Below are 55,739 nucleotides of genomic sequence, written 5' to 3'. Positions count from 1 at the left end.
ATGCCGCGCGACGCGCCGGTCACCAGGGCTGTCCTGCCGATCAGATCACCCATGATGTTAGCTACTCCCAACTTGTTAGTCACTACCAGTGCGGTAGTGTCTACCACATGAGCGAGCGGCACTCGACACTGCGGGAGCAACGACGGGCCGAGACGCAGCGCGTCATCCAGGCGCACGCGGTGCGGTTGTTCGTCGAGCGCGGGTACGACGGCACGACCGTGAACGACGTCGCAGCGGCCGCGGGCGTGTCTGCGATGACGGTGTACCGGCACTTCCCGACGAAGGAGGACCTCGTACTGGTCGATCAGAACGGCCCGCTGGTCGCCGAACGGATCGCCGCGACGCCGGCCGGGCAGCCCCTCGTGCGCCGCATCGGCAGCGCGCTCGTCGACTCGGCACGGACGCTGACCGCCGGCGACGACCGGCTCCTGCTGGCCCGCCTGCGGCTGATGATCTCGACGCCCGCGCTGCGCGCCCGGCACCTGGACAACCACTACGTGCTTCAACAAGCCATCGTGGAGGGCCTCGGGGACGAGGCCGCCGATCCGGAGACGGCCTTCCACGCCGCGGCGGCGGCCAGCGCCTGCCTGGCCGCCATGCACACCGCGCTGGTGCGGTGGGCGAAGGACGACGGGCGTACCGATCTGCCCGACCTGATCGCGGAGGCGTTCGCGGCAGCCTTCGGCGACATCACGCTCCGGCCGGAGTAACGACGCGGGAGGAGGGGCGCGTCGACCCCGCGGCCCACGGCGGGTGGCGGCGGCGGGACCCCGCGGCCACCCGCCGTGGGCGGGTCAGTGCCGCGGGATGTGGGCCACCCCGATGCGCTTGCGGAACACCCAGTACGTCCAGCCCTGGTAGGCCAGCACGATGGGGGTGAACACCACCGCCACCCAGGTCATGATCTTCAGGGTGTAGGGGGTGGAGGCGGCGTTGGTGGCGGTAAGCGTCCCGGCCGCGTCGAGCGTGGAGGGCAGCACGTTCGGGAAGAGCGCCGCGAAGAGCGTCGCCACGGCCAGCGCGATGGCCACGGCGGTGCCGGTGAACGCCCAGCCCTCGCGGCGGGCGCGGGCGGCGGTGAGGCCGCCGAGCAGGGCGAGGGCCGCGCCGACGGCGAGCACGACGGCGGCGGTGCTGGAGCGGATGTTCAGCGTCCAGGTCAGGAACGCCACCGCGAGCACGGCGGCGGCCGCGCCCACGCGTACCGCGAGGGCGGCGGCGCGCTCGCGGACCTCGCCGACGGTCTTCAGGGCGATGAACACGGCGCCGTGGGTGAGGAACAGGGCCGCGGTGGTCGCGCCGCCGAGGAGGGCGTACGGGTTGAGCAGGTCGACCAGGCCGCCGACGTACTCGTGGTCGGCGTCGAGCGGCACGCCGCGCAGGATGTTGGCGAACGCCACGCCCCACAGGATCGCCGGCACCACCGAGCCGACGAAGATGGCGGTGTCCCAGCGGCGTTTCCAGGACGCCTCGGGGCGCTTGTGGCGGTATTCGAAGGCGACGCCGCGGATGATCAGGGCGAGCAGGATCAGCAGCAGCGGCAGGTAGAAGCCGGAGAACAGGGTGGCGTACCACTCGGGGAACGCGGCGAACATGGCGCCGCCGGCGGTGATGAGCCAGACCTCGTTGCCGTCCCAGACGGGGCCGATGGTGTTGATCAGGACGCGGCGTTCCCGGTCGTCGCGGCCGAGTACGGGCAGCAGCATGCCGACGCCGAAGTCGAAGCCCTCGAGGATGAAGTACCCGGTGAACAGGACCGCGACGAGCAGGAACCAGATGGTGGTGAGTTCCACGGTTGTCTCCGGTGATCAGTAGGCGAACGCGAGCGGGCGCTCGGCGTCGTCGTGGGTGTCGTCGATGTCGGGGTCGGGGGTCAGGTCGGGTACGCCGGCCTTGGCGTAGCGCAGCAGCAGTTTGACCTCGACGACGGCGAGGGTGGCGTAGATGAGGGTGAAGGCGGTGAAGGAGGTGAGCACCTCGGTGAGCGAGACGCTGCGGGAGACGCCGTCGCGGGTGAGCATCTCGCCGAAGACGATCCAGGGCTGGCGGCCCATCTCCGTGAAGATCCAGCCGAAGGAGTTCGCGGCGAGGGGCAGCAGGGGCATGACCAGGCCGGCGCGCAGCAGCCACTTGCTGGTGGGGGTGCGGCCCTTGCGTTGGCTCCAGAGCACCAGCAGGGCGATGGCGGCGGCGGCCATCCCGAAGCCGATCATGAAGCGGAAGCTCCAGTAGGTGACCGGGATGATCGGGGTGTAGCTGCCGGCGCCGTACTGGGCGGCGTACTGGGCCTGCAGGTCGTTGATGCCCTGCACGGTGCCGTTGGGGTCGCCGGTGCCCAGCCAGGACAGCAGGTGCGGGATCTTGAGGGCGAACAGTTCGCGGCTGCCGTCGAGGCTGCCGACGGTGAGTACGGAGAACGAGGCGGGGCTCTCGGTGGTGTAGAGGCCCTCGGCGGCGGCCATCTTCATCGGCTGCACCTGGGTCATGATCTTGCCCTGGATGTCGCCGGTGATGGCGACGGCGGCGGCGGAGACCAGGGTGACCCAGGAGCCGAACTTCGCGGCGAAGCGGTAGGCGGGGGTGTCGGCGGAGTCGCGGTTGCGTACCAGGTGCCACATGGCGACGGCGACCAGCAGCGAGCCGGCCACCAGGAACGCGCCGGCGATGGTGTGCGGGAAGGTGATCATGGCGACCTTGTTGGTCAGTACGGCCACGAAGTCGGTGAGTTCGGCGCGGCCGGTGTCGGGGTTGATCCGGTAGCCGACCGGGTTCTGCATGAACGAGTTCGCCGCGAGGATGAAGTACGCGCTGAGGTTGCTGCCGATGGCGGCGGCCCAGATGCTGGCCAGGTGCAGCCGCTTGGGCAGCCGGTCCCAGCCGAAGATCCACAGGCCGATGAAGGTGGACTCCAGGAAGAACGCGACAAGCGCCTCGATCGCCAGGGGGGCGCCGAAGATGTCGCCGACGAAGCGGGAGTAGTCGCTCCAGTTCATGCCGAACTGGAACTCCTGCACGATGCCGGTCACCACGCCCATCGCGAAGTTGATCAGGAAGAGCTTGCCGTAGAACTTGGTGAGCTTCAGGTACTTCTCGTCGCCGGTGCGGTGCCACATCGTCTGGAGGATCGCCACCAGCACGGACAGGCCGATGGTCAGCGGCACGAAGAGAAAGTGGTAGACGGTGGTGACACCGAACTGCCAGCGGGCGACGTCCAACGCGTCCACCAGTAACCCCCAGGCTGTGCATACTACGGGACGTAGTAAATACTACTGCGCGTCGTAGACGAATCGGCAGGGGCGGGGGTCCCGAAGCGACCCGGGACCAATGACCCTGATCACCTCTGCCGGACGGCCCCGGCACTCCGCGGGGTGGCCGGCGCGTGCGACCATGCGCGCTGATGGACACCACCCGCCCGGCCTGGCAGCCACCGCTGATCTGGCGTGCCGCGCAGCTGCTCGCCCGCGTCGTCGTCGCGCTCCTGGCCCGCCTGGAGGTCAGCGGCGACGTGCCCGAGGCGCTGCGCCGGGGCCCGCTGATCCTGGCCGCCAACCACATCAGCCCATGCGACCCCGTCGTGCTCGCCGCCGCCTGCCGCGCCCGGGGCGTCGCCCCCCGGATCATGGCCACCGGCGGGCTGTTCCGCACCCCCGTCATCGGCGCCCTGATGCGCCACGCCGGGCACCTGCGGGTCGACCGGGGCACCGCCGCCGTCGGCCGCGCCCTCGACGACGCCGCCGCGGCGGTCTCCGGCGGCTCGGTGATCCTGGTCTACCCGGAGGGCCGCATCGGCCTCGACCCCGGCTTGTGGCCCGAACGCGGTAAGACCGGCACCGCCCGCCTCGCCCTGGCCTGCGGGGCGCCGGTCATCCCGGTCGCCCAGTGGGGCTCCCACGAGGTGGTGCCCTACCGCGCCCCGAAGGGGCTGCTGCGCGGCATCGCCCGCGCGGTGTGGCGCCGCCCGTTGCTGCGCGTGCACTTCGGCGAGCCCGTCGACCTGACCGACCTCGCCCACGGCGCGCCCGGCGTCGCCCGGCAGGCCACCGACCGGATCATCGACGCCATCACCGACGCCCTCCTGCCGCTGCGCCCCGACGAACCGGAGCGCCCCCGCCACGTCGACCCCGGCCGCCCGAGCGACACCAGCCGCGCGCACCGCCGGCACCGCTCGCCCGACTGACCCGCCGGACCGCCGGTCACCGCGCGCGCCGTCAGAGCGCCTGCGCCAGCCGCAGCAGCTCGCCGACCGCCGTCGCGACCGGCGTCACCGGAGCCGCCACCACCGCCAGCCGCTGCAACAACCCGGTGACCCGGCCCGGTTCGGCGTCCGGGCGGGTCAGCTCCGCACGCAACTGCGCGGCCGTCACCCGGGCCGGCTCCGACAGCTCGCCCCGGTGCCGGTCGAGCACCTCGAGCAACTGCCGGACCAGCGCCGTGGTGTCGACACCGGCGGGCGCGGTGGCCCACAGGCTGCCGCCGCTGGCGTACGCGCCCGGACCCACCGCCTGGTTGCCCACCTGGCTCACCCCGCCGGACTGCTGGATGCCGTAGTTGGTCGCCTCGGGCATGCCATTCCTCCCCTGCGATTCAGTCGTCACGCGGCCGGCGGCTGCGCGGCGGCGCCCCCTCGGTCTGCTGCTCGGCCCGGGCGCCCTGGCCCACCGCCTGGTTGCCGACCACACTCAGGCCGCCGGTCTGGATGACGCCCTGGTTGAGGATCGTCGTCTGCCGGTTGCGGAACTCGGCCGTGTCCACCCCACGGGCGTCCAGGAAGTCCATGATGGCGGCCAGCACGTGCCGCTCGACGACCTTCAGGTGCTTGGCGGCGTCGAGCACCTGGAAGTAGTTGTGGTACTCGGCGCCGGAGGCGACCTCCCGCACGCCGACCTGGGCACCGTAGTCGTAGCCCAGGTCCTCGCGGGCCAGTTGCCGCAGCCGCGCCTGACGCCGCCCGCGCGCGGCACCCCGCACCAGGTCCCGCAGCAGCCGCAGCGGCGCGCCCAGCGCGGTGGGCAGCAACCGCTCGGTGCCGGTGGCCAGCACCTGCGCGAGCTGACTCACCGGCAGCCACTCGGTCAGCCGGTCCACGTCGTGGTAGCCCTGCCGCGGCGGCTCCAGCACCGTGCGGGCGCACTCCAGATAGAGCACCTGGCCGTCGGTGGAGAAGTGCAGGAACGTGGAGGCGACGACCTCCCCGCCCCAGGACGGCACCAGGGCGCACAGGTAGTGCCGCGCCGCGCCCTGCGGTCGGCCGGCGACCTCGCGTACCTCGTCGTCGGACCACCGCTGGCGCGGCATCCGCTCCCGGTGCGGCAGCAACCGCGCGTCGCCGGTGAGCCGGTCGCCGCAGACGAACACCCGGTCCTCGAGCAGCAACCCCGCGAGCCGCTCCGGGGTGGGATCGCCGGCCTGGCCCAGCCGGACCGCCGCCAGCCGGGCCCGCACGTGGTCGATGAGCTCCACGACGGTGAACGGCGCGGGGGCGGACACGTCGCCCGTGGGGACGGTCCCGACCGGCCCGTGGGCGTCCGCCAGGATCGGCAGGGCGAACGACCACCCCGCCACCGGCGTGCCGTGCCCGACGAACGGGGTGTAGCCGCCGTAGACCGTCACGTTGCCGCCCTGGGCGCGGTCGACGGCGGCCAGCCGCTCGGCGTCGCGCGCCGGCAGCGATGCCACGTCGGGCGGCCCGGGCCGGAACCGGGCCCGGCGCAACCGGGTCACCAGCAGCCGCCGGGTGCCCAGCAGGTGCCCCACGAGCACCAGGTAGGCGACCAGGCCGGCCGGCAACGCCAGCCACGGCCGGCCGACGACCCAACCGGGCAGGCCCGCAGGGTCGTCGTCCGGCGTGGCCGCGCCGAGCTGGAAGACCAGCACGAGCGAGACCGTCGCGATCGCGATCATCGACAGGAACGGGCCCACCGGGCCGTTGCGGCCGGGCCGCAGCGGGGCCAGTGAGCTGCCCACCGCCATCGTGACCCCGACCAGCACCGTCGCCAGCGGGGCGAGCAGCACCGCCAGGCCGCCGACGACCAGCAGCCCGACGTCACGCAGACGACGCCGCCGGCGGGCGGACAGGCAGTGCCGCAGCACCGTGCCCAGGTCGAAGCCCACCGACGGGGCGACCGCGCGCAGGTCGTCGTCGAACACCTCGGCCAGCACCCGTTCGGTGAACGCGTCGTCGGTGTGGGCGGCCGCGCACAGGTAGCGGGTGGCCTCGCTGCCGGCGTCCGGGTGCGAGCGTGCCGACGGCGCCTCGTCGCGTGGGCCGCTGTGCTGCCGTACCACCATGTCAGCCACCTCCGTGCCGGGTCGCCGGGAATCTCCCACGGCGCGGCCCCGGCCCCCGTACCGCCGCCCAGGCCAGCAGGGCACCCACGACGAATCCGCAGTACAGCGCCCCGGAGATCGCGCCGAGCACCGTCGAGGTCAGGTCCACGCCGCGCAGCATGCCGCTGTCGGTGAGGACGTGCATCGTCACGCCGCCCACCGCCGCGAGCACCGCCGCCGTCACGCTCGCGCCGATCACCGCGAGCACCCGGTGCGTACGCCGCGGCGAGAACGCCGGGGTGGCCAGCCGACGCAGCAGCGCCACCGCGACCACGACGAACAGCACGGTGCGGGCGTTCTCCGCCAGCCACCAGGCGACATGGTCGGCCCGCAGCGGCCGCACGTCCCACCTCGGCCAGCCCAGCCCCGCCAGGGTCGCCTCGCCCAGCGCCCCCACCAGCCCCGGCAGCCCGTCGCCCCGGGGCAGTCGGTAGCGCCACTCGATGATCAGCCGGGCGGCCCACGGGTTACCGACCAGCAGGACCAGCCAGAGCAGTGGCCGGGCCTCCGGCGGGACGCGCCGGTGCGGGCGCTCCGGCGACGGCAGCGCGATACGGGCCGGCAGCGGGTCCAACGCCCGGGCCGCCACCCCGGGCGCGGGCGCCGGCGGCTGCTCGGCCCCTCCCGGCCGGGGAGGAGGCATCCATGGCATCACCCGGACATCTTCACCGCACCGCAGCGCGACACCGTCGTCACTGTCCGACATCCGCCAGCCGCGCGTCGGTGCGGCGGGCGACGCGGTGGCAACCGGGCGGCCACCCGGCGGCCAACGGGGCCGGGCATACTCCCCGCGTGACCCACGCCTACCTCGACGGCCCCGCGCCGCTGGCCTTCGCCCACCGGGGCGGCGCCGCCGAGGGCGACGAGAACACCGCCGCGGCGTTCGCCCGGGCGATCGGGCTCGGCTACCGGTACGTCGAGACCGACGTGCACGGCACCGCCGACGGCGTCGCGGTGGTCTTCCACGACGCCACGCTGACCCGGGTCACGGGCGAGCCGGGGCGCATCGCCGACCTGCGCTGGGCCGACCTGGCCTCGGTACGCGTCGGCGGCGCCGCCGTGGTCCCCCGCCTCGACGAGGTCCTCGACGCCTGGCCACAGGTGCGGTTCAACATCGACGTCAAGGCCGACGGCGGCGTCGAGCCGACCGTGGCCACCGTCGCGCGCGTCGGGGCCGGCGACCGGGTGCTGCTGGCCTCGTTCAGCGACGCCCGGCTGGCCCGGCTGCGCGCCCTGACGCAGGGGCGCGTCGCCAGCAGCCTCGGCATGCGCGGGGTGGCCCGGCTGCGGATGGCGTCGCTGACCGGGCGGGCGCTGCGACTGCCCCCGTCGGTGGTTGCCGCGCAGGTGCCGGTGCGCTACGGGCGGGTGCCCGTGGTGGACCGCCGGTTCCTGCGCCACGCCCACCGACTCGGACTGCACGTGCATGTCTGGACGATCGACGAACCTGCCGAGATGCACGAGTTACTCGACCTCGGAGTGGATGGCATCATGACCGATCACGTCGGCGTGCTGCGCGACGTGTATCACAGCCGCGGTCACTGGGCCGCCTGAACCGTTCGAAGGACCCCGATGGCCGAGACCGTCACCCCCGCCGTGGGCGACACCCCCGCCCCGGCGAGCACCCGCCGCGAACGCAGCGGCTGGTACTTCTACGACTGGGCGATGTCCGCCTTCTCCACGACCGTCATCACCGTCTTCCTCGGCCCGTTCCTGACCACCGTCACCGAACTCGCGGCCGGCTGCGAACTCGGCGCCGACACCTGCGGCGGCTACGTGTACCCGCTGGGCATCAAGGTCGCCGCCGGCTCGTACTTCCCGTACCTGGTGTCGTTGTCGGTGTTCCTCACCGTGTTCGCGCTGCCGATCGTCGGCGCGATCGCCGACCGCTCGGCGCACAAGAAGCGGCTGCTCGCCGCCGCCGCCTTCATCGGCGCCGGCGCGACCGTCGGCATGCTCTTCGTCACCGGCGACCGGTACCTGCTCGGCGGGGCGCTGTTCATGGTCGCCAACATCGCCTTCGGCGCCGGTGTCGTGGTCTACAACTCGTTCCTGCCGCAGCTCGGCGGCCCCGACGACCGCGACGGCATCTCCAGCCGCGGCTGGGCGCTCGGCTACCTGGGCGGCGGCCTGCTGCTGGCGCTCAACCTCGTCGCGGTCAGCATGCTCGGCGAGGAGGGCAACCACCAGCGCACCCTCGACCTGGCCCGCTGGTCGATCGTGTCCGCCGGTGTGTGGTGGGCGGTGTTCACCCTGATCCCGCTGCGCTGGCTGCGCGAGCACCCCACGGCCGCCGCGCGGGCCGGCGGCAACCCGGTCACCGACGGGTTCCGGCAGCTCGGCCGCACCCTGCGCGAGATCAAGGCGTACCCGCTGACGCTGTTCTTCCTGCTGGCGTTCCTCGTCTACAACGACGGCATCCAGACCGTCATCGCCCTGGCCAGCCAGTACGGCACCGAGGAGCTGAAGCTCGGGCAGAGCACCCTGATCGTCACCATCCTGCTGGTGCAGTTCCTGGCCTTCGGCGGCGCGCTGCTGCTCGGCGCCCTCGCCAAGCGCATCGGCGCCTGGAAGACCGTGCTGATCAGCCTGGTGCTGTGGACCGGGGTGATCCTCGGCGCGTTCCGGCTGCCCGCCGAGGCGCCGGTGCCGTTCATGGTTCTCGGCGCCGCCATCGGCCTGGTGCTCGGCGGCAGCCAGGCCCTGAGCCGGTCGCTGTTCAGCCAGCTCATCCCCGCCGGCAAGGAGGGCGAGTACTACGGCTTCTACGAGATCAGTGACAAGGGCACCAGCTGGCTCGGCCCGCTGGCCTTCGGCATCGTGTTCCAGCTCACCAACTCCTACCGGGTGGGCCTGGTCTCCCTGCTGATCTTCTTCGTCGTCGGGTTCCTGCTGCTGCTGGCCGTGCCGATCCGCCGGGCGATCGTCGCCGCCGGCAACACCCCGCCCCGGGTGCTCTGAGGAACGCGGGCCCGTCCGCACGGGCCGGATCAGCGGGCGTCGATCGGCTAGGCTGCCCGACCGTGACCGTCCACGCCACCGCCCCGACCTGCCTGGCGCGCCCGCCGCTGGGCCCCGACGACTCCCCCGCCGGGTGTGCCGCGGCGCGGGGCGTGGACGGGCGTCCGCTGCACGCGGCGGCGTTGAAGTTCTTCTGGGGGCCGATGGACTGCGGCAAGTCCACGATGGCGTTGCAGATGAACTACAACCACTCCCGGCAGGGCCGCCGCGGCCTCGTCACCACCCGCATCGACCGCTCGCTCGGCCCGCAGGTCACCACGCGCATCGGTCTGGCGCACGAGGCCGTCGAGGTCACCGACACGCTGGACCTGCGCACCCTGGTGCGCGACACCTGGGCCGAGGGCGTCCGCGTCGACTACCTGATCTGCGACGAGGCGTCGTTCTACAACCTGGAGCACGTCGAGCAGATGGCGGAGCTGGTCGACAGCTACGACGTCGACGTGTACGCGTTCGGACTGGCCACCGACTTCCGCTCGTGCCTGTTCCCGGCCGCGCAGCGGCTGTTCGAACTGGCCGACGAGGTGGCCCGCATCCAGGTCGAGGTGCTCTGCTGGTGCGGCCGGGAGGGGCTGCTCAACGCCCGGGTGGTCGACGGCCGGGTGGTCCGCGAGGGCCTGCAGGTGGTCATCGGGGACACCGTGGACAGCGCCGAGGTGCGCTACCAGGTGCTCTGCCGCCGGCACTACCGCGCGGGCGAGCTCGGCCCCCGCCGCTGAGGAGTCAGTACGGGTCGCCGCACACCCGCCAGCCGCCGTCCTCGCGCACCACCGACAGCTTCCGCTCCTCGGTGAGGCCGCTGTCGCGGGTCAGCCGCACCGCCACCGTGCCGCGCGGGCTGCCGCCCCGGGTCGCCACCGACACGTCGACGATCTCGTAGCCGTTGACCAGCGGCGGGGTGCGCAGCCAGCTCGTGAACCCGATCGGGCTCCACCGGCTGCGCGCGTCGGCGCAGAGCCGGTCGTACGCGCCGTCGGTGTCGCCCGCCGCCACCGACCGCAGGAACCCGTCCGCGGTCTCCCGCACCGGGCCGCTGGCCTGCGTGACCACCTGCACGTTCCAGGCGCCCAGCCCGGCGACCCCGATGCAGCACAGCAGCACGGTCACGCCCGCGAACACCAACCCGGTACGCACCGGGCGGCTCCGACGGGCCGGCCGGCTCCACGGCTGCTCAGCGCCCACCCGTCGACCGTAGAGAACCGGTGGGCCCGCCCGCAGGAAAGTCGGCTCTGTCGTTCCCGTACCGGCCGGTCGGGTCGCGGTCGCCGTCGCCGCCGAGCACTGCCGGGGCCGGCTCCGCCGCGCGCGGTCACGGCTCGATGAGCCCGGCCCGGATGGCGTAGCGGGTCAGTTCCAGCCGGTCCCGGAGGCCGAGCTTCTGCAGCAGGTTGGCCCGGTGCCGCTCGACGGTCTTGACGCTGATGAACAGCAGGCGGGCGATCTCCTTGGAGGAGTGGCCCTCGGCGACGAGCTTGAGGATCTCCTCCTCGCGTTCGGTGATGGCCCTGGCCGGCACGCTCTCGCCCCGCGCGCTGCGTTCCAGGTAGGTGCGGATGAGGGCGTTGATGGCACCGGGATAGAGGAACGGTTCGTCGCGTACGGCGGCGCGGCAGGCCTCCACCAGGTCGCGGTCGGCGACGGACTTGAGCACGTAGCCGTTGGCGCCGACCTTGAGGGCCTCGAAGAAGTACTGCTCGTTGTCGTACATGGTCAGGATGAGGATGCGCAGGCCCGGCTGCTGCCGGGACAGCTCCCGGGCCGCCTGGAGGCCGGTCAGCCGCGGCATGGCGATGTCGAGGATGGCCAGGTCGGGACGCTCGGTCTGGGCCAGGGCGATGGCCTCCGCGCCGTCGCCGGCCTCCGCCACGACGGTCAGGTCCGGTTCGCTGTCGAGGATGAGGCGCACGCCACGGCGGACGAGGGCGTGGTCGTCGGCGAGCAGGATGCGGGTGGTCACGGCTGGCCCTCCCGGTCGCCGACCGGCACCCGCAGCCGCACCTCGGTGCCGCCGCCCGGGCCGGGCCCCACGCTGAGCTGGGCGCCGATGAGCAGGGCCCGCTCCCGCATGCCGCGTACGCCGGCGCCCTCGGCGGCGTCGCCGATGCCCCGGCCGTCGTCGCGGATCCGCAGCTGCACGTGGCCCGGTCGACGGGTCAGCGACAGCTCGACGGCGGCGGCCCGCGCGTGCCGGACGGTGTTGGTGAGCGCCTCCTGCGCCACCCGGTAGATCACCAGTTCGGCCTCGCCGTCGAGGGCGGGCAGGTCGGCGTCGAGGTGCTGGCGCACGGACAGGTCCGTGTGCCCGGTGACCTCCGTGACGAGCGCCTTGAGGGCACTGGTCAGGCCGAGCTCCTCCAGTACGCCGGGGCGCAGCCGGCGCGCGATGCGACGGATCTCGTCGAGGCTGTCGCGGGTGGTCTCCTGCACCTGGGCGAGTTGGGCGCGGACCGGTTCGGGCGCGTGCCGGGCAACCTGCTTGAGTTCGAGCAGGACCGCGGTCAGGGTCTGGCCGACCTCGTCGTGCAGTTCCTGGGCGACGCGCCGACGCTCGGCCTCCTGGGCGGACAGGGCGCTGGCCGCGCTGGTGGCCCGCTCCGCCTCCAGCCGGTCGATCATGGCGTTGAAGGCGCGGATCAGGTCCGCGATGCCGGCCTGCCCGGCCGGGACCGGGCGGGGCTCCGGCTGCAGCAGGTCGATGGTGGTCATGGCCCGGGTCAGCCGGTGCAGCGGCGCGAGGCCGACGCGCAGCAGCGCGGCGTTGGCGACCAGCATCGCGGCGAGGCCCACGGTCAGCACGAGGGCCTCGGTGAGCAGCACGGGGGTGGACACCGTGACCGGGCCGAGCAGCAGCAGCGTGGCGGCGACGAGTACGGCGGCGTTGAGCAGGAAGATCCGCCAGAACAGCGACACGACGGCACCTCCCCTCGCGGCCCGGCTCCGCCCGGCGCCGGCAGTTCCTTGCGGCCCGCCAGGGGCCAGGCCAGCCCGTCCCGCGGCGGTGATCACCCTCATCATGGTCAGCCTGTCGGCCCGGGTGCGTCCTGTAAATGCGTGCGCGCACCCATTATCCGCCGCGCCCGCGCCCGCGGCCGGGGTGGGACGCGGGCGCACCGCGCCGGGCAGCCGGCGCAGAGCCCTGCGGCAGCGCCGGCGGCAAATGGGTGTCAGCCCCGATGTCGACCCGGCCCGCTCCGATGACCATGGAGGCGAGCCGGGAGCCGCTGCGGCTCCGCTTCCTGCTGCCCGGCTCCACCTGTCGCCGCCCGCGCGGACGTCGCCCGTCACGCCGAGACCCCGGAGGATCTTGTGAACCGTCACCTGATGGTGGTCGAGCCCACACCACCGGAGACCGACACGCCCGCCTGCGCCTACCGGCCCACCAACGCCGAGAACGGCCCGCCGGGCGGATGCCTGTGAGCGCGCGGCCCGCCCCCGCCGCGATCGTCATCTCGCCGGTCGCCGTCGCCTTCACGATGTTCGTGACCACGGTGAACGCCCGGGTGTACGTGTGGCCGCGCTCCGTCGCGGCGTAGCCGGAACCCGCGGGCCAGGGGGCCGCCGTGGATCTCGGTGAGCTGTACGTGACGCTGGCCGTCGGCGCCGGCGTGGTCCTGGCCAGCGTCGGCGCGGCCCGGCTGGCCACCCGGCTGGGCATGCCGGTGTTGCTGGCGTACCTGGCCGTCGGCCTGCTGCTGGGCCAGGACCTGGCCGGCTTCCCGTTCGACGACGCGGCCCTGGCCCAGGCCCTGGGCCTGGCCGCGCTGGCGGTCATCCTGGTCGAGGGCGGCCTGACCACCAGGTTCAGCGACGTACGCGAGGTGCTGGCACCCGCGTCGGTGCTGGCCACCGTCGGCGTGTTCGTCAGCGTCGCCGTCACCGCCGCGGCGGCGTACCTGCTGCTGGACATCGGCTGGCAGATGGCGCTGCTGCTGGGAGCCGTCGTGTCGTCCACCGACGCCGCGGCGGTGTTCTCCGTGCTGCGGGCGGTGCCGCTGCCCCGGCGGCTGACGAGCCTGGTGGAGGCCGAGTCCGGACTCAACGACGCTCCCACGTTGATCCTGGTGCTCACCTTCAGCGCCGCCACCCTCGACGCGGTCGCGCCCCTGCCGCTGGTCGCCACGATGGCCTACCAGTTGGTCGCCGGGGGCGCGATCGGCGTGGTGACCGGCGCTACCGGCGTGTGGCTGCTGCGGCGGCTGACCCTGCCCACCTCCGGCCTGTACCCCATCGCGACGGTCGCCTGCGGGGTGCTGGCGTTCGCCGCCGCCGGCCTGGCCCAGACCAGCGGATTCCTGGCCGCGTACCTGGCCGGACTGGTGCTCGGCAACGCCGGCCTGCCGCACCGCCGGGCCACCCACTCGGTCGCCGAAGGGCTGGGCTGGATCGCTCAGATCGGCCTGTTCGTCATGCTCGGTCTGCTGGCCACGCCCAGCGAACTGCCCGCCGCGATCGTTCCCGCGATCGTGGTCGGTACGGCACTGCTGCTGCTCGCCCGGCCCGCCTCCGTGCTGGTGGCGCTGGCCGCGTTCCGGATTCCACTGCGCGAACAGGCGTTCCTGTCGTGGGCCGGACTGCGCGGTGCCGTGCCGATCGTGCTGGCCACCATCCCGGTCGTCGCCGGGGCGCCGGGCAGCGAACAGGTCTTCAACATCGTCTTCGTGCTCGTCGTGGTGTTCACCCTCATCCAGGCCCCGACCCTGCCCTGGCTGGCACGGCGGCTACGCCTCGACTCGCACGACCTGGGACCCGACCTGCAGATCGAGCTGGCGCCGCTGGACGCCATGGACGCCGACCTCATCCACGTCACCGTCGAACCCGGTTCCCGCCTGCACGGGGTCTACCTGCCCGAGCTGCGGCTGCCGCCGCCGGCGGCGACCACCCTCGTCGTGCGTGGCGACGACTCGTTCGTGCCCGATGAGCACACCCGGCTGCGCGTCGGCGACCAACTGGTCGTGCTCACCACCCCACCCGTACGCGACGCCACCGAACGGCGCCTGCGGGCCGTTTCCCGCGCCGGGCGGCTGGCCACCTGGTTCGGCGAGGCCGGCCATTTCGCTCCACCTGACAACAGGAGGCAATGATGCAGATAGAACGCATGCCGCTGCCCGGCATCGGGGTCGGCTACACCCTGCACACCGGGGAGGGACAGGTGATCGGGGTCGTCTGCCATCGCGGCGGCCGGCGCGACGTCGTCGTCTATGCCCCCGGCGACCCGGACACCGTGGAACGGTCCGTGACCCTCAGCCCGACCGAGGCGCAGGAGGTGGCCGAACTGCTGCACCCCATCGCCACCATCGACCACGTCACGCACCTGGAACGCCACCGGGAGGCGATCAGCGTCGTCGAGCTGCCGGTGACGGCCGCCTCGCCCTACGACGGCCGGACCCTGGCCGAGGCCGTCGCGCGCATCCACGGGGTGAGCGTCGTCGCCGTCGTCCGCGACGGGCGGACGGTCACCGCACCGGGGCTTGGGCACGTCCTCGCCCACGGCGACGTCCTGATCGTCGCCGGGGGCCAGCAGAGCATCGAGGCGCTGAGCCGGGCGCTGATCCACACGGACCCGTAGGCCGCGAGCACCGGGCGGTGGATGCCACGTACGCGCGGCATCCACCGGCCACCGCACGTCAGCCGCGGCGGCGGGCCCGGGCCGCCCAGATGGCGTACGCGGGATCGCGGTCGAGGTTGTGCCGGTCCCGGTCGTAGCGGCGGGTGGTGCGCGGATCGGCGTGGCCCATCGCGTCCTGCACGTCCTCCAGGGGCACGCCCTCGGCGCGGGCGGTGGTGGCGAACGCGTGCCGCAACGAGTGCGGCGACAGCCTCGCCCAGGCCGGGATGCCGGCCGTGCGGGCCAGCCGGCGCACCAGCCGGAACATCGCGTGCCGGTCCAGCCTGGCCCCGCTGGCGGTGACTAGCAGCGGGCCGGTCAGCTCGTGCACCGCCACGCCCTGGGCGGCGGCCCGCTGGGCCAGGTACGCGTCGACCGCGTACGCGGTGCCGGGGGTCAGGGCGCGGCGGCGGGACCTGCCACCCTTGCCGACGAACCGCACGCTGCGGTGGCCCCGCTCGGCGCCGAGGTCGGCCAGGTCGAGTGAGACCAGCTCCCCCACGCGAAGTCCGAGGTCGGCCAGCAACGCGATCGCGGCCCGGTTGCGGGCGGCGGTCGGCCCGGTGTCGGCCTCGGCGGCGGCGAGCAGCGCGTCGACCTCCTCGGGGGTGAGCCCGACGGTCGCGGAGTGGTCCCGGTCGATGCGAGGGCGGTCGGCGCCGGCGACCGGGTTGGCCTCGACCGCGCGCAGCTTGACCAGGAAGTCGTACCAGCTGGACAGGGCGGAGAGCCGGCGGGCGACGGTGGCGGGGGTCAGCGGCTTGCCGGTGCGTGCGCCGAGGGTGGCCTCCAGCGCCCGGCCGTACTCGTTGACGTGCAGGAAGTTGGCCTGCAACGGGTCCAGTTCGCGGGCCGCGCACCACGCGAGCCAACCGGCGACGTCCCGCCGGTACGCGTCGCGGGTGTGCTCGGACAGCCGCCGGTTGCGCAGCCACGCCTCGGTGAAGTCGACGGGCCCCCCGGGCAGGGCCAGCGGGGTGGGCCGGCTTGGCCGCGCCGGAGCGTTCGGGGAGAACATGTGAAAAAGGTTCTCAGCTTCGGGTCGGGAACGGGAGGAGGCGCGCCCTACGCGATCGTGTTGGGCCGCCCGGGGGCGGGACGGGCCGGTGGCGAGAAAGAGCGAGGGGCGGGCGGCCGCACCGGCCGTCCCGCCCCTCGCCCGCCGGGATCAGGCGTTGATCTCCTTGCGGCCGTTGGCGGTGGCAGTGACGGTGACCCGGCGGGGCTTGGCCCGCTCCGCGACGGGGATCCGCAGGGTCAGCACGCCGTTGTCGTAGCCGGCCTCGAGCTTGTCGGTGTCGAGGGTGTCGCCGAGGAAGAGCCGTCGGGTGAAGGTGCCCATCGGGCGTTCGGCGGCGACGAGCTCGACGTGCTCGCCGGCGGGCCGGCGGCGCTCGGCGCGCACGGTCAGCACGTTGCGCTCGACGGTGCAGTCGATGCTGTCCGGGTCGACGCCCGGCAGGTCGAACGCCGCGTAGAACCAGTCGCCGTCGCGGTAGGCGTCCAGGGGCATGACCGCGGGGCGCGCGGCGGTGCCGAAGAACTGCTCGGTGATCCGGTCGATCTCACGGAACGGGTCGGTGCGCATCAACATGGCCTGCCTCCTCGGTTCTCCTGGCCGAAGGTCCTTGAGTTGAGCCGATGAGACTCAACTTCCTGCTCTTTATTTAGCGCGTTCCGGCCGCGACGTCAACTCAGGACCTTCTCGAACCAGTGCTCGGCGTAGGCGCCGTCGTTGTACGCCGGGATCTCCCGGTAGCCGTGCCGGGCGTACAGGGCGCGGGCCTCCACCAGGTCGCCGCGGGTGTCCAGCCGGATCCGGTCGGCCCCCGCAGCCCGGGCCCGCTGCGCCACGGCGGCGAGCAGGGCCGCCCCGCCGCCGTGGCCGCGATGAGCGGGGCGCACGTACACCCGGGTCAGCTCCGCCCAGCCCGGCCGGTACCGCAGCCCCGCGCAGCCGGCCGGACGAGCGTCGCGGTACGCGAGCAGGAGGACCCCGGTGGGCGCGGCCAGGTCATCGCTCGGGTCGTCGGCCATCGCCGCCGCGACCTCACCCGGCCGGACCGGGCGAGCGTGGTAGCGGCGCACCATCTCCTCGAAGTACTCCTCGAGCAGGGTCGTCGCCTCGGGCCGGTCGGGACGGGTCGGCACCGTCGTCCAGTCTGTCGCGCTCACCCGTCGATCCTCGCCCTCGGGTCAACGGGATATCGCCGGCCGCGACGAGGGCGGGCTCGACGCCGGCGCTCAGTCGCCGACGCGCCAGTAGACGCCCTGCTCCCGGGCCAGCAACTGCTCGTCGACCAGGTAGCGGCGCAGCGCCACGTGGTCGGAGCCGCCGTCCTCGCACCAGCGCCGCAACACCTCGTCGACAGCCCGCTCCGGATAGCGCACCCCCGGCTCGAAGGACCTCGCCACGTGCGCCAGCACCACCCGCCGCCGGCCGCGCTGCGCCGGCAGGCCGGTCAGCCTGTCGTCGCGCACGAAGGTGCGCAGCACGCGGTCCGTGGAGTCGCCGGCCGGCCGGGGCGCCGCCGGCGTACGGGCCGCCTCCCGCAGCCTCCCGGCGTCGACCCGCAGGCCACCGTCGCCGCCGGCCACCAGGCCCGCATCGACGAGCCGGCGGATCGCGGTGAGCACCTGCCGCGCCGACAGGCCCGTCCGGTCGGCCACCGCCGGGGCGTCGGCGCCGCCCAGCACGATCGCCGCGAAGACCTGCCGCCGTACGTCGTCGGCGAGTGCCCCCGCCAGAGCCTGCGCTGTCATGCCGGCCACCCTGCCAGCCGGCGTACGCGCACCGCACGTCAATTCCGCCCGGGTGGCCCGGTCACCGACGGATCAGCCCGCGGGCCCGGGCGACGGCGACGGCGGCGGTACGCGAGTCGACGTCGAGCTTGCCGTAGACGTGCACCAGGTGCGTCTTGACCGTGGCCTGGCTCAGGTGCAGCCGCCGGCTGATCTGCTGGTTGGACAGGCCGTCGGCGACGAGCTGCAGGACCTCTGTCTCGCGGCGACTCAACGCGGTGCCCGGGGCACGCACCCGACCCATGAGGCGACGGGCGACGGCCGGGGCGAGGGCGGAACGGCCGGCGGCGGCGGCGCGCACGGCCGCCGCGAGTTCCTCGGGCGGGGCGTCCTTGAGCAGGTAACCGATCGCACCGGCCTCCACGGCGGCGAGGATGTCGGCATCGGTGTCGTAGGTGGTCAGCACCAGCACGGCGGGGCCGCCGGGGCGGGCGGTGATGGCGGCGGTCGCCTCGGCGCCGTCCATCCCCGCGCCGAAGCGCAGATCCATGAGCACCACGTCGACCCGCTCCCCCTCGGCGAGGGCGACGGCCCGCTGCGCGGTCGCGGCCTCGGCGACCACCTCGAAGTCCGGCTCGGTGGCCAGGACGGCGCGCAGCCCGGCCCGTACGACCGGATGGTCGTCGGCCAGCAACAGGCGGATCGGACCGCTCACGCGCCCGCCTCCTCGGTGCCCGGGCGCGCGAAGCCGACGGCCAGCCGGGCGCCGCGCCCGGGCGCCGACTCCACGATCAGGTTGCCGCCCAGCTCCTCGGCCCGGGCCCGCATGGCGGCCAGCCCGAACCCGCCGTCGTCGTCCGGCCGGTCGCCGGCCGCGCTCACGTCGAAGCCACACCCGTCGTCGACCACGTCGAGGCCGACGTCGCGCGCGCCGTACCGCAGCGTCACGTCGGCGTGCTTCGCCCCGGCATGGCGCACGGTGTTGGCCAACGCGGACTGCGCGATCCGCAGCAGCGCCACCTCCTGGCGGGTCGGCAGACGCACCGCCGTCCCGTCGACCCACAGGCGTACGGTCAGCCCGGACGCGGCGGCGGTCGCGTCACACAGCCGCCGCAGCGCCGCCGGCAGCGAAGCGCCGTCGAGGCCCGGCGGTGTCAGGGCGCGTACGAACCGGCGCGCCTCGACGAGGTTGTCCTGCGCGGTGCGGCGGGCCTGCTCGACGTGGCCCGCCGCCACGTCGAGCCGGTCGGGGAACCCACGCTGGGCGGCACGCAGCAGCAGTTGGATGCTCGACAACCCCTGGGCGAGGGTGTCGTGGATCTCGCGGGCCAGGCGTTCCCGCTCGGCGAGGACCCCGGCGGCGTGCTCGGCGGCGGCCAGTTCGGCGCGGGTCGCGGTCAGCTGCTCGATCAACCGCCGGCGGCGCTCGCTCTCCCGGTACAGAGCCTGGTAGCCGAGGACCGTGCCCACCGACACCGCGGCGCCGATGGCGGGACCGATCACCGCGCCCGGCGTGAGCGCCCCCTGGTGGCCGGCGACACCGGCGACCGCCGCCACGGTCGTCGCCGCCACCGCCACGATCCCCCAGCGCACGGGCAGCAGGTGCAGATGCAGCAGGAACAGCGGAAACGCGAACCACACCCCGTCCGGGGTCAGGGCGAGCAGCACCAGCCACCCGCCGGTCAGCACCGCCAGCCAGGCCAGCGCGGCAGGTCGATGCCGGCGCACCAGCGGCAGCGCCGCCCCGACGGCGTAGACGACGGCCAGCGCCACGGCCGCGGCGAGCACGGCGGCACGCCGCGGGCCCGGCCCGGTGACGGCACGAATGGCCGCCACCGCGAGGAGGAGCCCGACCAGCAGGTGCAGGCAGACGCGCAGCACCCGCAGCGGACGAGCGAGCGATTCCGCGTTCACGATGCCTCCAGGCTAGGACGCCGACGGCCGCCGCCATCAACCAAAAGGTTGATCCCGACGTACGTAGTGCGACGCCCCGAAACCGATCGGCGGCGCGATGGCACCGGCCGCCATCCGGACGACGGTTGGTGCCGGGCCGCCGCCGCGGCTTCGGGCACCTACCGGAAGGCTGATGCGATCGTGTTCGTCGCGTGGAGAGATCTACGGTTCGCCAAGGGCCGCTTCGCCCTGATGGGAACGGTCGTGACGCTGATGACGCTGCTGGTGGTCCTGCTGTCCGGGCTGACCGCCGGCCTGGGACGCGGCAGCACCTCGGCGATCAGCGACCTGCCCGCCGACCACCTGGTGTTCTCCGCCCCGGCCGACGGGCAGAAGCTCTCGTTCACCGAATCCACCGTCAGCCGCGAGCAGTGGCTGCGCTGGCAGGACATCCCGGGGGTGAGCGCCGCCGCGCCGCTGGGAATCGCCACCGCCCGCGTCGACGCGGGCGAGCGCAGCGCCGCGCTGTCCGTGTTCGGCGTCCCGCCCGGCTCGGGCCTGGCACCCGCCACCCTCGCGACCGGACGGGCCGTGCTGTCGCGGGGCGCGGCCGACGCGCTGCACGCCCGGCCCGGACAGACCGTGTCCGTCGGCACACACCGCCTCACCGTCGACGCGGTGGCTGGCGACGCCTCCCACAGCCACACCCCGGTGATCTGGACCGACCTGCACGACTGGCAGGCCCTGGCCCCCGGCGCCAACGGTGACGCCGCGACGGTCGTCGCGCTGCGCACCACCCGCGACGCCGACCTGGCCGCCGCCGACCGACACCTGCGCACCCGTACGGTCACCCGCACGCAGGCGCTGTCCGCGATCGGCTCCTACACCGCCGAGAACGGGTCGCTGCAACTGATGCGCGGGATGCTGTTCGGGATCTCCGCCCTGGTCGTCGGCGCGTTCTTCACCGTGTGGACCATCCAGCGCGCCCCCGACGTCGCCGTGCTGAAGGCGCTCGGCGCCACCACCGGCCACCTGCTGCGCGACGCTCTCGGGCAGGCCCTGGTGCTGCTGCTCGCCGGCACCGCCGCCGGCACCGCGCTCGCGGTCGCGCTCGGCGCCGCGGCGGCCGGCACGGTGCCGTTCGCGCTCACCGCCGAATCGGTGCTGTTCCCGGCCGCCGTGACGATCGCGCTCGGTGCGGCCGGCGGCGCCCTGTCCATCCGCCGCATCACCTCCGTCGACCCGCTGATCGCCCTGGGGAGCGCCCGATGAGCCTCGCACTCGCCGACGTCACGCTGAGCTACCCCGACGGCGACGCCCGGCTGACCGCGCTCGACCGGGTCAGCCTGTGCGTGCCGGCGGGCAGCACCACCGCCGTCATCGGCCCCTCCGGCTCCGGCAAGTCGAGCCTGCTGGCGGTGGCCGCCACCCTGATCACCCCCGACTCGGGAACGGTGCTCGTCGCCGGCACCGACACCTCGGGGCTCGGCCGCGCGGGCACGGCCGCGCTGCGGCGGGAGAAGATCGGAATCGTCTTCCAGCAACCCAACCTCATCGCCTCGCTGACCGCCGCCGAACAGTTGCAGGTGATCGCCCACCTCGCTGGCGGTTCCCGCCGCGCCGGCCGCGCCCGCGCCGCCGAACTGCTGGCGGCGGTGGGGCTCACCGGCCAGGCCGCCCGTCGCCCGCACCAGCTCTCCGGCGGGCAGCGCCAGCGGGTCAACATCGCCCGCGCCCTCATGAACGATCCCGCGGTGCTGCTGGTCGACGAACCCACCAGCGCGCTGGACCACGAGCGCGGCGCGGCGATCGTCGAGCTGGTCACCGACCTCACCCGCCAGCGCGGTACCGCCACCGTTCTGGTCACCCACGACCGGGAGCACCTGCACCGCGTCGACGCGGTCGCCGAGATGATCGACGGCCGGCTGCGCCTGCCGACCCCGGTCTGAGCGCCCGCTCCGCAGGTCCGGCGCTGCGCGGCGGCCCCCGGTGCGGCAGAGTGACACCGTTGGCCGGCGAGCGAGGAAGGGCGGTTGCGCGTGGAGGGTCCGACCGGGGTGGTGTTCCCGAAGACCGACGCGGGACGCAGTACGTCCACGCTCGGGCGGGCGGTCGTCGCCGACGCCCTGCGCGCCGTCGATCCGGTCGGCGCGCGCTCGGCGGAACACGAGACGAACTGGCGCCACGGTTACCTCGGGCACTTCCGGCGGCTCGTCGAGGCCGGACTGCTCTCCCGCGAGGCCGCGGTGACGATCGCCCGGGACGGGCTCGCCTCGCTGCACCGCCGGATGGCCGTGGTGCGCGCCGACGGCACCGAGACCGGCCTCGGCGAGGTGTTCGACGCGCCCACCGAGGTCGCGCCGCTGCACACGGCGACGGTCGCCGGCACCGGCGAGGTCGACCGCGAGTTCTCCCTGCCGTACCGGGGCCGGCGGCTGCGCGGCGACGAGCTGCGCCGCCGGCTCGACGCGTGGGTGACCGCCGGCGTCGTCGAGCCCTCCTGCGCCGAGGCGGTACGCGCCGTCATGGCCAACCCGGACTGGCTCGACCTGCGCGACCAGCGCATCGTGGTGCTCGGCGCGGGCGCGGAGATGGGCCCACTGCCGTCCGTGCTGCGTTGGGGCGGCGACGTCGTCGCGGTCGACCTGCCGCGCCCGGAGATCTGGCGGCGCCTGCTGGACACGACGCGCCGTGGCGGCGGCCGGCTGCACCTGCCCGTCCCGGCCGGCACCGACCCCGACGACGGCGCGTTGGCCGCCCGGGCCGGCGCCGACCTGCTGCACAACCTTCCGCAGGTGGCCGACTGGCTGCTCGGCGTCGACGGCCGGCTCGTGCTGGGCAACTACGTCTACGCCGACGGCGCGACCAACGTCCGGGTCGCCACGGCGGTCGACGCGCTCACCCTCCGGTTGCAGGACCGCCGCGACGACGTGGCGCTCGCGTTCCTGGCCACCCCCACCGACGTCTTCGCCGTCCCCGGCGACGCGGTGCACCACGCCGAACGCGGCTACGCGGCGCGCGGCGTCGTCCGCCGGTCGTTGCGGGTCGCCTCCGGCGGCAGGCTTCTGCACCGCAACTACCCGCCGGGCGTCGACCCGGGCGTCAACGACAGCCTCGTCCCCCAGCAGGGGCCCAACTACGCGCTGGCGAAACGCCTGCAACGGTGGCGGGCCACGGTGGCCCGCGACGGCGGGGCGACCGTGTCGTTCACCGTCGCCCCGCCCACCCGCACCCGCTCGGTGCTGCGCAACCGGGCGCTGGCCGCCGCGTACGCCGGTGCGCACCGCTTCGGCATCGAGGTGTTCGACCCGGCCACCAGCAACACACTGATGGCCGCGCTCCTGGTGCACCACCTGCGTACGGGCGCTCCGGCGCTGCCGCACCCGTGGCAGGACGAGGCGTACGGCGCCGCGCACGGCGGACTGTGGCGGGTGCCGTACGCCCCGCGCAGCGCCCTGGGCCTCGCCGTCCTGCTCGGACTCGGCGGTGCGCGGACCTGACCTGCCCCGACCGCCGACGGCTCCCCGGCGGCCGCTCAGCTCAGCCGAGCTGGAGACGGTCGGCCAGGTCGGCCCGGGTGAACGCGGCGACCACGTCGTCACGCCCCTCGGTGAAGTGGGCCCAGCTGTCCACGTGCACCGGCACGACCCGCCGCGCGCCCAGGATGCGGGCGGCCTCGGCGGCCTGGGCGCTGTCGAGGGTGAGCAGCGCGCCGTCGAACATGGGGGTACGCACGGCCCCGGCGAACAGCACGGCGGTGTCGACCGGCCCGAAGCGTTCGGCGATCTGCCGGACCAGGTCGAGCGAGGCGTTGTCGCCGCTGACGTAGACCGTGGGCAGGTCGGCGGCGGTCAGGACGAACCCGACGACCTCGCCGGTGAGCGGCTCGCAGCCCTCCGGGCCGTGCCGGGCGGGCACGCCCGTCACGGTCACGGTGCCCCCGCCGGGGCGCTCCAGCTCGACGGACTCCCACGGCGCCAGGCCCCGGGCGGTGCCGCCGAGACGACCCGCGCCGCTGGGAGTCGTCACGGTCAGGGCGACGTCGGCCAGCAGGGCTCGACCGGCGTGGTCGAGGTTGTCGGGGTGCTGGTCGTGGGAGAGCAGCACCGCGTCGACGGGGCCGAGGTCGGCCGCGCCGGCGGCGGCGGGGGCCGTCTTGGTCAGGACCATGCCGGGACCCAGCGGGTAGTCGCCGGGGGCGTCGAAGGTCGGGTCGGTCAGGAACCTGAGGCCGCCGTACTCGATGAGGGCGGTCGGGCCGCCGAAGACGCGGACGGGGACGGTCGTCGTGCTGGTGTCGGTCACCACGGTTCCTCACGGTCGGGGGATGGCTCTGCCGTGAGGAACCGTAATCGACCGTTCATCGCAGGGTGAGCGGGGTCTCCGACCCGATGCGAGTCAGCTTCTGCGGGTTGCGGACATAGTAGAGGCCGGTGATCCGTGCGTCCTCGACACGCAGCGCCAGCACGCCGTCGATCTCGCCGTCGAGGCGTACGAGCAGTGCCGGGTTGCCGTTGACCACGGTCGGCCCGCCGGTGAGCACGCCGTCGAGCCTGCTCAGACCACCGAAGAACATCCGGGCCACCTTCTCCGCGCCCGTGACCGGCCGCAACGCGGCCTGCATGACACCGCCGCCGTCGCTGACCAGGACGACCTCGGGGGCGAGCACGTCGAGCAGGCCCCGCAGGTCCCTGGTCTCGATCGCGTGTCGGAACGACTCCAGCGCCGCCCGGGCCTCGCTCGGCGAGACCACCCGACGGGGGCGGCGGGCGTCGACGTGCTCGCGGGCGCGGTGCGCGATCTGCCGGACGGCGGCGGGGCTCCTGCCGACGGCGGCGGCGATCTCGTCGTAGCCGACCTCGAACGCCTCCCGCAGCACGAACACGGCGCGCTCGGTCGGCGACAGCGTCTCCAGGACGAGCATCAACGCCATCGACACGCTCTCGGCGAGTTCGACGTCCAGAGCCACGTCCGGCGCGGTGAGCAGCGGCTCGGGCAGCCACGGGCCGACGTACGCCTCCCTGCGGCGCTTCATCGCGCGCAGCCGGTTGAGCGACTGCCGGGTCGTGATCCGGACCAGGTAGGCGCGCCGGTCGCGTACCCGGTCCATGTCGACCCTGACCCACCGCAGCCAGGTCTCCTGCAGGACGTCCTCGGCGTCGGCCGCCGATCCGAGCATCTCGTACGCGACGGTGAAGAGCAGGTTGCGGTGGGCGACGAAGGTCTCCGTCGCCGCGTCGGTGCCGTGGTCGCTCATGTCCCCCCTGCGCTCCTTCGCGGTCGGCCCCCGGTGGTCGAGGGCTCTCATGACGGCCGGGCCGCCCGTGCGGTGGTGGCCGTCGCCTCGACGCGCCTGGCCCGCAGCAACTGCTGGCGCGTGTCGTCCTTGATCCGCAGGGCGAGCGAACCGGGTCTGCGTGCCTCGTACGCCAACTGCCAGATGATGCTCCTGCAGACGAGTTCCTTGAGCTTCGCGGCCGGGCGCCCGCCGAGGTGCAGTCGCACCGCGGTGTCGTTCCGGCGGGAGAACTGGAACAGGCCGGCGCGACGCCCCAGGCTGACGCACTGGCCGGCGAACCCCACGTGGACCGGCGCGGGCTGCTCACCCGCGAGCCGGCTGAGCACCGTCTCGGCGGCCTGCGGGCCGAGCTGCATCGCGGCCTGGCAACTCATCCGGAACGGCAGGTCCGACGGCGCCGCCGAGTCCCCGGCCGCGACGATGCGCACGTCGTCCACGCTCGTCAACGTCTCGTCCGTGAGCAGCCGGCCCGACGCGTCGGTGCTCAGCCCGCTGCGGCCGGCCAGGTCCGGCACGCCGAATCCGGCGGTCCAGATGGTCACCGCGCTCGGCAGCCGGCGACCGCCACCGAGCCGCACGGCATCGCCGGCGACGGCCGTCACCGTCGCGTCGGGTCCGTCGAGCACGGTCACTCCGAGCCGGGCGAGCCTCGCGGCCACCGAGCGCCGGACCCGCGGATGCAGGTACGGACCGAGCACCTCACCGCAGACCAGGGTCACGGCGCGCCCCGCCTCCGCCAGCTCGGCGGCGGTCTCGATGCCGGTCGGGCCCCCGCCGACCACCGTCACCGGGGCCCCGGCGGGAGCGGCGGCGAGGACGGGCCGCAACCGCTGGGCCTCCTCCAGGCTCGCCACCGGGTAGGCGAACTCGGCCGCCCCGGGCACGTCCGGGGCGGCGCTGCCGCTGCCCACCGCGTAGACCAGGTAGTCGTAGCCGACCGTGCCGCCCGTCGCCAGCGTCACGCGGCGCTCCGCAGCGTCGATCCGGGTCACGCTGTCGACGACCAGCCGCACGCGCCCGGCCAGGACGTCCCGGTAGTCGACGACCGCGTCGTCGGTCCCACCCACCAACTGGTGCAGGCGGATCCGCTCGACGAAGGTCGGCCGCGGGTTGATCAGGGTCACTGTCACGTCGTCGCGCCGGGTCAGGCGGTTGGCCGCCATGACGCCCGCGTACCCGCCGCCGATCACGATCACATCGGTGTTCCCGTTCATGGTGTCTCCTCCGTTTCCTGGGCCTTCGGTCTCAAGACACCGCGTGACCGACCGTTGTGACATGCGTGGGCCAGATCACTGCCCGGGCCCCGGGCGCGAAAAAGGAAGGTGGCGCGCCGCGATGTCGCCTAGCCTCGCGAGGACACCCACCGACACGAAGCGGAGATCGATCATGAGGACGTCCGGCGGTTTCCCCGGTTCCCTGTCCGTCTCCACCGCCGGAAAGGCACTTCGTGTTCGGTCTGTTCGAAAACCCTGTTGATCCCTTCCCGACCGGCGACGACCGCACCCCGGCCGCCGGCGCCCGGCGGTTCCTCCTGGAGGAGTTCCGACCGCTACGACCGGTCGTGACGGCGGCCGTCGCCACCACCGTGCTGGCCGCCGCGATCGAGGTGTGGCTCATCGGGTACGCCGGACGCCTCGTCGACACGCTCGCCGCCGCGAGCCCGGACCGGCTCTGGGCCGACCACGGCACCGGGTTGCTCACCGTCGCCGTGTTCGTGCTGCTGGTCAGGCCGCTGATCCACGTCATCGGCGAGGCGCTGGACGACATCGCGTTCCGCGCCAACGCCCGCCCGCTCGCCCGCTGGCGGGCACACCGGCACGTGTCCCGGCAGTCCGTCGGCTGGTTCCGCGCCGATCTCGCCGGACGCATTGCCACCCTGGTACGCGACGGCGGCGATGCCGCCAGCACCGCCGCGTACTCGGTCGTCCACACGCTGGTGTTCGTGATCGCCTACATCGCCGGCTCGGTGTGGCTGATGTCCACGATCGACGTGCGCCTGCTGCTCCCACTGGGGGCCTGGATACTGGCGTACGCGCTGCTCATGCGGTGGATCGTGCCGCGCTACCGGCGCGCGTCGGAGCGCCTGCAGGACGCGGAGTCCGCGCTGACCGGCCTGCTCGTCGACTCGTACGGCAACGTCGACACGCTCGCGCTGCTCGGCGGCCAGGACAGCCGCACCGCACACGACCGCCGGGTGTTCGCGCTGTCCAGGCGCGCACACCTGGACCTGCAGCGGGTCGAGGTGACGATCAACGGCACCATGATGGCGCTGAGCAGCGCGCTGCTCGTCGGACTGGTCGGATACGGGATCGCGCTCTGGCGTACCGATGCCGCGCCCCTGGGTCTCGTCGCGGCCGCGCTGGCGCTCAGTTTCCGGATCACCGCGATGGCGGAGTGGCTCCTGGACGCGGTGTCGTCGCTGTTCAGGTCGGTCGGCGCGCTCCGGCGGGCCCTGCGGACCGTCGCGCAACCGCTCGCGGTCGCGGACAAACCCCAGGCGACCCAGCTGCGGGTACGGGGTGGAGCCATCACCTTTACGCAGGTCAGCCACCACTACGGCCGTGGCGGGGGCGGGCTCGACCGGCTCAGCCTCGACGTCGCCGCCGGTGAGCGCGTCGGCATCGTCGGCAGGTCGGGTGCGGGCAAGTCCACGCTGGTCGGACTGCTGCTGCGGTTCCACGACGCGGAGTCCGGCACGATCATGATCGACGGCACCGACATCACGGACGTGACGCAGGAGAGCCTGCGCGGCCAGATCGCCATGGTCGCCCAGGAGGCCACCCTGCTGCACCGCTCGGTCCGGGAGAACATCGCCGGCCCCGACGCCGAGGACGCACGGGTCGAAGCAGCGGTACGCCGGGCGTCCGCCGACCGGTTCGTCGCCACGCTGAGGGACCCGGACGGTCGGACCGGCCTGGACGCGCATGTCGGCGAACGGGGCGTGCGCCTCTCCGGTGGCCAGCGGCAGCGGATCGCGCTGGCCCGCGCGTTCTACCGGGACGCGCCGATCCTGGTCCTGGACGAGGCCACGTCCGCGCTCGACTCCGAGGCGGAGGCCGCCATCCACGGCACGCTCAGCGAGGTGATGACCGGCCGTACGGTGATCGCGATCGCCCACCGACTCTCCACCATCGCCCGCATGGACCGGATCGTGGTCCTCGACGCCGGCCGGATCGCCGAGCAGGGCACCCACGCGCAGCTGCTGGAACGCGGCGGGCTCTACGCGGACCTGTGGTCGCGGCAGTCCGGCGGATTCCTCGGCACGGCCGCGGTCAGTGCCGCAGCGGTCCGGTGACCTCGATCGGCTCCACGTGCCCGGTCAGCGGCGCCCGGCGGTGCAACTCGAGCCCGACGTCGATGACGACGGACCGCTCCAGGGCACCCACCCGCGGCATCGGGATCCACCGCGCCAGGTCGGTCGAACCGCCCGTCTCGTCACGAAGCTCGCCGCCGGTGACGCGTACGTCATAGAAGACGCCCACGCTGTGCAGCTCCGCGCCGTCGGGGCCGCCCCACTCGACGTACCTCGCCCGCGAGTCCACACCGAGCAACCGCTCGACCTGGACCTCGTAGCCCGTCTCCTCGGCCGCCTCGCGGACGACCGCGTCGAACGGATCCTCGCCGTGCTCGACCCTCCCACCCGGCAGCGTCCAGTGTCGCTGGGACCCGTCGGGCGACACGTACCGGGCAAGCAGCAGATGTCCGTCCCGCAGACACACGCCGTACGCGGCGACCCGCAGCCGTTGCGCGACCACTTAGCTCCCCTTCCGAAACGACGACGCCCATCCCCGACCCACGGCCAGAGCATCGTCAGATCAACCTCGATCACCCTCGCGCCAGATCACGCTTCTGTCGCAGGCCTCGATTGCGGCACGAGCGGTGCGTCCTCCCGTGCCAGGAGGTAGCGGGCCGCCGCCATCAGCGCCTCGGGCGAGTCCTGGAACGCGCCGAGGCCGATATTGCACTCACCGCAGAGTAGACCGCGTACTTGCCGGGAGTTGTGGCAGTGGTCCACGACGAGGCGAAACGGCTCGGAGTTCGGTGTCCCGTCAAGCCGTGGCCGGCCTCTGGACCCGACCTTCAGTTCGCTCTCATGGCGACCGCAGATGGCGCACCGGTAGTCCTGAGCCACACGCCGCGCGTCGTACTCCTGCGGCCTGATCCGGTAGAAGGACCAGAGGTTGTCGGCTCGGATCTTGTCCGGATTGGCTCTGCGGTTCTTGTGGTTGTTGGCGCGGGCGTACTCGCGGCACGAGGCGCACGCGACCAACTCTCGGCCGGCCTTCATGAAGCTCTCGAGCGGTCGGGTCTTCTCGCACCGATTACACACCTTGGACACGTAACAACAATACTCCATATTGTTGTTACCCAAGAACAGTCATTATGATGTGCTTCCGATTTGCCCCCTTCGCGACGACTCTTTACTGGTTTATCGTTACCGGTAATCCGGTAATCCACGAGGAGGGGTGCCCGTCCCGTTCCAGCTGAGTTGAGGCAGGGCGTTCAGACGGGTCGGCTCACGCAGCGCAACTGGAACCGAGCGCCCGGACCGCGGTCAAACCCCGCTGACCAGTGTCATGAGTCATTCCCCGCAGCAACAACGCTCTGACAGACTCCGATCGTGACCGCCACCTTCTGGAACCGACCAGCGACGTGGAAGGCGTTCCTGCTGGTCGGGGCCTACCTCGTCTTCTTCCTTGCCGTCGGACAGCTGGTCGGCGTGGTGGCCGGTGACGACATCGACAAGGACAACGTGCTCGCCGACCCGGCCAGCATCTTCCTCGCCCTGGTGCTGCCCATCGCGATCGGCGCGGCCGCCCTCATCGTCTTCGCCTGGCGGGTGGGCTGGCTCCGGGCCATCTTCGGACCTCAACCGATCCGCGGCCGTGGCTGGATGTGGATCGGGCCGGTGCTGGCGCTCCTCGCGGTCGTCGGCCATGTCGGGGCCACCAACTGGAGCAACTGGAGCGGTCAGCAGATCGCGCTGATCGCTCTTCTCGGTCTGTGCGTCGGCGTCGCGGAAGAGCTGGCCACCCGCGGACTCGCCGTCAAGATGTTGCGCGACGCCGGACACGGCGAACGGTTCGTCGCGATCGTGTCGTCTCTGCTGTTCGCCCTCATGCACTCGGTCAACCTGCTCTCCGGCATGCGGCTCTCGACCGTCGCGAGCACGATCGTCTACACCTTCTGCTTCGGCATCTGCATGTACCTGGTCATGCGCGTGACCGGCACGATCTGGGCCGCCATCATCCTGCACGGCATCACCGACCCGACGACGATCCTGTCCAGCGGTGGCATCGACCAGGCCGTCAACGCCGGCGGAACGGACGGCTGGTCGGCGCTCACGGGTCTCGCCACGATCGGGTTCATGCTGTTCGCCGTCGTCGCGATGTTCTTCATCCGCGGCAACGCGACCGCCAAGCCGACGATCAACGCCTGAACAGGCACCACGCGGTGTGGGACGCCGCCCCTGAAGCACGCCGCCACGCCTGGTCGACGTACCCCCTGGCTACCATGCTGCGATGATCGAGGAACTGGTCCGGGCGGCCGGAGCCGGCGACGACGCCGCGCTCGAGGAACTGATCGAGATCGCCGCCGCCGAGCCGGCACGCCTCGCCGGACACCTGAGCCTGCTGCTCGACGCGGGCGTACTGTGGCCGCCGACCTTGTATCGCGGCGCGACCGGAGACGTGGTCCGCCGGATCGTCGACGACGTCGACGCTGGCCAGTCCCCCCTCCGGCTCAACCATCTGCTGCTCATCCTCGCGCGCTCCGGCGACCCACGCGCCGAGCAGGCCCTGCGGCGATGGCAGGAGCAGCCGCCGGCCGGTTTCGACAAACTGCACGTCGGGGCGCTGGCCTACGCCCACCAGGCCGGTTGGACGGTCGCTCCCGACGGCAGCCGCCGGGAGCTGTGCGCACCCTCGGCGTACCGATTGGTCATGAACGAGGTGCCACGGCCCGCCGGCGACCCCACCTGTCCGTGGTGCGCCTCCCCGCTGTGGACCATCGCCGACCTCGACACCGACGCCCCCGAGGTGGGCGAGGTCCTGGCCCACACCGGCTGGGCCGGCCGGCTGAGAATCGTGACCTGCCACCTCTGCGCCTGCTACACCACGCTGTACTGCCAGGTCACGACCGACGGCGACGCCGTCTGGTGGACGGGCAACAGCCGCCCGGATTGGGCGCCGGCCACCACCGAGCCGGCGGACCCGCCGGCCGTGCTTCCCGCCGTCGGTCCCCGCCGGGCCACGCCGTTCGAGGCCAGCGCGTGGCACGAGGGCGGCTCCACCCTGGGCGGCCATCCCGACTGGATCCAGGACGCCGAGCACATCGACTGCCCCGCCTGCCGCCAGCCGATGGACTATCTCGGCCTGGTCGGCGGAGCCGACGTGGACTTCGGCGAGGGCGCCTACTACCTGCACCTGCACGCGCCCTGCGGCGTCGCGGCGGTGAACTACCAGCAGAGCTGACCGCAGCGCGCTCGCGGTGCCCCCTGCGGCCCGATCGGCGTCGGTACGGTGAGGTGATGACGACGGAACCCACGGTGCTGATCTCGGCCGACATGGAGGGAATCTCGGGGATCGTCCACCCGACCGAGACGAATCCGGGCGGCTACGACTACGAGCGTGCCCGCAGGCTGATGACGGCCGAGGTGAACGCGGCCATCCTTGGTGTGCTCGACGCGGAGCCTGACGCGGACGTGCTGGTGGCGGACGCGCACGGACCCTTCCGCAACCTCCTGCCCGAGGAACTCGACCGCCGGGCGCGACTCGTCCGCGGCAGGCCCCGCCCCCTGAGCATGGTCGCCGGCCTCGAGATGGGCGCCGACGCGCTGCTGCTCGTGGGGTACCACGCGCGCGCCGGTGCGGGACCGGCGGTGCTGGCCCACACCATGAGCGACGCGGTGCTCGACGTACGCCTCAACGGGCGGCCGGCGGGCGAGATCGGCCTCAACACCGCCGTCGCGGGGCACTTCGGCGTGCCCGTGGTGCTACTCAGCGGTGACGACGTCGCGTGCGCCGAGCTGCGCGACCTGGTCCCCGACGCGGTGACCGTCGAGGTGAAGTGCGCGCTGGGCCAGGCGGCGGCGGTGACGCTGCACCCCGGTGAGGCCCAGGAGCGCCTTCGGCGGGCAGCCGCCACGGCGGTGGCACGGCGTGCCGAGGTGCCGCCGCTGACCTTCGCCGGGCCCGTCGACGTCGAGGTCGACCTGTACAGCCCGACGACCGTGGACCAGGCGACGCTGGTGCCCGGTTTCGCCCGCGCTCCCGGCGCGCGTACGGTGACGTTCACCGGCCAGGACATGGTCGAGGTGTACCGGGGGGTGCAGCTGCTGGTGCAGCTCGGCCAGATCAAGCCCGGCTGACCTCTCGCCCGTCAGCGGTGGTCGTTCTCCTTCAGCTCGATGACCCACGCGCGGCGCTCGGCGATCTTGCCGTCGCGCATGACGAACACCTCCGCCATCGACATGCGCATCTCCTCGCCGGTGTCGCGCCGCACCGAGCCGACCAGCTCCGCCATCACGGTGTCGCCCTGCTCCACCATGCGTACGACCTCCAACCGGGGCGGCGGCACGAAGCCCGGCCCCTCGATCGCGGCGTCGTACGCCTCCTTGCCCTTCAGGTGGAAGGCGCCGTAGACCGTCCACTCGATGTCGTCGGTGAGGCAGGACAGGATCTGCGCGTGGTCGTTCTTCCGGAAGCCGTCCAGGTAGGTCTCGACGGTCTGCGTGTTACGCGACATCGCGCGGTGTCCCCTCGTCTCGGCGAGCCTGCCCGACGGCAGACCTGCCGAAACTAACCCCGGGGTGTGACGGCCGGTGCGTGGGACGCGCCGGCCGCCACGAAACTCAGGACGAGCCCCGCCGGGACCGGTGGTTGGCGTGCTTGCGGGCCGCGAAGTCGTACGCCTCGGCCAGCAGTTGCCGCACCGTGTCCACGCTCGCCTCGCCGGGGTTCACGACACACACCCAGTGCTGCGGGGCGTAGACCGGATGCGGCAGCACGGTGTCCGGCACCGAGTGGTCGACGTCCGGCCCGTGCCCCTGCGGAAACAGCGCCCCGTACGCCGAGCGGGTCAGCCCGACGTTGAGCCGCCACGCACCCGGTCGGCCCAGGTCGGAGGCGTCGTCGTAGTGGTCACCGGTCACGATCGTCGCGAACGGCATCTGTCGCTCGGCGGGCAGGTCCCGCCCGGGGTCGTAGATGTAGAAGGTGTCCCCGTTCGCCTCCAGGGCGTTCACCCCGTCGAAGGTCTCGCAGATGTACCGCTTCATGTCCCCCACGTCCATGCCTCAATTTTTTCATTGAAATGCTTCTTGAGGCTTACGCCGGTTTTCGACCGCCCGTAGGCGGTGAACCCTCAAATCCGGACACAACCGGGTCGCGCACGGCAACCCACGACGATCGGAGCGGACTCCGCCCCGCGACCGGGGCCGCTCGCGGGACGGAGTCGCCTGCCGTCAGCCGGTGCCGTCGAGGACGGGAATGAGCTGCTCCTCCTCGTACGTCAGATGGGCCTCCAGCTCGGTGCTGAGACGCTCGACCTCCCGGCGGGCCTCGTCGGGGTCGGCGTCGGGGTCGCCGACCACCTGCTGGAGGCGTTCGACGAGGGCCGCGATGCGCTGGTGCTCCTCGCGTAGCCGGGCCAGCGCCGGGGCGAGGTCCGGCCGTTGCCCCTCCAGGCCGGCGAACATGCCGTCGTCCTCGTTGCGGTGGTGGTGGTGCAGGCCGTGGCAGAAGGTCAGGCAGTTCACCCGCAGCTGCGCGCCCAGGCCCGGGCCTGAGCGGGCGACCTCGTCGCGGATCAGCGCCAGCTCCCGGCGGAACGCGTCGTGGACGAGTTTGAGCGCCGCACCCCAGGACGCCGCCTCCGGCGGCCCGCCCGCCACCTGGTGCAACGCCACCACGGGAATGATCCGCGCGGTCTTCGCCTGGTACGCGGCCCAACCGGGGTCGGCCTCCACGGCCCGGGCGAAGATCTCGTCGCGTTCGGCGCCGGCCAGCACGACCGCGTGGGCCTGGTAGGTGAAGACCCCGTCCTCGACGGTGGCGAGCGGGTCGGCGAGGAGGTTGTGATACCAGTCCGGGTGTCTCGGGCCGCCCCCGGCCGAGGCGATGACGAGGATGCGTTCGCCGTCGGGCAGGTAGCCGACCGGGGTGGTGTGCGGGGTGCCGGAACGGGCCCCGGTGGTGGTGAGCAGGATCAGCCGGCCCCCCTCGAAGGGACCCCCGACCCGGCCGTGGTTGGCGCGGAACTCGTCGATGATCTGCTGGTTGAAGTCGTTGGGCAATGCTCTGCTCTCTGCTCGGGCAGGGATGTGCGGCCACGATGGATCGCCCGCCCGGCGACCGGTGGCGGCGAGGATGCGGATACGCCGGACGACTGGCGTGGACGGTGGAAGCGCGCTGCGGTGGACGTGGCGTCGACACCGGCAATCGCGGGAACGGCGGGCCACGGGCCCGCCCCCGGCTCACCTGACGGCCGGGTGCCCTGTCCGCTCGTGGCCCATGGCCGACCCGGCAGTCACGGATCCGACCGTAGTGCGGGTGACGACGGCTGGCAAGCGTCATCTGGTTGCGGCAGCGGTGGCGCGGTGGCACGGTCGGCAGATGCCCGAGCTGACCGGCGTCGACGTGGACCGCGCCGTGACCGAGATGACCGCCGTCCTCGGCCCGCACACCGGGCGGGACTGGGGCGTGCCGGCGGGCGGGCTGGACTGGAGCTGCTGGACCACCGCCGCGCACGTCGCGCACGACCTGCTGGCGTACGCCGGCCAGGTGAGCGGGCGACCCGACGACGGCTACCTGCCGTTCGACCTGGCCGTCTCCCCCGCCGCCGGCGCGGCCGAGGTGCTACGGGTCGTCGTCGCCTGCGGCGGCCTGCTGCGGGCGGCCGTCGACGCTGCCCCGCCGGAGACGCGGGCCTGGCACTACGGGCCCTGCGACCCGGCGGGCTTCGCGGCGATGGGGGTGGCGGAGACGCTGCTGCACACCGACGACATCGCCCGCGGCCTCGGGGTGTCCTGGCAGCCGCCGCAGCCACTGAGTGCCGCCGTGGTGCGGCGCCTCTTTCCGGACGCGCCCGCCGGGCCCGCGCCGCAGGTGCTGCGGTGGCTGACCGGCCGTGGTGAACTGCCCGGCCGCCCCCGGCGCACGTCCTGGTCGTGGCGGGCGGCGGTGGACTGACCGAGGGCTACGCCACCCGGCGGCGCCAGGGCGGTCGCCAGCCCCGCCGGCGCGGCGCGGCCGCCGGGGCCGGGACCGGGATCGCGGCGGCGGTGGTCTGCCGCTCGTCCCGCCAGCGGCGGACCACCTCGTCGGCGTTGACCGGGCGCACCGCGACCCGGGGCCCGGTGGGCGTACGCAGCCACGAGAGGATCTGGGCGTTGAGGTCGGCGACGAACGCGCGCACGGACTCCTCGGTCGGCAGGTCACGCACCTCGTCGGGCACCTGTTCGATGCGGCGGCGCAGTTGCAGCGGCGTCGGCAGCAGCAGGTCGGTGGGGAGCTTCTCCCGCTCCAGGAAGCTCTTGATCCACCACGACTCGTCGTACGGCTGGCCGCGACCGGGGATCGGCTTGCCCATGCCCGGCAGGTCGTCGAACTCCCCCTGCTCCTGCGCCGCGCGGATGCGCGCCTCGACCGTCGCTTCCCAGCTGTCCACCTGCCGACACCTCCCCCGGACCCCACGGTAACGCGGCCACCGCGTCGGGGCCGACGGAAGACGTCAGCGCCCCGACCCGGCCGGGCATTCCCGGTCCGACCGGGCCCAGTGGGCGTGCCGGTGACCGTCGCGGGGGAACGGCGGGCGGGCCGGCAGCACCTCCTGGAAGACGTAGCCGGCCTTCTCCGCGACGCGGCAGGACGCGGGGTTGTCGATCTGGTGCAGCAGGTCCAACCGCCGCAGGCCGGCGAACCGGGCGAACGCCCAGTCGGTGACCGCGCTCAGGGCGTGCGGGGCGACGCCCCTGCCCCGCGCGGGCGCGGCGGTCCAGTAGCCGACCTCGGCGTCCCCGCCGCCTTCGGTGACGTTCTTGAGGACCACCTGCGCCACCAGGGTCTCGCCGACCGGGTGCTGCTCCAGCACGGCGAAGCAGAACCGGTGGCCGTCGTCCCAGTCCCGGTGTGCCGCGGCCAGGAACCGGCGCGCCTCGGCGGTCGTGGTCACCGGCGCCCGGGTCCAGCGCAGCAGCACCGGGTCGCGGTACGCGGCGATCAGGGCGTCGGCGTCGGCGTCGCGCCAGGGACGCAGCAGGAGCTCCGGCAGGGTCGCAGTGGCGGGGGCGTGCAGCATCGGCCCAGTGTGCCCAACGTCGTGTCGACCGTGGGGGCGCGCGGCACGCCGGCACGGGTCGGCGGCGCGGCGGCGTACGGCGTAGGGTCGGCGCGAGCATCGGCAACGGGGGGAACCATGGTCGGTACGGGTGCACTGGTGGGCATCGCGCTGGTGGCGCTGGGGATGGTGTTGACCCCCGGGCCGAACATGGTCTACCTGGTGTCCCGGTCGGTGACGCAGGGCCGGCGGGCGGGGCTGGTGTCGCTGCTGGGCGTCGCCGCCGGGTTCGGCATCTACCTGGCCGCTGCGGTCGCCGGCATCGCCACGGTGTTCGTGCTGGTGCCCGCCCTGTACACGGCGGTCAAGCTGGCCGGCGCGGCGTACCTGCTGTGGCTTGCCTGGCAGGCGCTGCGACCGGGCGGGCAGTCACCGTTCGCCCCGGCGCCGCTGCCGCCGGACCCGGCCCGGCGGCTGTTCACCATGGGCCTGGTCACCAACCTGCTGAACCCCAAGATCGCGATCCTCTACGTGTCGCTGCTGCCGCAGTTCATCGACCCGGCCCGTGGCCACGTGGCGGCGCAGAGCCTGCTGCTGGGGCTGACCCAGATCGCGGTGGCGCTGACGGTGAACGCGCTGATCGTGCTCAGCGCCGGCGCGCTCGCCGGGTTCTTCGCCCGCCGGCCGCTGTGGCTGCGGGTGCAGCGACTCGTGATGGGCACGGTGCTGGCGGGGCTGGCGGTGCGGATCGCCGCCGACCGTTCCCGCGCCGCCGTCGCCATGCCCTGACCGCCAGCCCTACCCCTGACCAGCGGGCCCGCCCCGACAGCGCAGCGGGCGGCGACGGGAGTTCGCGAGGACGGGTCAGCCGCCCTGGCGACCCGGGTCGCCAGGGCGGCCGGCGCCGGTCTCCCGGAGCACAGCCGCGCCCCCGGCGGGCAGGTGCACCTCCGTGTCGGCCGTCGCGCCGGTGAGCAGGTCGACCCCGGCCGCCGGGACCCGCTGCGGCCGGTCGGTGTGATTGAGCAGGAACAGCCAGCTCGCCCCGACGGTGCGGCGGCGGACCGCCTCGACCCCGGCCGGCGCCGCCGGGCAGACGGGTGTCGCGCCGGCCGCCCGCGCCGCCTGCGTCACCAGTCGACGGTAGGTGGCGTCGTCGGGTCGGGTGGACAGGTACCAGGCCGTGCCGGCGCCGCTGCGGTGGCGGGTGACCGCCGGCAGCCCCGCGAGCGGGCCACCCGCGTACGAGGCCACCGGCTCCGCGCCGGCGAGGCGTACCGTCTCGACCCAGAGGCGACCGGTCCCGGCGTCGGACAGCGGTACCGTCTCGCCGTCGGCGAGGGGGTGGAACTCCTCGACCCGTACGCCCAGCACCTCGCGGAACGCCCCGGGGTGACCGCCGAGCCGGACGCGGGCGTGCTCGTCGGCGACCCCGCTGAGCCACGTCACCAGCAGGTGACCGCCGCCGTCGACGTACGCGCGCACCCAGTCGGCGGTGGCGTCGGAGGCCAGGTAGAGGGCTGGCAGCACCAGCAGGCGGTACCCGTCGAGCCGGTCGCCGGGCAGCACGATGTCGGTGCCGAAGCCGGCACGCCACAGCGCCCGGTGCGCCGCCGACACCTCGTCGCGGTGGTTGAGTCGCGGCGACGGCATCCCCGGGTGGCCCAGGGCCCAGCCGCTCGCGGCGTCCCAGGCGATCGCGACGGCGGCGTCGACCGTGCCGTCGACCTCCGAGATCCGCTCCAGCGTCGCGCCGAGGTCGACGGCCTCCCGGAACACGCGGGTGTCGGGGCCGGCGTGCGGCACCAGCGCGGAGTGGAAACGTTCCGCCCCGCCGGCCGGGGCCCGCCACTGGAAGAACATCGCCCCCCGTGAGCCGCGCGCGACGTGGGACAGGCTGTGCCGCAGCGTCCGGCCGGGCTCCTTGGCGTGCATCCGCCCGCCGGTGTGGATCTGGTTGGGGGCGCTCTCCATCAGCAGCCACCGCGCCGGGCGGCCGACGTCGCCGTCGCCGTGCCGCGCCCAGCCCCGGGCCAGGTCGGCGGCGAGGGCGGTCTGCTCCTCCGCGCCGCCGTCGGTGGCGTCCGGGTAGTGGTCGATCGCCACCAGGTCCACCTCGGCGGCCCAGCGGGCGTGGTCGACCGGCACCCAGTCGCCGAGGACGTGGTTGGTGGTGATTGGGATCGCCGGGTTGGCCGCCCGCAGCAGGTCGCGCTGCTCGGCGTACGCGGCGAGCAGGGTGTCCGACCAGAAGCGGCGGAAGTCCAGCAGGTGCCCCGGGTTGGCCAGGTACTGCGTGGCGCGGGGCGTGTCGACCTGCGCCCAGTCGGTGTAGTGCTGGCTCCAGAAGCTGGTGGCCCAGGCGGCGTTGAGCGCGTCGAGGTCGCCGTGCCGGTCGGCCAGCCAGCGCCGGAACTCCCGGGCGGTGTGCGGGCAGTGGCAGGTGGTGCCGTACTCGTTGTGCACGTGCCACAGCGCGAGGGCCGGGTGGTGGGCGTAGCGGTCGGCGAGGGCGGCGGCGATGCGCCGGGCGGCGGCCCGGTAGGCGGGCGCGGCGGCGCAGTAGGTGTCCCGGCTGCCGTGGTGCAGGCGTACGCCGTCGGCGGTCACCGGCAGGGCGTCGGGGTGGGCCAGCGAGAACCAGGGCGGGGGCGACGCGGTCGGGGTGGCGAGGGCGACGGAGATGCCGTTGTCGTGCAGCAGGTCCAGCACCTGGTCGAGCCAGTCGAAGGTGTACCGGCCGGGCTCCGGTTCGAGTCGCGACCAGGCGAACACGCCGACGGTGACCAGGTTGACCCGGGCGCGGCGCATGAGGGCGACGTCCTCGCGCCACACCTCGGCCGGCCACTGTTCGGGGTTGTAGTCGCCGCCGTAGCGCAGCCCCGCACCGTCACCCCACATCGCTCACCGCCAGTTTGTTGGGGAAGCGTCCAAAATATTGACGACGTTTGCGCCTGTCAACGCCGATGCTTCGCCGATCCGGTGCAGGTTTTCGTTGACAGTTAGTTGAGGAGCCAAAGAAACTGACGGGACCGCCGGAACCATCCTGGAGGAGACGCCGATGCCCTACCGACCGCCGTTGGTCCCGTACGAGACCTTCGTGGCCGACCCACCCGACCTGCCGGTGCGCGGCCCCGGCGAGGACGCGGCCGCCGTCGTCGGTCGGGCCGAGGTCGTCGCGACCGACGCGCACGGGGTGACGTTCAAGGCCGCCCTCTCCGACGGCGCGAGCATGGTGGTGCGCGTCGACGCCGCCGGCGAGGGGGTGATCCGGGTACGCCTGTCCGACGATCCGCAGGCCCGCAGCCGCTCCGCGCGGGCGCTGCCGCTGGTGCACCCCGGCACCCACCCGGCCACCGTCACCGTCGACGAGGCCCGCGTTTGGGTCGACGCCGGCGCCGTGGTCGCCGAGATCCGCCTGGACCCGTGGCACCTGCGCTTCCTCGGCGCCGACGGGCGGCTGCTGCTCGAGCAGGACCCGGGCACCCGCGACATCAGCGGCCGGCGGCGCACCCTGCCGTTCGGCCGCTCCACCGTCGACGGCGCGCCCGTCGCCTGGCACGAGAGCTTCGTCGCGCCCGGCGACGAACGCTTCGTCGGCTTCGGAGAGAAGTTCACCCCGCTGGACAAGCGGGGCCAGCGGCCGCTGATGTGGAACTTCGACGCCTTCGGCGGCGAGTCGGACCGCTCCCACAAGAACGTGCCGTTCTACCTGTCGGACCGGGGCTACGGGGTGCTGGTCGACAGCGGGTTGCCGGTGCAGTTCGACGTCTGCCAGTCCACCCACAGCAGCGTGCAGATCCTGGTCCCCGACGACCTACTCGACTACTACGTGCTGGCCGGCCCGACCCCGGCGCAGGTGCTCGACCGCTTCGACCGGCTCACCGGCCGGCCGTACCTGCCGCCGAAGTGGGCGTTCGGCGCCTGGGTCTCCTCGGGCTTCTTCCCCGACTCGCAGGAGCGGGTACTCGAGCGCGCCCGCCTGCTGCGCGAACGCGGCATCCCCTGCGACGTGCTGCACCTGGACTGCTACTGGCAGGTCGCCGGCCGCTGGTCGGACCTGCAGTGGGACGCCGAGGCGTTCCCCGACCCGACGGCGATGCTGCGGACCCTCGCGCGGCAAGGCTTCCGGGTCTGCCTCTGGATGAACCCGTACCTGATGACCGACAGCCCGCTCTACGCCGCGGCGGCCGAGGCCGGCTACTTCCTGCGCCACGCCGGCGGCAGGCCGTACGTCGCCGACGTCTGGCACGGCAGCCACCCGGCGAGCGCCATCGTGGACCTCACCAACCCGGCCGCCGTCGAATGGTTCACCGGGCTGCTGCGGCCCCTGCTGGAGCAGGGGGTGGCGGTCTTCAAGACCGACTTCGCCGAGGGCGTGCCCGTCGACGCCGTCGCCCACAACGGGATGACCGGCGTCGAACTGCACAACGTGTACGCGCTGCTGTTCAACGACGTGGTCGCGCAGGTGACCGAGGAGGTGACCGGGCACCGCACGGTGTGGGCCCGCTCGTCGTACCTGGGCGGGCAGCGGCACAGCGCACAGTGGAGCGGCGACGTCAACGCCACCTGGCCGGGGCTGGCCAGCACCCTGCGCGGCGGGCTGTCGCACGGGCTCTCCGGCGTGCCGTTCTGGAGTCACGACACCGGCGGCTTCCACGGCACCCCGACGCCCGAGCTGTACGTCCGGTGGACCCAGTTCGGCGCGTTGTCGCCGCTGGTCCGCCTGCACGGCACCACCAGCCGGCTGCCGTGGGACTTCCCCGCCGAGACCGAACGCGACGCGGTGGCCGCCCTGCGGCTGCGCTACCGGCTGATGCCCTACCTGTGGTCCGCGGCGGTACGGTCGGCCGCCGACGGCACGCCGATGATGCGCGCGCTGCTGGTGGACACCCCCGACGACCCGACCGCGTGGACGACGGACCTGCAGTACCGCCTCGGCACCGACCTGCTGGTCGCCCCCGTCACGGACCCGTCCGGGCGGCGCGACGTCTACCTGCCCGTCGGCGACGACTGGGTCGACGCCGCCACCGGCGAGCGGCACCGCGGCGGGCAACGCCTGCGGGTCACCGTGCCGCTGCACCGGTCGCCGCTCTACGTCCGGCACGGCGCGATCGTCCCGGTCGTGGCGCCGGGCGACACGGTCGGCGACGGGCCGTTCGCCGACGTCACGCTGGTGAGCTGGGGCGCGGTCGACGCCCGTAGGGTGCTGCACGACGTCGACGGCGACACGGTCGTGACGGCCGTACGCGACGGCGACACCCTGCGCGTGGACACCGACGGCCCGCTGCGGGTGGCGCACGTCAGCGTCGCCGGCGCGGACCTGCCGGCCCGGCTGCTGCTCAACGGCGAGCCGGTCACCCCGGCGCCCTTCGACGGATGGTTCCCCGACCCGGCGTGACGGCGCGCGGCGCCCGACCCGTCAGGGGTCGGGCGCCGCGCGGGCCCGGTCAGCCCTTCACCGCGCCGGTGATCACACCCTTGGTGAAGTGCCGCTGCACGAACGGGTAGACGATCACCGCCGGCACGACGGTCACCATCACCACCGCCATCTTCACCGCCAGGGTCGGCGGGTACGCGCTGATGCCCGGCAGGCTCACCGCGGCTCCGGACACGTTCGGCGACTGGCCGGCGAGGATGTAGCTCTGCAACACCCGCTGGATCGGGAACTTGTCGTTGTCGTCGATGTAGAGCACCGCGTTGAAGTAGGCGTTCCAGTAGCCGACGGCGTAGAAGAGACCGACGACGGCGATCACCGCCCTGGACAGCGGCAGCACGATGCGCCACAGGATGCGGAACTCCCCCGCGCCGTCGATGCGGGCGCTGTCGAGCAGCTCACCGGGGACGTTCATGAAGAACGCCCGGATCACCACCAGGTTGAACACGCTGATCGCGCTGGGCAGGATCAGCGACCAGATGCTGTCCTTGAGCCCCAGGCCGGTGACCACGAGGTAGCTGGGCACCAGGCCGGGAAAGATCAGGAAGGTCAGCAGGAAGAAGAAGAGCAACCCCCGGTGCCCCACCGACCCGGGCCGGGACAGCCCGTACGCGGCGAGGACGGTGAGCACCAGGCTCACGGTCGTACCGAGGACGGTGACCAGCGTACTGATCCACACGGCCTGGGTGATCTGCCCACCGCTGAAGATGGTGATGTACGCCGACGGGTCGATCTCGCGGGGCACCATCACCATCCCGCCGGCCTCGTCGATCGTGCTGCGCGAGGCGAGGCTGGTCACCAGCACCGCCCACATGGGCACGAGCACGGCCGCGACGAGCGCCGTGAGCACCGCTCCCTTGGCCAGCGTGCCCAGCGGCGTGGGCGGTTCCTCCCAGGCGGGTCGCTGGGACCGCCGCCGCCTGGGCAGGGGATCGGGTGTCGGGCGCGCCGACACGGGGCCGACGCCACTGAGCTGTGCGGTCATGATCTTGCGTACACCCCCTGCTCGCCGAAGCGGTGCGCCACCTTGTTGGCGGCGAGGATGAGGACCAGCCCCACCACTGCCTTGAACAGGCCGGCGGCGGCGCCGAGACCCCACTGCTGGGTGCTGATGGCCTGGTAGTAGACGAACGTGTCCAGCACCTCGGCGGCCTCCCGACCGACCGCCTCGCGTTGCAGGATGAACTGCTCGAAGCCGACCGACAGCGCGTCGCCCAGCCGCATGATGAGCAGCAGCACGATCACCGGGCGCAGGCCCGGCAGGGTGATGTGCCACAGCCGCCGCCACCGGCCGGCCCCGTCGGCCGCCGCCGCCTCGTACAGGTTGGGGTCGATCGCGGACAGCGCGGCCAGGAAGACGATCGCGCCCCAGCCGACGTCCTTCCACACCGACTCGGCGGTGACCAGGACGATGAAGGTGTCCGGGTTGGTCATCACGTCCCAGGGCTGCATGCCGGCCTCGCGCATCTCCTGGGCCAGCAGGCCGGCCCCGCCGAGCATCTGCACGAAGAACGTGACCACCAGCACCCAGCTGAAGAAGTGCGGCAGGTAGACGACGCTCTGCACGAAGCCCCGCACCCGGCCGGAGACCAGGCTGTTGAGCAGGATCGCCAACATGATCGGCAGCGGGAAGAAGAAGACGAGCTGGAACGCGGTGATGGTCAGGGTGTTGCGGACCGCGTCCCAGAACAGCGGGTCGACGAACAGCGCCTCGAAGTTGCCGAAGCCGATCCACTCGCTGTAGAGGAACGCCTCGAGCGGGTCGTCGCCGACGAACGGGTTGTAGTCCTGGAAGGCGATGACGTTGCCCAGCGTCGGCAGGTAGTGGAAGACCAGCAACAGGCACGCGGCGGGCGCTGTCATGGCCAGCAGCGGCCAGTCCCGGCGCAGCCGGTCCCGCAGGGTACGCCGGGGCCGGACGGGCGGCGTACGACCGGCGGCCCGGCCCCGACGGCCGGGCCGGGTCGGGCGGGGGTCCGCTGGCGCGTCGACCGCGCCGGCGGTGCCCGGGCCGCTCATCGGCCGTTGTCGGCGAGCGCCTTCTCGTGGAACGCGCGCCCCTCCTCACCGCCGGAGGCGAGGAACTCCTTCGTCACCTGGTCGAGGTCGCTGATCGGGCGACGGCCGCGCAGGATGTCGCGGATCTTGTCCTCCGTCGGCTGGATGATCTTCGACCAGTTGGCCGGCAGCTCCAGTTTGATCCCGGCGAACAGGTCCTTCTCCAGCAGGCCGATGTTCTTCTTGTAGTAGTCCAGGTACTGCTGGACGTAGTTCGGCGTGTCGCTGCTCTTCACCTTCACCGGCACCCGGCAGAAGTTGTACTGGCCGCCCAGCTCCTTGCGGCCGAGGTCGCTGGGCAGCGGGCTGCCGTCGGGGCCCCGGGTGAAGTGCGTGCCCTCCACGCCGTACTCGCGCAGCTCGAACTCGCGGCTGCCGAACGGCGCGGCGCACCAGTTGAGCACCCGCAGCAGCTCGTCGACCCGCTCCGCGCCGGCGCCCTTCTTGAGGAAGGTGAAGAAGATCGGCTTCTCGCTGCCCCAGATGACCGGCTGAGCGCCGGCCGCGCCGAACACCGGCAGCGGCTGCATGTCGAAGCTCGGCAGGATCTTGGACTGCTCGCCCTGCAGGCCCTGCCACGCGCCGAGCCCGTCCTGGAACATCATGATCTTGCCGGCCTTGAAGAGCTGCTTCTCGTCGGCGCCCTTGCTGGCCACCGTGTCGGGGTGCACCAGCCCCTCGGCGAAGAGCTTCGCGGTGAACTCCAGGGCCGCGCGGAAGCCCGGGTTCTCGAACTTGTGCTCCAGGCCGCCGTCGGCCTTCTTGCGCCAGGTCTGCTGGCAGCCGAAGAACTGCTGCACCATGTCGAAGATGCTGCCGAACGCCCACACCCCCTTGCCCGGGTCGGTGAGCTTCCTGCCCAGCTCGTGCAGCTCCTCCGGCGAGGTGGGCGCGGTCAGGCCGGCCTTGTCGAGCAGGTCCTTGCGGTGGAACAGCGCCCACGCGAACACCCCGTCGGTGGGGTACGGCACGGCGTAGAGCCGGCCGGCCCAGACCGAGTACTCCCACGCGCCGGTGGGCAGCGCGGCGAGGTACGGGTACTTCGCGGCGCTGTCGCCCTTGAGGTGGTCGGTGAGGTCCTCGAACAGCGCCTTGACGGCGTCGGAGAACCGGGCGACCTTGTCGACCTCCCAGTTGGGGACCATGAGCAGGTCGGGCACGTCGCGGGCGCCGAGCATCGCGTTGAGCTTGTCGGCGTAGGTCGTGCCGTCCTGCAGGCTCGGGTCCAGATCCACGCCCAGCTTGGCGTTGACCGCCGCCAGGTAGGAGTTGCGGCCCAGCGTCGGCGGGGTGGGCCCCCACCACGGGCTCATGCTGCGGATCGCCGGGCCGCCCCGGCCGGGCTGCTCGGTGACGGCGTCGACCAGGCTGCGGGGGTAGCTGAGGTAGCCGTCGGGGATCGGCCCTTCCCCGACGATGTCGGGCTTGAGCAACTCGGCCGGCTTGTGGGCGGGCAGCACCGACCGGATGGCGTCGCCCTTCGTGGCGCTGCCCTTGCTCCCGGCCTCCTTGCTGCAACCGGCCAGGGTGGCGCCGCCCATCGTCGTGGCGGCGCCGAGGCCGAGCAGGCGCAGCAGGGACCGTCGGTCGGTGGATACGCCCGGCAGGGACGGCTTCACGGCGCACTCCCTTCGTCATCGGATAACGGTTTCGCGGACCGTTCGTGTCCGGCTAGAATTAGTTGGGGTTCTAGCCAAACAAACTAATCGACGGTGATCCGTCCCACAAGACAGCGGCACCCGCCACGTACGCGATGATGGGGCGCGCGGCACCACCGGGATCGCGCACCGTCGCCCAGGGAGCGGACAGATCGTGATCAGCAGCCACAGCGAACCGCGGCCGAGCGACCTCGGCGACGTCCGTACGGCCAACCGGGCCGTCGTGCTGCGGCACGTCCGCCGCCACGCCCCCTGCTCCCGGGCTGACATCGCGGCGCACACCGGCCTGAACAAGGCCACCGTGTCCAGCCTGGTCGGCGAGCTGATCGAACGGCGGCTGCTACGCGAGACCGGGCTGACCGAGAACCGGGTCGGGCGCCCCGCGACCATGCTCGTCCTCGACGGCGCCCCGTACGCGGCCCTGGGCATGCAGATCGCCGCCGACGAACTGGTGGTGGTGGCCGTCGACCTGGCCGGCGCCCGGCTGCTCACCTGGCGGCGTGCCTTCGCCGCGCCGACGTCCTCCCCCGCCGAGACGGTCCGCGCGCTGGCGGCCCTGGCCCGGCGGGCGATCACCCGGCTGACCGGGCAGGACCGCCGCGTGCTCGGCCTGACCGTGGGCGTGCCCGGCCTCGTCGACGCCGACGGCGCCGTTCCCCGGGCCACCGCGCTCGGCTGGCGGGACGTGCCCCTCGCCGCCGACCTGCGCGCCGCACTGCGCGAGCCCGGTCTCACCGTCGACGTCGACACCGACGCCAACCTCGCCGTCCTCGCCGAGCACCGCCACGGCGCGTACGCCGGGGCCGCCCACCTGGTCCACCTCACCGGCGGGGCCTCCGTCGGCGCGGGGATCGTCGCCGGCGGCCGGCTGCTGCGCGGCGGACGGGGATTCGCGGGCGAGATCGGGCACCTGACGCTCGACCCGGCCGGTCCCGCCTGCGGGTGCGGGCGGCGCGGCTGCCTGGCCGCGTACGCCGGGCTGCCGGCGGTGGTCGGCCGCCTGCTGCCCGACACCCAGCAGGACGGGCCGGTCACCGACTTCCTGCCGGAGATCGAACGGATCCAGGCGCTGGCCCGCCAGGGCGACCCCGGCGTCCTGGCCGGACTGGCCGACGTCGGCTGCCGGCTCGGGCACGCCGCTTCCGTCCTGGCCAATCTGCTCAACCCGCAGGCCGTGGTGGTCGGCGGGCACCTCGCGACCCTGGCCCCGTGGCTGCTGCCGGCGGCCCGCACGGAGTTCGCCGCGCGGACCCACGCTCCGCAGGCCGGCGGCTGCCTGCTGGACGCCTCCACCCTGGACTCGGCGGCCACCGCGCTCGGTGGCGCCACCGCCTCGCTCGCCGCCGTCGAGTCGGGTCGGCTCCCCGCGGCGTGACCCCCGGGGCCAGCGGGCCTTGACCGGACCGGCGCGGGGTGCCAACCTCGAACCGCCGCCCTGTGGCTCGGGCACCCGGGGCGGCATGTCTCGCGCAGTCGTCGAAGCGCTTCAACGCTTCCGGGCCGGCGGCCGCCACCCCCACCGCGACGCCGCTCGCGCCACCGTTCGTCGAAGCGCTTCGACACGGTCGTGACGCGGACCCACGGAAGGCGACCCGACCATGACCGACCACCCCGCCCCCTCCCCGCAGGCCATCGTCGACGACCTGCTGGACCGGCTCACCCTGCCGGAGAAGCTCGGCCTGCTGCACCAGTGGCAGGCGCCCGTGCCCCGCCTCGGCCTACCCTCCTTCCGCACCGGCACCGAGGCGCTGCACGGGGTGGCCTGGCTCGGCAAGGCCACCGTCTTCCCGCAGGCGGTCGGGCTTGCCAGCAGCTGGAACCCCGAGCTGGTCCGGGCCGTCGGCGCCGCCGTCGGCGACGAGGTGCGCGCCAAGCACCACGCCGACCCCGAGCGGGTCGGCCTCAACGTCTGGGCGCCGGTGGTCAACCCGCTGCGCGACCCCCGCTGGGGACGCAACGAGGAAGGCTGGTCCGAGGACCCGTGGCTGACCGGGCGGCTCGCCACCGCGTACGCCCAGGGACTGCGCGGCGACCACCCGCAGCGGCTGCGTACGGCGCCGACGGTCAAGCACTTCCTCGCCTACAACAACGAGACCGACCGGGCCACCACCTCCAGCGACCTGTCCCCCCGGGTGCTGCACGAGTACGAGCTGCCCGCCTTCCGCGCCCCCCTCGCCGCCGGCGCGGCCGTCGCCGTGATGGCCTCCTACAACCTGGTCAACGGGGTGCCCGCGCACCTGAGCCCGCTCATCGAGAACGAACTGCGCCGCTGGACGCCCGAGGAACTGCTGATCGTCGGGGACGCCGGCGCGGTGACCAACATCGCCGGGGTGCAGGGCCACCTGCCCGACCACGTCAGCGGCTTCGCCGCCGCCCTGCGCGCCGGGATCGACAGCTTCACCGAGGACGACGCCGACAGCGCCCCGACCGTCGCGCGACTGACCGAGGCGCTCGACCGGGGGCTGATCACCGGGTCCGACGTGGACCGCGCCGTCCGGCGGATCCTCGCCGTCCGGGTCCGCCTCGGCGATCTGGACCCGCCGCGCGACGACCCCTTCGCCGGCGTCGCGCCGGACGCCGTCGACCGCCCTGCGCACCGGGACCTGGCCCGCGAGGCCGCCCGCCAGTCGATCGTGCTGCTGCGCAACGACGGGCTGCTCCCGCTGACCGACGCGGGCCTGCGGGTGGCCGTGCTCGGCCCGCTGGCCGACGCCGTTCACGAGGACTGGTACAGCGGCACCCTGCCGTACGCGGTGACCGCGTACCAGGGCCTGGCCGAGCGACTGTCCACTGTCACCACCCACCCCGGCACCGACCGGATCGCGCTGCGCGTCGGCGGGCGCTACGTCGGCTGCCCGGACAGCCCCGACGGCGGCCCGCTGACCGTCGGCGCCGACGCCACCGGGTTCGACGTCTTCGACTGGGGACGCGACGTGGTGGCGCTGCGCGCCGCGGGCAACGGCCGGCACGTCGGAGCCGACGAGGCCGGCACACTCGCCAACGACCGCCCGGGACCGGGCGGCTGGGTCGTACGCGAGACCTTCCGCTTCCACGACGGCCCCGACGGCACGGCGCTGCTGCACCACCTCGCCACCGACCGGTACGTCGCCGTCGACGCGGACGGGCGGCTGCGCGCCGACGCCCCGACCCCGGGCGACGCGACCCGCTTCACGGTGGAGCTGCTGGCCGACGGGGCCGCCGAGGCCGCCGCCCTGGCCGCCGAAGCCGACGTGGCGGTGGTGGCGCTGGGCAACCACCCGATGGTCAACGGCCGGGAGACCGAGGACCGCGTCGACCTGGCCCTGGCCACCGGCCAGGAGACGCTGCTGCGGGCGGTGCACGCCGCCAACCCGCGCACGGTGCTGGTGGTGACCAGCAGCTACCCGTACGCCGTCGGGTGGGCCGAGAGGCACCTGCCGGCGGTGCTCTGGTCGGCGCACGGCGGCCAGGAGCACGGCACCGCCCTGGGCGACGTGCTGCTGGGCGACGCCGAGCCCGGCGGCCGGCTCACCCAGACCTGGTACGCCGACGCCGCCGAACTGCCCGACCTGCTCGACTACGACGTGATCGGCTCCGACGCCACCTACCTGTACCACCGGGGCGACCCGCTGTACCCGTTCGGCCACGGGCTCAGCTACACCCGCTTCGAGTACGCCGGCCTGCGGTTGAGCGTCGACGAGGCCACCGCCGGCGAGGAGGTCGAGGTGAGCGTCGAGGTCACCAACGCCGGCGACCGCCCCGGCGAGGAGGTCGTGCAGCTCTACACGCGCCAGCGCCGCTCCCGCGTCAAGCAGCCGCTGCGCCAGCTGCGCGACTTCGCCCGGATCAGCCTCGCGCCGGGGCAGCGGCAGGTGGTCCGGCTGCGGCTGCGTACCGCCGAGCTGAGCTGGTGGGACGAGACCCGGGGCCGGCGGGTGGTGGAGGACGCCACCCACACCGTCCTCGTCGGGCGCTCCGCGCGCGACGTGCGGCTGGTCGGCACCCTCGCCGTACGCGGCGACGAGGCGGCGGGCGACGGCCGGGCGGCCGTGCCGGCGTCGGGGCGGGCGCGGTGAGCGGGGCGCGGGGGCGCCCGTCGCCCGGGCAGCCCACCATCGCCGACGTCGCCCGGCACGCCGGGGTCGCGGTGAGCACCGTGTCGTACGTGCTCAGCGGCAAGCGCGTCATCTCCGAGGTGACCCGCAACCGGGTGCTGGCCAGCATCCGGTTGCTCGGCTACCACCCGCACGCCGGGGCGCGGGCTCTGGCCAGCCGGCGGGCCAACGTGATCGCGCTGGTCCTGCCGCTGCGCGCGGGGATGCAGGTGCCCGTGGTGATGCAGTTCGCCATGGCCGTGGTCACCACCGCCCGCCGTTTCGACCACGACGTGCTGCTGGTCACCTCCGACGAGGGGCCCGCCGGCCTGCGGCGCGTCGCCGCCACCGCCCTGGTCGACGGCGTCCTGGTGATGGACGTGGAGCTGGACGACCCGCGGGTGCCGCTGCTGCGGGCGCTGGCCCGGCCCAGCGTGCTCATCGGCCTGCCCGCCGACGCCACCGGCCTGACCTGTGTGGACCTGGACTTCCACCGGGCCGGGTGGGCCTGCGTCGCGCACCTGGCCGGGCTGGGGCACCGGCGCGTGGCGCTGCTCGGCGCGCCTGCCGCCGTCTACGACCGGGGCACGGGCTTCGCGCACCGCACCCGCGCCGGCGTGGTCGAGGCCGCCGCCGTGCACGGCGTCGACGCGGTGGCGCTGCCCTGCGAGGAGGGGGCGGCGGCCGTGCGCCGCACCCTCGCCGACCTGCTGGAACGCCACCCTGACGTGTCGGGGCTGATCGTGCAGAACGAGGCCGCCGTGGACCCGGTGCTGGCCACGTTGCCCGCGCTGGGCCGGCGGGTGCCGCAGGACGTGTCGGTGGTCGCCGTCTGCCCCGACCGCTTCGCCGAGCAGGCCAGCCCGATGCTCACCGCCGTGCCCGTCCCCGCCGAGGAGATCGGCACGCAGGCCGTGTCGCTGCTGATGCGCAAGCTCGACGGCGAGGCGGTGCCGGAGGTCACCCTGCTGCCGCCCCGGCTGACGGTACGCGGCAGCACCGCCGCCCCCGCCCCGGCGGCGAGGGCCGGCCGGTGACGGCCGGACCGTCCCCCGCCGCGCACCGCATCGTCGACACCGCCCCCGCCGAGCGCTGGGAGGACGCGTTCCTCTCCGGCAACGGCGAGGCCGGGATCATGGTGTACGGCCGGCCGCACGCCGAACGCATCATCGTCAACCACCACCGCTTCGTCCTGCCCAACGGCACCCGCCACGCCCGGCCGCCCGAGCTGGCCGCCCTGCTGCCCCGCGTCCGTGAGCTGATCCTCGCCGACCGGCGCGCCGAGGCCAGCCGGCTGCTCGCCGGCGACGGCGTGCTGCGCTGGACGCAGTCGTTCCATCCCGGCTTCGCCCTCACCGTCGACGCCGTGGCGCCCGGCCCCGTCGACGACTACCGGCGCCGCACCGAGTTCACCACCGGGGAGGTCGTCGTCGAGTGGGCCGGCGGCCGGCGACGCTCGTTCGTCTCCCGGGCCGACGCGCTGGTGGTCACCCACGTCGACGCGGGCACCTGCGAGGTGGGCGTCACGGGGGACCTGCCGGGCCGGCCGGATTCGGTGCGCTACACCGTCGCCGCGTACCGCCGGGGGGAGCTGGTCTTCCTGCGGGTGCGGGGCCGCTACCCCGACGCGGGCGGCGCGTACGGCTTCGAGGGGCTCACCCTGCTGCGCGGCGACGTGGCGGTCCTCGGTGACGACCGGGTGGCGGTGCGCGGCCCGGCGCTGCTGACCACGGCGCTCGACCGCCCCGACACGCCGCCGTGGCGCACCGGCGAGCTGGAGGAGCGGCTGGCGGCCCACACCGGCGACGACTACGAGACCCTGCTGGCCCGGCACGTCGCGCTGCACGGCCACGCTTACGAGCGGGTGAGCCTGGACCTGCGGGTGCCGGACGCACAGCGGGAACTGCCCGTGGGCGAGTTGCTCGCGGCGCAGGACGCCGACGCGGGCACGCTGCGGCCGGCTCTGCTGGAGCGGCTGTTCCACGCCGGCCGGTACCTGCTGCTCAGCTCCAGCGGTGTCCTGCCGCCCCGGCTGACCGGGCTGTGGCTCGGCTCGTGGGACGCCGCCTGGGCGGGCGACTTCACCACCGACGCCAACCTGAACCTGCAACTGGCCGGCGCGAACGTCGGCGCCCTGCCGGAGGTGACCGCGGCCCACGCCAACCTGGTACGCGGCCAGGTCGACGACTGGCGGCGCAACGCGCGGGCGATCTACGGGGCCCGGGGACTGCTGGCGCCCAGCCGCACCGACGGCGAGCACGGCCACCTGTTCCACCTGCACGAGGACTGGCCCTTCGCCGCGTGGCTGCCCGGCGCGGACTGGCTGCTGCACCCGCTGCACGAGCAGCATTTGGTGACCGGTGCGCCCCTCGGGGAACTGGCCGGCTGGCTGGCGGAGGTGGCGGACTTCTTCGCGGACCTGCTCACCGTCACCGACGAGGCGGGCACGGTGGTCGTGGTGCCGTCGTACTCGGCGGAGACCGGCCCGCACGACGAGCGGGGGCGGGCGGTGCACGTGGCGGTGAACGCCACGATGGACATCGCCGCCGCCCGGCACGCCCTGCGTACCGCCGCCGAGGTGACCGGCTCGGACCGGTGGGCGGGGCTGCTGGGGCGGCTGCCCGCGTACCGGGTGGACGGGCGCGGGGCGCTGGCCGAGTGGGCGTGGCCCGGCTACCACGGCGATGACGACCACCGTCACGTCAGCCACCTCTACCCGGTGTGGCCGCTGGACGAGATCAACCCGGACGACACCCCCGAGCTGGCCCGGGCCGCGCACCGGGCGCTGACGCTGCGCGGCGACGAGAACCTCTCCGCGCACGGCAGCCTGCACCGGGCGCTGGCCGCCGCCCGGCTGCACGACGGGGCGCTGACCGCCGCGAACCTGCTGAAGATCGTCGGCAACGACATGTTCTTCCGGTCCCTGATGAGCGCGCACAACCCGGGCCTGGTGACGTACAACGCCGATGCCGCGCACGCCCTGCCGGCGGTGCTGATCGAGTCGCTGGTGCAGTCCCGCCCGGGGCTGCTGCGGCTGCTGCCGGCCGCACTGCCGGGCCTGGACGCCGGGGCGCTGCGCGGGGTGACCTGCCGGGGGCGCGTCACCGTCGAGGAGCTGTCCTGGTCGCCGGGGCGGGTGCGGGCCCGCCTGCTCTCCCCCGTCGCGCAGCGGATCAGCGTGCGCAGCCCGTACGGCGGACGGGACGTGGACCTGGCCGCGGCGACGCCGGTCGAGGTGGCCTTCGACGCCCCCGGATGAGCGGCGCTCGGCGTCGAGATCCGGGGGCCGCCTCCGCACGCCCTGCGCCGACGGGCGGTCAGAGCGCGTCGGGCCGGTCGAGCGCCGGATGCCGCTCGCCGGGAGCGGCGTGCCAGACGGGGGCGTCCTCGCGCAGCGCCGTGTCGACGCGCAGCCGCGCCCACTCGTTGATCTCCGGCAGGTCGGCAGGGTCGAACCAGGCCACCTCGATGGACTCGTCGTCGTTGACGCGCGGCTCGCCGCCCACCGCCCGGCACCGGAACCACACGTTCAGGTACTCGCAGACGTCGCCGTTGGGGTAGACGACGGGGTGGGTGGCGACGCCGGCGACCCCGTCGACGCGCACGTGCACGCCGGTCTCCTCGTACACCTCCCGCACTACCGCGTCGGCGGGTTGCTCACCGGGGTCGATGAGGCCGGCGGGCACCGACCAGCGGCCGTTGTCGGCGCGCCGGGCCAGCAGCACCCGTCCGGCGTCGTCGCGCACGACCGCGCTGACCCCGGGCAGCAGGAGCAGGTCGTGACCGACGTGGGCGCGCAGCCGGGCGACGTACGGGGAGATGGCCACGCCGGCCACGTTAGCCGGTGGCGTCGCGGTGCCGGCGCAGCATCCCGGCGGCCAGCGGCGCGGCGTCCAGGTCGCCGGCGGCGACCCGGGCGGCGACGGTACGGCGCACGAGCCGGTCGGCCAGCGTCGGGGCGTGCCGGGCGAGGGCCAGTTCGAGGCGTCCGCGCCGGGTGGTGGCCACGTCCCGGGGTGCCCGCCGGGCGGTGGCGGCGCGCAGGATCGCGGCGACGACCCCCGCCACCGGTTCCGGGCGGGACACGCCCCGTAGGGACAGGCCGGCGTCGGCGGTGCTGTCGTGGATCGGCGAGGCGACCATGCTCGGGTAGACGACGCTCACCCCGACGTGGGTGCCCACCTCGTGGCGCAGCGCGTCGGCGTAGGCGACCAGGGCCCGCTTGCTGACCCCGTACGCGGCGGCCAGCGGCAACGGCAGCAGGGCCATCCGGCTGGCGACGAACACCACCCGGCCGCGGGCGGCCTCCAGGGCGGGCAGCGCGGCGGCGGTGGTCCGCCAAGCGGCGAGCAGGTTCACCTCCAGCTGTTGGCGCACCACCGCGTCCGGTGCCAGCTCGGCCGGGGCGGGGCCGCCGACGCCGGCGTTGTTGACCAGCAGGTCCAGCCCGCCGAGCCGGTCCACGGCGGTGGCGACCGTGGGCGGCACGGCGGCCGGGTCGGTCAGGTCGCAGCCGAGCACCGGCACGCCCTCGCCCTCGCCCGGGTCGTGGTCGACGGCGACGGTGCCCGGTTGGCGGTCGATGCCGACGACGCGTGCCCCGGCGGCGGTGAACGCGGCGCACAGGTGTTGGCCGAAGGTGCCGCTGGCCCCGGTGACCAGTACCCGACGACCCGCCAGCCCGCTCATGCCGCGGCTCCGCGGGCGCGGCGGGTGCCGGCGGCCAGTTCCCGCCTCAGCTCGGCCAGGTACGCGTCGAAGTCCACCCGCATGGCGGGCCGGCGCTGCCCCCACCGGGCGGTGGCGGCGCGCAGTTCGGCCCGGCAGGCGGCGCGCTGCCGGTGCGGCTCGGGCAGCGCGTAGCGGCCGGACAGCTGCGCCGCGACCAGCTTGGCCTGCGCCTCGACCAGCGGGAACGCCGCACCGGTGGACTGCATCAGCCCGACGAACGCCAGCCCGGGCGCGTCGAGGTGGAACACGTGCCGGTACAGCGGCAGGGTGTCCGCCCCGTCGCCGAGCAGCGCCGGGTCGAGGAAGGGAATCTCGACCCGGTAGCCGGTGCACCAGATGACCAGGTCGACCTCGTCGACGCGGCCGTCGGTGAAGGTGACCCGGTCGCCGTCGAAGCCGGCGATGCCGGGGCGGGGCTCGATCTCGCCGTGGGTCAGCCGGGACAGCAGCCCGTCCGACAGCGTCGGGTGGTCCTGGAGGAAGCCGTGCGCGGGGGCGGGCAGGCCGTAGCGGGTGGGCGCGCCGACGGTGGCGGCGAGCATCCGTTCGGTGATGCGCTGGCGCAGCCGCCACGGCAACCTGCGGGCCAGGGCACCGTTGAGGGTGTCCGACGGGCGGCCGAGCAGGTGTTTCGGCACCACCCAGACGCCCCGGCGCAGCGACAGCAGGGTGCGCCGGGCCGCGTACGAGGCGTCCACGGCGATGTCCATCGCGGAGTTGCCGCCGCCGACGACCAGCACCCGCCGGCCGGCGAGCTGGTCGGGGCCCCGGTAGGCGTGGCTGTGCAGCTGCTCGGCGGTGCAGTCGCCTGGGTGTGCGGGGGTGGGCGGTTTCGGCACCCGGTTGTGGCCGTTGGCGACGACGACGGCGTCGACGGTGACCTCGACACCGCCGTCGGGTCCGTCGGCGTGCACCGTCCACCGGCCGTCGCCGCCCCGCTCGACCCGGTCGACGGTGTGCCGCAGCCGCACCGCGTCGTGCAGCCCGAACCGGTCGGCGTAGTCGGTGAGCCAGCCGGCGACCCGGGCGTGGTCGGGGTAGTCCGGCCAGTGCGCCGGCATGGGGTGGTCGACGAACTCGGTGCGGGCCTTGCTGGTGTTCAGGTGCAGGGTCCGGTAGGCGGGCGAGCCGGGTGTCCCGTACACCCAGAGGCCACCGACGCGGTCGGCCGCCTCGAAGCAGACGGCGGGCACGCCGACGTCGGCGAGCGCCTTGAGGGTGGCCAGTCCGGCAGCCCCCGCGCCGATGACCGCCACCCGGGGCTGTGCACCCATCGCCGGCTCCTCCCCGTTAATCCAACGTGCGTTGGATAGTGGCCCGGTACGGGCCGGCACGTCAAGGCGTCGCCGGCCCGTACAGCCCGTCGAGGAAGCGGTGCACGAAGGCGCGGAACTCCCGCCGCTCGCGCGCCTGCGACCCCCCGCCGGCGGCCAGGGCCACCACGTGCCCGTGCACCGCCCACACCAGGCTGCGCACCGTCACGTGCGGCGCCGGCTCGACCAGCGCCCCGGCCGCCGCGGCGGCGGTGAGCAGGTCGGCGACGAGCCGGTACAGCGGCGCCGCGTAGCGCTCGTCGAGTTCGGCGTGCCGCTGCGGCTCCAACCAGCGGCGCAGCCACAAC

General features: G+C 73.8%; 54 protein-coding genes (2 of these 54 running past the window's edge). 21 read left to right on the top strand and 33 right to left on the bottom strand.

Annotated elements, in window-relative coordinates; translation table 11 throughout:
* Positions 1-53, bottom strand: the 5' end (the start) of a protein-coding gene (locus ABZ573_RS13210; protein WP_358118142.1) for an SDR family oxidoreductase. It extends 712 nt beyond the left edge of the window; the window shows 53 of its 765 coding nt (coding positions 1-53); its start codon is at positions 51-53; its stop codon lies off the left edge, out of view.
* Between the two features lie 54 nt (positions 54-107).
* On the opposite strand from ABZ573_RS13210, the gene ABZ573_RS13205 reads away from it, so the two are divergent.
* Positions 108-710 (top strand): helix-turn-helix domain-containing protein, encoded by a 603-nt coding sequence (locus tag ABZ573_RS13205; RefSeq protein ID WP_358118140.1) that lies wholly within the window; start codon positions 108-110, stop codon positions 708-710.
* 84 nt (positions 711-794) lie between these two features.
* Here the strand turns inward: ABZ573_RS13205 and cydB are convergent, their stop codons facing one another.
* Together cydB and ABZ573_RS13195 are read right to left on the bottom strand one after the other, a co-directional pair.
* Positions 795-1,793 (bottom strand): cytochrome d ubiquinol oxidase subunit II, encoded by a 999-nt coding sequence (cydB, locus tag ABZ573_RS13200; protein ID WP_358118138.1) that lies wholly within the window; start codon positions 1,791-1,793, stop codon positions 795-797.
* 15 nt (positions 1,794-1,808) lie between these two features.
* Complete coding sequence (locus ABZ573_RS13195; protein WP_358118136.1) at positions 1,809-3,224, bottom strand: cytochrome ubiquinol oxidase subunit I; 1,416 nt, start codon at positions 3,222-3,224, stop codon at positions 1,809-1,811.
* 173 nt (positions 3,225-3,397) lie between these two features.
* On the opposite strand from ABZ573_RS13195, the gene ABZ573_RS13190 reads away from it, so the two are divergent.
* Positions 3,398-4,177 (top strand): lysophospholipid acyltransferase family protein, encoded by a 780-nt coding sequence (locus ABZ573_RS13190; RefSeq protein WP_358118134.1) that lies wholly within the window; start codon positions 3,398-3,400, stop codon positions 4,175-4,177.
* Between the two features lie 31 nt (positions 4,178-4,208).
* On the opposite strand, the gene ABZ573_RS13185 is transcribed toward ABZ573_RS13190, so the two are convergent.
* From ABZ573_RS13185 to ABZ573_RS13175, 3 genes are read right to left on the bottom strand one after another with little or no spacing between them, the layout of a single operon-like run.
* Positions 4,209-4,565, bottom strand: coding sequence for a hypothetical protein (locus ABZ573_RS13185; RefSeq protein ID WP_358118132.1), 357 nt, complete (start codon positions 4,563-4,565; stop codon positions 4,209-4,211).
* Positions 4,566-4,584: 19 nt separating this feature from the next.
* Positions 4,585-6,288 carry a hypothetical protein gene (locus ABZ573_RS13180; RefSeq protein WP_358118130.1) on the bottom strand — a complete coding sequence of 568 codons (1,704 nt, stop codon included), beginning with the start codon at positions 6,286-6,288 and terminating at the stop codon, positions 4,585-4,587.
* A 1-nt stretch (position 6,289) separates the two neighbouring features.
* Positions 6,290-6,970 (bottom strand): hypothetical protein, encoded by a 681-nt coding sequence (locus tag ABZ573_RS13175; protein WP_358118128.1) that lies wholly within the window; start codon positions 6,968-6,970, stop codon positions 6,290-6,292.
* 149 nt (positions 6,971-7,119) lie between these two features.
* Here ABZ573_RS13175 and ABZ573_RS13170 point away from each other — a divergent pair, with 149 nt between their 5' ends.
* From ABZ573_RS13170 to ABZ573_RS13160, 3 genes are all read left to right on the top strand, one after another.
* Positions 7,120-7,881, top strand: coding sequence for a glycerophosphodiester phosphodiesterase (locus ABZ573_RS13170; protein WP_357579352.1), 762 nt, complete (start codon positions 7,120-7,122; stop codon positions 7,879-7,881).
* A gap of 18 nt (positions 7,882-7,899) precedes the next feature.
* Positions 7,900-9,288 (top strand): MFS transporter, encoded by a 1,389-nt coding sequence (locus tag ABZ573_RS13165; protein ID WP_151453196.1) that lies wholly within the window; start codon positions 7,900-7,902, stop codon positions 9,286-9,288.
* 62 nt (positions 9,289-9,350) lie between these two features.
* Positions 9,351-10,064, top strand: coding sequence for a thymidine kinase (locus tag ABZ573_RS13160; protein WP_151453195.1), 714 nt, complete (start codon positions 9,351-9,353; stop codon positions 10,062-10,064).
* Between the two features lie 4 nt (positions 10,065-10,068).
* Here the strand turns inward: ABZ573_RS13160 and ABZ573_RS13155 are convergent, their stop codons facing one another.
* The 3 genes from ABZ573_RS13155 to ABZ573_RS13145 form a co-directional block, all read right to left on the bottom strand.
* Positions 10,069-10,527, bottom strand: coding sequence for a hypothetical protein (locus tag ABZ573_RS13155; protein ID WP_151453194.1), 459 nt, complete (start codon positions 10,525-10,527; stop codon positions 10,069-10,071).
* Between the two features lie 127 nt (positions 10,528-10,654).
* Positions 10,655-11,302 (bottom strand): response regulator transcription factor, encoded by a 648-nt coding sequence (locus tag ABZ573_RS13150; protein WP_132237626.1) that lies wholly within the window; start codon positions 11,300-11,302, stop codon positions 10,655-10,657.
* Entirely contained in the window at positions 11,299-12,255 is a 957-nt protein-coding gene (locus ABZ573_RS13145; RefSeq protein WP_358118124.1) for a HAMP domain-containing sensor histidine kinase, read from the bottom strand. The genes ABZ573_RS13150 and ABZ573_RS13145 overlap by 4 nt, the downstream gene beginning before the upstream one ends.
* A gap of 650 nt (positions 12,256-12,905) precedes the next feature.
* On the opposite strand from ABZ573_RS13145, the gene ABZ573_RS13140 reads away from it, so the two are divergent.
* The gene (locus ABZ573_RS13140; protein ID WP_151453192.1) at positions 12,906-14,426 is read left to right on the top strand and encodes a potassium/proton antiporter; all 1,521 of its coding nucleotides are present in this window, start codon (positions 12,906-12,908) and stop codon (positions 14,424-14,426) included.
* On the top strand, positions 14,426-14,911 hold the full coding sequence (locus ABZ573_RS13135) for a TrkA C-terminal domain-containing protein (RefSeq protein ID WP_192581288.1): 486 nt from the start codon (positions 14,426-14,428) through the stop codon (positions 14,909-14,911). The genes ABZ573_RS13140 and ABZ573_RS13135 overlap by 1 nt, the downstream gene beginning before the upstream one ends.
* 58 nt (positions 14,912-14,969) lie before the next feature.
* Here the strand turns inward: ABZ573_RS13135 and ABZ573_RS13130 are convergent, their stop codons facing one another.
* The 6 genes from ABZ573_RS13130 to ABZ573_RS13105 all read right to left on the bottom strand — a co-directional run bounded on the left by ABZ573_RS13130 (position 14,970) and on the right by ABZ573_RS13105 (position 19,606).
* Positions 14,970-15,968: a tyrosine-type recombinase/integrase gene (locus tag ABZ573_RS13130; RefSeq protein WP_151453190.1), complete on the bottom strand. Its 999-nt coding sequence runs from the start codon at positions 15,966-15,968 to the stop codon at positions 14,970-14,972.
* A 150-nt stretch (positions 15,969-16,118) separates the two neighbouring features.
* Positions 16,119-16,544, bottom strand: coding sequence for an Hsp20/alpha crystallin family protein (locus ABZ573_RS13125; RefSeq protein WP_151453189.1), 426 nt, complete (start codon positions 16,542-16,544; stop codon positions 16,119-16,121).
* Positions 16,545-16,639: 95 nt separating this feature from the next.
* Positions 16,640-17,125, bottom strand: a complete 486-nt coding sequence (locus ABZ573_RS13120; RefSeq protein ID WP_225851998.1) for a GNAT family N-acetyltransferase — start codon at positions 17,123-17,125, stop codon at positions 16,640-16,642.
* A gap of 69 nt (positions 17,126-17,194) precedes the next feature.
* On the bottom strand, positions 17,195-17,713 hold the full coding sequence (locus ABZ573_RS13115) for a DUF2087 domain-containing protein (RefSeq protein ID WP_151453188.1): 519 nt from the start codon (positions 17,711-17,713) through the stop codon (positions 17,195-17,197).
* A gap of 61 nt (positions 17,714-17,774) precedes the next feature.
* On the bottom strand, positions 17,775-18,407 hold the full coding sequence (locus ABZ573_RS13110) for a response regulator transcription factor (protein ID WP_151453187.1): 633 nt from the start codon (positions 18,405-18,407) through the stop codon (positions 17,775-17,777).
* A complete protein-coding gene (locus ABZ573_RS13105; RefSeq protein WP_358118120.1) occupies positions 18,404-19,606 on the bottom strand; it encodes a sensor histidine kinase in 1,203 nt (400 codons plus the stop codon). The genes ABZ573_RS13110 and ABZ573_RS13105 overlap by 4 nt, the downstream gene beginning before the upstream one ends.
* Positions 19,607-19,858: 252 nt before the next feature.
* Here ABZ573_RS13105 and ABZ573_RS13100 point away from each other — a divergent pair, with 252 nt between their 5' ends.
* The 3 genes from ABZ573_RS13100 (at position 19,859) to ABZ573_RS13090 (ending at position 23,085) form a co-directional block, all read left to right on the top strand.
* Complete coding sequence (locus tag ABZ573_RS13100; RefSeq protein ID WP_358118373.1) at positions 19,859-20,857, top strand: ABC transporter permease; 999 nt, start codon at positions 19,859-19,861, stop codon at positions 20,855-20,857.
* Positions 20,854-21,534, top strand: a complete 681-nt coding sequence (locus tag ABZ573_RS13095; protein WP_358118118.1) for an ABC transporter ATP-binding protein — start codon at positions 20,854-20,856, stop codon at positions 21,532-21,534. The genes ABZ573_RS13100 and ABZ573_RS13095 overlap by 4 nt, the downstream gene beginning before the upstream one ends.
* Positions 21,535-21,624: 90 nt before the next feature.
* Positions 21,625-23,085, top strand: a complete 1,461-nt coding sequence (locus ABZ573_RS13090; protein WP_151453183.1) for a hypothetical protein — start codon at positions 21,625-21,627, stop codon at positions 23,083-23,085.
* Positions 23,086-23,125: 40 nt separating this feature from the next.
* On the opposite strand, the gene ABZ573_RS13085 is transcribed toward ABZ573_RS13090, so the two are convergent.
* The 3 genes from ABZ573_RS13085 to ABZ573_RS13075 are packed head-to-tail and all read right to left on the bottom strand — an operon-like array spanning position 23,126 to position 26,098.
* The gene (locus ABZ573_RS13085; protein ID WP_327028327.1) at positions 23,126-23,890 is read right to left on the bottom strand and encodes an MBL fold metallo-hydrolase; all 765 of its coding nucleotides are present in this window, start codon (positions 23,888-23,890) and stop codon (positions 23,126-23,128) included.
* 55 nt (positions 23,891-23,945) lie between these two features.
* Positions 23,946-24,842: an RNA polymerase sigma-70 factor gene (locus ABZ573_RS13080; protein ID WP_358118115.1), complete on the bottom strand. Its 897-nt coding sequence runs from the start codon at positions 24,840-24,842 to the stop codon at positions 23,946-23,948.
* Positions 24,843-24,889: 47 nt separating this feature from the next.
* On the bottom strand, positions 24,890-26,098 hold the full coding sequence (locus ABZ573_RS13075; RefSeq protein ID WP_358118113.1) for an FAD-dependent oxidoreductase: 1,209 nt from the start codon (positions 26,096-26,098) through the stop codon (positions 24,890-24,892).
* 233 nt (positions 26,099-26,331) lie between these two features.
* Here ABZ573_RS13075 and ABZ573_RS13070 point away from each other — a divergent pair, with 233 nt between their 5' ends.
* Positions 26,332-28,179: an ABC transporter ATP-binding protein gene (locus ABZ573_RS13070; protein ID WP_358118111.1), complete on the top strand. Its 1,848-nt coding sequence runs from the start codon at positions 26,332-26,334 to the stop codon at positions 28,177-28,179.
* On the opposite strand, the gene ABZ573_RS13065 is transcribed toward ABZ573_RS13070, so the two are convergent.
* Positions 28,157-28,639: an NUDIX domain-containing protein gene (locus ABZ573_RS13065; RefSeq protein ID WP_358118109.1), complete on the bottom strand. Its 483-nt coding sequence runs from the start codon at positions 28,637-28,639 to the stop codon at positions 28,157-28,159. The genes ABZ573_RS13070 and ABZ573_RS13065 overlap by 23 nt on opposite strands.
* Before the next feature lie 86 nt (positions 28,640-28,725).
* Positions 28,726-29,223 (bottom strand): endonuclease domain-containing protein, encoded by a 498-nt coding sequence (locus ABZ573_RS13060; protein WP_358118107.1) that lies wholly within the window; start codon positions 29,221-29,223, stop codon positions 28,726-28,728.
* 282 nt (positions 29,224-29,505) lie between these two features.
* On the opposite strand from ABZ573_RS13060, the gene ABZ573_RS13055 reads away from it, so the two are divergent.
* From ABZ573_RS13055 to ABZ573_RS13045, 3 genes are all read left to right on the top strand, one after another.
* On the top strand, positions 29,506-30,324 hold the full coding sequence (locus ABZ573_RS13055) for a CPBP family intramembrane glutamic endopeptidase (protein WP_358118105.1): 819 nt from the start codon (positions 29,506-29,508) through the stop codon (positions 30,322-30,324).
* Between the two features lie 82 nt (positions 30,325-30,406).
* Positions 30,407-31,357: a hypothetical protein gene (locus ABZ573_RS13050; protein WP_358118103.1), complete on the top strand. Its 951-nt coding sequence runs from the start codon at positions 30,407-30,409 to the stop codon at positions 31,355-31,357.
* A gap of 56 nt (positions 31,358-31,413) precedes the next feature.
* Positions 31,414-32,253, top strand: coding sequence for a M55 family metallopeptidase (locus tag ABZ573_RS13045; protein WP_358118101.1), 840 nt, complete (start codon positions 31,414-31,416; stop codon positions 32,251-32,253).
* Between the two features lie 11 nt (positions 32,254-32,264).
* On the opposite strand, the gene ABZ573_RS13040 is transcribed toward ABZ573_RS13045, so the two are convergent.
* From ABZ573_RS13040 to ABZ573_RS13030, 3 genes are all read right to left on the bottom strand, one after another.
* Positions 32,265-32,630 (bottom strand): nuclear transport factor 2 family protein, encoded by a 366-nt coding sequence (locus ABZ573_RS13040; RefSeq protein ID WP_151453168.1) that lies wholly within the window; start codon positions 32,628-32,630, stop codon positions 32,265-32,267.
* Positions 32,631-32,736: 106 nt separating this feature from the next.
* Complete coding sequence (locus ABZ573_RS13035; protein WP_151453167.1) at positions 32,737-33,177, bottom strand: DUF6194 family protein; 441 nt, start codon at positions 33,175-33,177, stop codon at positions 32,737-32,739.
* A 171-nt stretch (positions 33,178-33,348) separates the two neighbouring features.
* Entirely contained in the window at positions 33,349-34,179 is an 831-nt protein-coding gene (locus ABZ573_RS13030) for a nitroreductase/quinone reductase family protein (protein WP_358118098.1), read from the bottom strand.
* 319 nt (positions 34,180-34,498) lie between these two features.
* Between ABZ573_RS13030 and ABZ573_RS13025 the strand changes: the two genes are divergently transcribed.
* A complete protein-coding gene (locus ABZ573_RS13025) occupies positions 34,499-35,074 on the top strand; it encodes a maleylpyruvate isomerase N-terminal domain-containing protein (protein ID WP_358118096.1) in 576 nt (191 codons plus the stop codon).
* Between the two features lie 7 nt (positions 35,075-35,081).
* On the opposite strand, the gene ABZ573_RS13020 is transcribed toward ABZ573_RS13025, so the two are convergent.
* The gene (locus ABZ573_RS13020) at positions 35,082-35,552 is read right to left on the bottom strand and encodes a DUF1992 domain-containing protein (protein WP_327028315.1); all 471 of its coding nucleotides are present in this window, start codon (positions 35,550-35,552) and stop codon (positions 35,082-35,084) included.
* 63 nt (positions 35,553-35,615) lie between these two features.
* On the bottom strand, positions 35,616-36,182 hold the full coding sequence (locus ABZ573_RS13015; RefSeq protein ID WP_327028314.1) for a GNAT family N-acetyltransferase: 567 nt from the start codon (positions 36,180-36,182) through the stop codon (positions 35,616-35,618).
* A gap of 117 nt (positions 36,183-36,299) precedes the next feature.
* Between ABZ573_RS13015 and ABZ573_RS13010 the strand changes: the two genes are divergently transcribed.
* Positions 36,300-36,950: a LysE family translocator gene (locus tag ABZ573_RS13010; protein ID WP_151453162.1), complete on the top strand. Its 651-nt coding sequence runs from the start codon at positions 36,300-36,302 to the stop codon at positions 36,948-36,950.
* A gap of 75 nt (positions 36,951-37,025) precedes the next feature.
* Here ABZ573_RS13010 and ABZ573_RS13005 read toward each other — a convergent pair whose 3' ends face one another.
* Positions 37,026-39,062 carry a beta-galactosidase gene (locus tag ABZ573_RS13005; protein ID WP_358118093.1) on the bottom strand — a complete coding sequence of 679 codons (2,037 nt, stop codon included), beginning with the start codon at positions 39,060-39,062 and terminating at the stop codon, positions 37,026-37,028.
* A gap of 160 nt (positions 39,063-39,222) precedes the next feature.
* On the opposite strand from ABZ573_RS13005, the gene ABZ573_RS13000 reads away from it, so the two are divergent.
* Positions 39,223-41,562 carry a TIM-barrel domain-containing protein gene (locus ABZ573_RS13000; RefSeq protein WP_358118091.1) on the top strand — a complete coding sequence of 780 codons (2,340 nt, stop codon included), beginning with the start codon at positions 39,223-39,225 and terminating at the stop codon, positions 41,560-41,562.
* 49 nt (positions 41,563-41,611) lie between these two features.
* Here ABZ573_RS13000 and ABZ573_RS12995 read toward each other — a convergent pair whose 3' ends face one another.
* Genes ABZ573_RS12995 through ABZ573_RS12985 form a run of 3 tightly spaced genes read right to left on the bottom strand, consistent with a single transcriptional unit; the run spans position 41,612 to position 45,275 of the window.
* On the bottom strand, positions 41,612-42,583 hold the full coding sequence (locus ABZ573_RS12995) for a carbohydrate ABC transporter permease (protein WP_151456472.1): 972 nt from the start codon (positions 42,581-42,583) through the stop codon (positions 41,612-41,614).
* Positions 42,580-43,617: an ABC transporter permease subunit gene (locus tag ABZ573_RS12990; RefSeq protein WP_358118089.1), complete on the bottom strand. Its 1,038-nt coding sequence runs from the start codon at positions 43,615-43,617 to the stop codon at positions 42,580-42,582. Before ABZ573_RS12990 ends, ABZ573_RS12995 begins: the two co-directional genes overlap by 4 nt.
* Positions 43,614-45,275, bottom strand: coding sequence for an extracellular solute-binding protein (locus ABZ573_RS12985; protein WP_358118087.1), 1,662 nt, complete (start codon positions 45,273-45,275; stop codon positions 43,614-43,616). Before ABZ573_RS12985 ends, ABZ573_RS12990 begins: the two co-directional genes overlap by 4 nt.
* Before the next feature lie 193 nt (positions 45,276-45,468).
* On the opposite strand from ABZ573_RS12985, the gene ABZ573_RS12980 reads away from it, so the two are divergent.
* The 4 genes from ABZ573_RS12980 to ABZ573_RS12965 all read left to right on the top strand — a co-directional run bounded on the left by ABZ573_RS12980 (position 45,469) and on the right by ABZ573_RS12965 (position 52,646).
* Positions 45,469-46,689, top strand: coding sequence for an ROK family transcriptional regulator (locus ABZ573_RS12980; RefSeq protein ID WP_358118085.1), 1,221 nt, complete (start codon positions 45,469-45,471; stop codon positions 46,687-46,689).
* 223 nt (positions 46,690-46,912) lie between these two features.
* Complete coding sequence (locus ABZ573_RS12975) at positions 46,913-49,369, top strand: glycoside hydrolase family 3 C-terminal domain-containing protein (protein ID WP_358118083.1); 2,457 nt, start codon at positions 46,913-46,915, stop codon at positions 49,367-49,369.
* Positions 49,366-50,424: a LacI family DNA-binding transcriptional regulator gene (locus ABZ573_RS12970; RefSeq protein WP_151456477.1), complete on the top strand. Its 1,059-nt coding sequence runs from the start codon at positions 49,366-49,368 to the stop codon at positions 50,422-50,424. The genes ABZ573_RS12975 and ABZ573_RS12970 overlap by 4 nt, the downstream gene beginning before the upstream one ends.
* Positions 50,421-52,646 (top strand): glycoside hydrolase N-terminal domain-containing protein, encoded by a 2,226-nt coding sequence (locus ABZ573_RS12965; RefSeq protein WP_358118081.1) that lies wholly within the window; start codon positions 50,421-50,423, stop codon positions 52,644-52,646. Before ABZ573_RS12970 ends, ABZ573_RS12965 begins: the two co-directional genes overlap by 4 nt.
* A 58-nt stretch (positions 52,647-52,704) precedes the next feature.
* Here ABZ573_RS12965 and ABZ573_RS12960 read toward each other — a convergent pair whose 3' ends face one another.
* From ABZ573_RS12960 to ABZ573_RS12945, 4 genes are all read right to left on the bottom strand, one after another.
* Positions 52,705-53,214, bottom strand: coding sequence for an NUDIX domain-containing protein (locus ABZ573_RS12960; RefSeq protein WP_358118079.1), 510 nt, complete (start codon positions 53,212-53,214; stop codon positions 52,705-52,707).
* A gap of 10 nt (positions 53,215-53,224) precedes the next feature.
* Positions 53,225-54,076, bottom strand: a complete 852-nt coding sequence (locus ABZ573_RS12955) for an SDR family oxidoreductase (RefSeq protein ID WP_358118077.1) — start codon at positions 54,074-54,076, stop codon at positions 53,225-53,227.
* Positions 54,073-55,392: an FAD-dependent oxidoreductase gene (locus tag ABZ573_RS12950; protein ID WP_358118075.1), complete on the bottom strand. Its 1,320-nt coding sequence runs from the start codon at positions 55,390-55,392 to the stop codon at positions 54,073-54,075. Before ABZ573_RS12950 ends, ABZ573_RS12955 begins: the two co-directional genes overlap by 4 nt.
* 61 nt (positions 55,393-55,453) lie before the next feature.
* Positions 55,454-55,739: the 3' end of a TetR/AcrR family transcriptional regulator gene (locus ABZ573_RS12945; protein ID WP_225852478.1), read on the bottom strand. Its footprint extends 365 nt past the window's final position; only the last 286 of its 651 coding nucleotides appear in the window; the start codon falls outside the window, past its right edge; the stop codon is at positions 55,454-55,456.

The organism is Micromonospora sp. NPDC007220, assembly GCF_040634035.1.
GTDB classification, from domain to species: Bacteria; Actinomycetota; Actinomycetes; order Mycobacteriales; family Micromonosporaceae; genus Micromonospora; species Micromonospora reichwaldensis.
Note: the sequence above shows the minus strand (reverse complement) of the source record. Positions and strands in the feature narration are given on the sequence as shown.

Coding starts and splice junctions, on each gene's coding strand:
- ABZ573_RS12990 (WP_358118089.1), bottom strand. CDS start 43,617: ATGAGCGGCCCGGGCACCGCCGGCGCGGTCGACGCGCCAGCGGACCCC.
- ABZ573_RS13190 (WP_358118134.1), top strand. CDS start 3,398: ATGGACACCACCCGCCCGGCCTGGCAGCCACCGCTGATCTGGCGTGCC.
- ABZ573_RS13100 (WP_358118373.1), top strand. CDS start 19,859: ATGACGCTGCTGGTGGTCCTGCTGTCCGGGCTGACCGCCGGCCTGGGA.
- ABZ573_RS12995 (WP_151456472.1), bottom strand. CDS start 42,583: ATGACCGCACAGCTCAGTGGCGTCGGCCCCGTGTCGGCGCGCCCGACA.
- ABZ573_RS13125 (WP_151453189.1), bottom strand. CDS start 16,544: ATGTTGATGCGCACCGACCCGTTCCGTGAGATCGACCGGATCACCGAG.
- ABZ573_RS13130 (WP_151453190.1), bottom strand. CDS start 15,968: ATGTTCTCCCCGAACGCTCCGGCGCGGCCAAGCCGGCCCACCCCGCTG.
- ABZ573_RS13015 (WP_327028314.1), bottom strand. CDS start 36,182: ATGCTGCACGCCCCCGCCACTGCGACCCTGCCGGAGCTCCTGCTGCGT.
- ABZ573_RS13005 (WP_358118093.1), bottom strand. CDS start 39,062: ATGTGGGGTGACGGTGCGGGGCTGCGCTACGGCGGCGACTACAACCCC.
- ABZ573_RS13025 (WP_358118096.1), top strand. CDS start 34,499: ATGCCCGAGCTGACCGGCGTCGACGTGGACCGCGCCGTGACCGAGATG.
- ABZ573_RS12975 (WP_358118083.1), top strand. CDS start 46,913: ATGACCGACCACCCCGCCCCCTCCCCGCAGGCCATCGTCGACGACCTG.
- ABZ573_RS13185 (WP_358118132.1), bottom strand. CDS start 4,565: ATGCCCGAGGCGACCAACTACGGCATCCAGCAGTCCGGCGGGGTGAGC.
- ABZ573_RS13040 (WP_151453168.1), bottom strand. CDS start 32,630: ATGTCGCGTAACACGCAGACCGTCGAGACCTACCTGGACGGCTTCCGG.
- ABZ573_RS12955 (WP_358118077.1), bottom strand. CDS start 54,076: ATGAGCGGGCTGGCGGGTCGTCGGGTACTGGTCACCGGGGCCAGCGGC.
- ABZ573_RS13080 (WP_358118115.1), bottom strand. CDS start 24,842: ATGAGCGACCACGGCACCGACGCGGCGACGGAGACCTTCGTCGCCCAC.
- ABZ573_RS13205 (WP_358118140.1), top strand. CDS start 108: ATGAGCGAGCGGCACTCGACACTGCGGGAGCAACGACGGGCCGAGACG.
- ABZ573_RS13010 (WP_151453162.1), top strand. CDS start 36,300: ATGGTCGGTACGGGTGCACTGGTGGGCATCGCGCTGGTGGCGCTGGGG.
- ABZ573_RS13075 (WP_358118113.1), bottom strand. CDS start 26,098: ATGAACGGGAACACCGATGTGATCGTGATCGGCGGCGGGTACGCGGGC.
- ABZ573_RS13180 (WP_358118130.1), bottom strand. CDS start 6,288: ATGGTGGTACGGCAGCACAGCGGCCCACGCGACGAGGCGCCGTCGGCA.
- ABZ573_RS13135 (WP_192581288.1), top strand. CDS start 14,426: ATGCAGATAGAACGCATGCCGCTGCCCGGCATCGGGGTCGGCTACACC.
- ABZ573_RS13035 (WP_151453167.1), bottom strand. CDS start 33,177: ATGGACGTGGGGGACATGAAGCGGTACATCTGCGAGACCTTCGACGGG.
- ABZ573_RS13115 (WP_151453188.1), bottom strand. CDS start 17,713: ATGACAGCGCAGGCTCTGGCGGGGGCACTCGCCGACGACGTACGGCGG.
- ABZ573_RS13045 (WP_358118101.1), top strand. CDS start 31,414: ATGACGACGGAACCCACGGTGCTGATCTCGGCCGACATGGAGGGAATC.
- ABZ573_RS13000 (WP_358118091.1), top strand. CDS start 39,223: ATGCCCTACCGACCGCCGTTGGTCCCGTACGAGACCTTCGTGGCCGAC.
- ABZ573_RS13095 (WP_358118118.1), top strand. CDS start 20,854: ATGAGCCTCGCACTCGCCGACGTCACGCTGAGCTACCCCGACGGCGAC.
- ABZ573_RS13050 (WP_358118103.1), top strand. CDS start 30,407: ATGATCGAGGAACTGGTCCGGGCGGCCGGAGCCGGCGACGACGCCGCG.
- ABZ573_RS13165 (WP_151453196.1), top strand. CDS start 7,900: ATGGCCGAGACCGTCACCCCCGCCGTGGGCGACACCCCCGCCCCGGCG.
- ABZ573_RS12950 (WP_358118075.1), bottom strand. CDS start 55,392: ATGGGTGCACAGCCCCGGGTGGCGGTCATCGGCGCGGGGGCTGCCGGA.
- ABZ573_RS13175 (WP_358118128.1), bottom strand. CDS start 6,970: ATGCCTCCTCCCCGGCCGGGAGGGGCCGAGCAGCCGCCGGCGCCCGCG.